General features: G+C 62.1%; 57 protein-coding genes, 1 tRNA gene and 1 pseudogene. 42 read left to right on the forward strand and 17 right to left on the reverse strand.

Going from position 1 to position 44,413, the window contains the following annotated elements; translation table 11 throughout:
- Positions 1-130 precede the first annotated feature (130 nt).
- Together VB734_RS08700 and VB734_RS08705 are read right to left on the reverse strand one after the other, a co-directional pair.
- Positions 131-337 (reverse strand): hypothetical protein, encoded by a 207-nt coding sequence (locus VB734_RS08700; protein ID WP_322782354.1) that lies wholly within the window; start codon positions 335-337, stop codon positions 131-133.
- 35 nt (positions 338-372) lie between these two features.
- A complete protein-coding gene (locus tag VB734_RS08705; RefSeq protein WP_322782353.1) occupies positions 373-852 on the reverse strand; it encodes a hypothetical protein in 480 nt (159 codons plus the stop codon).
- Positions 853-1,430: 578 nt separating this feature from the next.
- Here VB734_RS08705 and VB734_RS08710 point away from each other — a divergent pair.
- Genes VB734_RS08710 through VB734_RS08740 form a run of 7 tightly spaced genes read left to right on the forward strand, consistent with a single transcriptional unit; the run spans position 1,431 to position 5,399 of the window.
- Positions 1,431-1,805 carry a cation:proton antiporter subunit C gene (locus VB734_RS08710; RefSeq protein ID WP_231594582.1) on the forward strand — a complete coding sequence of 125 codons (375 nt, stop codon included), beginning with the start codon at positions 1,431-1,433 and terminating at the stop codon, positions 1,803-1,805.
- On the forward strand, positions 1,802-3,271 hold the full coding sequence (locus VB734_RS08715) for a proton-conducting transporter membrane subunit (protein ID WP_322782352.1): 1,470 nt from the start codon (positions 1,802-1,804) through the stop codon (positions 3,269-3,271). Before VB734_RS08710 ends, VB734_RS08715 begins: the two co-directional genes overlap by 4 nt.
- A 38-nt stretch (positions 3,272-3,309) precedes the next feature.
- A complete protein-coding gene (locus tag VB734_RS08720; RefSeq protein WP_322782351.1) occupies positions 3,310-3,690 on the forward strand; it encodes a cation:proton antiporter in 381 nt (126 codons plus the stop codon).
- Positions 3,687-3,935 (forward strand): hypothetical protein, encoded by a 249-nt coding sequence (locus tag VB734_RS08725; RefSeq protein WP_197162253.1) that lies wholly within the window; start codon positions 3,687-3,689, stop codon positions 3,933-3,935. The genes VB734_RS08720 and VB734_RS08725 overlap by 4 nt, the downstream gene beginning before the upstream one ends.
- Complete coding sequence (locus tag VB734_RS08730) at positions 3,935-4,240, forward strand: monovalent cation/H(+) antiporter subunit G (RefSeq protein ID WP_322782350.1); 306 nt, start codon at positions 3,935-3,937, stop codon at positions 4,238-4,240. The genes VB734_RS08725 and VB734_RS08730 overlap by 1 nt, the downstream gene beginning before the upstream one ends.
- Entirely contained in the window at positions 4,237-4,746 is a 510-nt protein-coding gene (locus VB734_RS08735; protein ID WP_322782349.1) for a hydrogenase subunit MbhD domain-containing protein, read from the forward strand. The genes VB734_RS08730 and VB734_RS08735 overlap by 4 nt, the downstream gene beginning before the upstream one ends.
- Positions 4,743-5,399 (forward strand): Na(+)/H(+) antiporter subunit B, encoded by a 657-nt coding sequence (locus VB734_RS08740; protein WP_197162251.1) that lies wholly within the window; start codon positions 4,743-4,745, stop codon positions 5,397-5,399. The genes VB734_RS08735 and VB734_RS08740 overlap by 4 nt, the downstream gene beginning before the upstream one ends.
- A gap of 24 nt (positions 5,400-5,423) precedes the next feature.
- Here VB734_RS08740 and VB734_RS08745 read toward each other — a convergent pair whose 3' ends face one another.
- The 6 genes from VB734_RS08745 to VB734_RS08770 form a co-directional block, all read right to left on the reverse strand.
- Entirely contained in the window at positions 5,424-6,767 is a 1,344-nt protein-coding gene (locus VB734_RS08745) for a hypothetical protein (protein WP_323243250.1), read from the reverse strand.
- A gap of 390 nt (positions 6,768-7,157) precedes the next feature.
- Positions 7,158-7,316, reverse strand: a complete 159-nt coding sequence (locus VB734_RS08750; protein ID WP_322782347.1) for a hypothetical protein — start codon at positions 7,314-7,316, stop codon at positions 7,158-7,160.
- A gap of 7 nt (positions 7,317-7,323) precedes the next feature.
- Positions 7,324-7,971: an L-threonylcarbamoyladenylate synthase gene (locus tag VB734_RS08755; RefSeq protein WP_231594576.1), complete on the reverse strand. Its 648-nt coding sequence runs from the start codon at positions 7,969-7,971 to the stop codon at positions 7,324-7,326.
- A complete protein-coding gene (gene prmC / locus VB734_RS08760; protein WP_197162248.1) occupies positions 7,968-8,927 on the reverse strand; it encodes a peptide chain release factor N(5)-glutamine methyltransferase in 960 nt (319 codons plus the stop codon). Before prmC ends, VB734_RS08755 begins: the two co-directional genes overlap by 4 nt.
- A 9-nt stretch (positions 8,928-8,936) precedes the next feature.
- Positions 8,937-10,124 carry a DNA-processing protein DprA gene (locus tag VB734_RS08765; RefSeq protein WP_197162247.1) on the reverse strand — a complete coding sequence of 396 codons (1,188 nt, stop codon included), beginning with the start codon at positions 10,122-10,124 and terminating at the stop codon, positions 8,937-8,939.
- Positions 10,125-10,245: 121 nt separating this feature from the next.
- Positions 10,246-10,698: an acyl-CoA thioesterase gene (locus VB734_RS08770; protein WP_197162246.1), complete on the reverse strand. Its 453-nt coding sequence runs from the start codon at positions 10,696-10,698 to the stop codon at positions 10,246-10,248.
- Between the two features lie 71 nt (positions 10,699-10,769).
- Here VB734_RS08770 and VB734_RS08775 point away from each other — a divergent pair, with 71 nt between their 5' ends.
- Positions 10,770-11,618 carry a universal stress protein gene (locus VB734_RS08775; RefSeq protein ID WP_197162245.1) on the forward strand — a complete coding sequence of 283 codons (849 nt, stop codon included), beginning with the start codon at positions 10,770-10,772 and terminating at the stop codon, positions 11,616-11,618.
- 114 nt (positions 11,619-11,732) lie between these two features.
- Here VB734_RS08775 and psbM read toward each other — a convergent pair whose 3' ends face one another.
- Entirely contained in the window at positions 11,733-11,840 is a 108-nt protein-coding gene (gene psbM / locus VB734_RS08780; RefSeq protein ID WP_006173432.1) for a photosystem II reaction center protein PsbM, read from the reverse strand.
- A gap of 42 nt (positions 11,841-11,882) precedes the next feature.
- The gene (locus tag VB734_RS08785) at positions 11,883-12,356 is read right to left on the reverse strand and encodes a 2Fe-2S iron-sulfur cluster-binding protein (RefSeq protein WP_197162243.1); all 474 of its coding nucleotides are present in this window, start codon (positions 12,354-12,356) and stop codon (positions 11,883-11,885) included.
- Positions 12,357-12,592: 236 nt separating this feature from the next.
- On the opposite strand from VB734_RS08785, the gene psbB reads away from it, so the two are divergent.
- The 8 genes from psbB to VB734_RS08825 all read left to right on the forward strand — a co-directional run bounded on the left by psbB (position 12,593) and on the right by VB734_RS08825 (position 20,101).
- The gene (gene psbB, locus VB734_RS08790) at positions 12,593-14,152 is read left to right on the forward strand and encodes a photosystem II chlorophyll-binding protein CP47 (RefSeq protein ID WP_197162242.1); all 1,560 of its coding nucleotides are present in this window, start codon (positions 12,593-12,595) and stop codon (positions 14,150-14,152) included.
- 24 nt (positions 14,153-14,176) lie between these two features.
- Positions 14,177-14,272 (forward strand): photosystem II reaction center protein T, encoded by a 96-nt coding sequence (locus VB734_RS08795; protein WP_006042122.1) that lies wholly within the window; start codon positions 14,177-14,179, stop codon positions 14,270-14,272.
- 219 nt (positions 14,273-14,491) lie between these two features.
- On the forward strand, positions 14,492-14,989 hold the full coding sequence (gene nrdR / locus VB734_RS08800; protein ID WP_197162241.1) for a transcriptional regulator NrdR: 498 nt from the start codon (positions 14,492-14,494) through the stop codon (positions 14,987-14,989).
- 104 nt (positions 14,990-15,093) lie between these two features.
- Complete coding sequence (locus tag VB734_RS08805; protein ID WP_197162240.1) at positions 15,094-16,179, forward strand: 30S ribosomal protein S1; 1,086 nt, start codon at positions 15,094-15,096, stop codon at positions 16,177-16,179.
- A gap of 32 nt (positions 16,180-16,211) precedes the next feature.
- Positions 16,212-17,081 (forward strand): HAD-IA family hydrolase, encoded by an 870-nt coding sequence (locus VB734_RS08810; protein ID WP_322782346.1) that lies wholly within the window; start codon positions 16,212-16,214, stop codon positions 17,079-17,081.
- The gene (gene metK, locus VB734_RS08815) at positions 17,056-18,318 is read left to right on the forward strand and encodes a methionine adenosyltransferase (RefSeq protein WP_322782345.1); all 1,263 of its coding nucleotides are present in this window, start codon (positions 17,056-17,058) and stop codon (positions 18,316-18,318) included. The genes VB734_RS08810 and metK overlap by 26 nt, the downstream gene beginning before the upstream one ends.
- A gap of 8 nt (positions 18,319-18,326) precedes the next feature.
- A complete protein-coding gene (locus tag VB734_RS08820) occupies positions 18,327-19,649 on the forward strand; it encodes an FGGY-family carbohydrate kinase (protein WP_322782644.1) in 1,323 nt (440 codons plus the stop codon).
- Positions 19,650-19,831: 182 nt separating this feature from the next.
- Complete coding sequence (locus VB734_RS08825) at positions 19,832-20,101, forward strand: DUF2470 domain-containing protein (protein WP_322782344.1); 270 nt, start codon at positions 19,832-19,834, stop codon at positions 20,099-20,101.
- 262 nt (positions 20,102-20,363) lie between these two features.
- Here the strand turns inward: VB734_RS08825 and VB734_RS08830 are convergent, their stop codons facing one another.
- Entirely contained in the window at positions 20,364-20,588 is a 225-nt protein-coding gene (locus VB734_RS08830) for a hypothetical protein (RefSeq protein WP_322782343.1), read from the reverse strand.
- Positions 20,589-20,853: 265 nt separating this feature from the next.
- On the opposite strand from VB734_RS08830, the gene VB734_RS08835 reads away from it, so the two are divergent.
- The 4 genes from VB734_RS08835 (at position 20,854) to VB734_RS08850 (ending at position 22,843) form a co-directional block, all read left to right on the forward strand.
- Positions 20,854-20,926, forward strand: a tRNA-Phe gene (locus VB734_RS08835).
- A gap of 79 nt (positions 20,927-21,005) precedes the next feature.
- Complete coding sequence (locus tag VB734_RS08840) at positions 21,006-21,242, forward strand: hypothetical protein (protein WP_255106645.1); 237 nt, start codon at positions 21,006-21,008, stop codon at positions 21,240-21,242.
- Positions 21,243-21,270: 28 nt separating this feature from the next.
- Positions 21,271-21,876, forward strand: coding sequence for a chromophore lyase CpcT/CpeT (locus VB734_RS08845; protein ID WP_197162232.1), 606 nt, complete (start codon positions 21,271-21,273; stop codon positions 21,874-21,876).
- A gap of 151 nt (positions 21,877-22,027) precedes the next feature.
- Positions 22,028-22,843, forward strand: coding sequence for a phycobilisome rod-core linker polypeptide (locus VB734_RS08850; protein ID WP_322782342.1), 816 nt, complete (start codon positions 22,028-22,030; stop codon positions 22,841-22,843).
- 1 nt (position 22,844) lies between these two features.
- On the opposite strand, the gene VB734_RS08855 is transcribed toward VB734_RS08850, so the two are convergent.
- A complete protein-coding gene (locus tag VB734_RS08855) occupies positions 22,845-23,249 on the reverse strand; it encodes a hypothetical protein (protein ID WP_322782341.1) in 405 nt (134 codons plus the stop codon).
- Positions 23,250-23,470: 221 nt separating this feature from the next.
- On the opposite strand from VB734_RS08855, the gene VB734_RS08860 reads away from it, so the two are divergent.
- The 15 genes and pseudogenes from VB734_RS08860 to VB734_RS08930 all read left to right on the forward strand — a co-directional run bounded on the left by VB734_RS08860 (position 23,471) and on the right by VB734_RS08930 (position 35,407).
- Complete coding sequence (locus tag VB734_RS08860; RefSeq protein WP_197162228.1) at positions 23,471-24,316, forward strand: phycobilisome rod-core linker polypeptide; 846 nt, start codon at positions 23,471-23,473, stop codon at positions 24,314-24,316.
- Positions 24,317-24,356: 40 nt separating this feature from the next.
- On the forward strand, positions 24,357-24,578 hold the full coding sequence (locus tag VB734_RS08865) for a phycobilisome linker polypeptide (protein WP_185464120.1): 222 nt from the start codon (positions 24,357-24,359) through the stop codon (positions 24,576-24,578).
- A gap of 398 nt (positions 24,579-24,976) precedes the next feature.
- Positions 24,977-25,495 (forward strand): phycocyanin subunit beta, encoded by a 519-nt coding sequence (locus VB734_RS08870; RefSeq protein ID WP_185464121.1) that lies wholly within the window; start codon positions 24,977-24,979, stop codon positions 25,493-25,495.
- A 45-nt stretch (positions 25,496-25,540) separates the two neighbouring features.
- Complete coding sequence (cpcA, locus tag VB734_RS08875; RefSeq protein ID WP_094555045.1) at positions 25,541-26,032, forward strand: phycocyanin subunit alpha; 492 nt, start codon at positions 25,541-25,543, stop codon at positions 26,030-26,032.
- Positions 26,033-26,266: 234 nt separating this feature from the next.
- Complete coding sequence (locus VB734_RS08880) at positions 26,267-27,043, forward strand: phycobilisome rod-core linker polypeptide (RefSeq protein WP_322782340.1); 777 nt, start codon at positions 26,267-26,269, stop codon at positions 27,041-27,043.
- 574 nt (positions 27,044-27,617) lie between these two features.
- Positions 27,618-28,217 (forward strand): phycobilisome polypeptide, encoded by a 600-nt coding sequence (locus VB734_RS08885; RefSeq protein ID WP_323243251.1) that lies wholly within the window; start codon positions 27,618-27,620, stop codon positions 28,215-28,217.
- 146 nt (positions 28,218-28,363) lie between these two features.
- A pseudogene (locus VB734_RS08890) lies at positions 28,364-28,543 on the forward strand (pentapeptide repeat-containing protein); the annotation flags it as partial.
- Positions 28,544-28,573: 30 nt separating this feature from the next.
- A complete protein-coding gene (locus VB734_RS08895) occupies positions 28,574-29,029 on the forward strand; it encodes a pentapeptide repeat-containing protein (protein WP_322782643.1) in 456 nt (151 codons plus the stop codon).
- A gap of 18 nt (positions 29,030-29,047) precedes the next feature.
- The gene (gene hemH / locus VB734_RS08900) at positions 29,048-30,247 is read left to right on the forward strand and encodes a ferrochelatase (protein ID WP_185464125.1); all 1,200 of its coding nucleotides are present in this window, start codon (positions 29,048-29,050) and stop codon (positions 30,245-30,247) included.
- 114 nt (positions 30,248-30,361) lie between these two features.
- Positions 30,362-31,237 carry a phycobilisome linker polypeptide gene (locus tag VB734_RS08905; RefSeq protein WP_197162225.1) on the forward strand — a complete coding sequence of 292 codons (876 nt, stop codon included), beginning with the start codon at positions 30,362-30,364 and terminating at the stop codon, positions 31,235-31,237.
- 52 nt (positions 31,238-31,289) lie between these two features.
- Entirely contained in the window at positions 31,290-32,819 is a 1,530-nt protein-coding gene (locus VB734_RS08910) for a phycobilisome rod-core linker polypeptide (protein WP_322782339.1), read from the forward strand.
- Positions 32,782-33,654 (forward strand): phycobilisome rod-core linker polypeptide, encoded by an 873-nt coding sequence (locus VB734_RS08915; RefSeq protein ID WP_322782338.1) that lies wholly within the window; start codon positions 32,782-32,784, stop codon positions 33,652-33,654. Before VB734_RS08910 ends, VB734_RS08915 begins: the two co-directional genes overlap by 38 nt.
- A 276-nt stretch (positions 33,655-33,930) precedes the next feature.
- Positions 33,931-34,467: a phycobiliprotein lyase gene (locus tag VB734_RS08920; RefSeq protein ID WP_197162221.1), complete on the forward strand. Its 537-nt coding sequence runs from the start codon at positions 33,931-33,933 to the stop codon at positions 34,465-34,467.
- The gene (locus VB734_RS08925) at positions 34,464-35,099 is read left to right on the forward strand and encodes a chromophore lyase CpcT/CpeT (RefSeq protein ID WP_197162219.1); all 636 of its coding nucleotides are present in this window, start codon (positions 34,464-34,466) and stop codon (positions 35,097-35,099) included. Before VB734_RS08920 ends, VB734_RS08925 begins: the two co-directional genes overlap by 4 nt.
- Positions 35,096-35,407 (forward strand): CpeR family transcriptional regulator, encoded by a 312-nt coding sequence (locus VB734_RS08930; RefSeq protein ID WP_231594573.1) that lies wholly within the window; start codon positions 35,096-35,098, stop codon positions 35,405-35,407. The genes VB734_RS08925 and VB734_RS08930 overlap by 4 nt, the downstream gene beginning before the upstream one ends.
- Here the strand turns inward: VB734_RS08930 and VB734_RS08935 are convergent.
- Complete coding sequence (locus VB734_RS08935; RefSeq protein WP_197162217.1) at positions 35,390-36,730, reverse strand: HEAT repeat domain-containing protein; 1,341 nt, start codon at positions 36,728-36,730, stop codon at positions 35,390-35,392. The genes VB734_RS08930 and VB734_RS08935 overlap by 18 nt on opposite strands.
- Positions 36,731-36,884: 154 nt before the next feature.
- Here VB734_RS08935 and VB734_RS08940 point away from each other — a divergent pair, with 154 nt between their 5' ends.
- The gene (locus VB734_RS08940) at positions 36,885-37,139 is read left to right on the forward strand and encodes a hypothetical protein (RefSeq protein WP_197162216.1); all 255 of its coding nucleotides are present in this window, start codon (positions 36,885-36,887) and stop codon (positions 37,137-37,139) included.
- Between the two features lie 30 nt (positions 37,140-37,169).
- Here VB734_RS08940 and VB734_RS08945 read toward each other — a convergent pair whose 3' ends face one another.
- The gene (locus VB734_RS08945) at positions 37,170-37,613 is read right to left on the reverse strand and encodes a DUF2656 family protein (RefSeq protein ID WP_197162215.1); all 444 of its coding nucleotides are present in this window, start codon (positions 37,611-37,613) and stop codon (positions 37,170-37,172) included.
- A 96-nt stretch (positions 37,614-37,709) separates the two neighbouring features.
- On the opposite strand from VB734_RS08945, the gene VB734_RS08950 reads away from it, so the two are divergent.
- Positions 37,710-38,627, forward strand: coding sequence for a HEAT repeat domain-containing protein (locus VB734_RS08950; RefSeq protein WP_322782337.1), 918 nt, complete (start codon positions 37,710-37,712; stop codon positions 38,625-38,627).
- On the opposite strand, the gene VB734_RS08955 is transcribed toward VB734_RS08950, so the two are convergent.
- The 3 genes from VB734_RS08955 to cpeB form a co-directional block, all read right to left on the reverse strand.
- A complete protein-coding gene (locus VB734_RS08955; RefSeq protein WP_197162213.1) occupies positions 38,603-39,241 on the reverse strand; it encodes a HEAT repeat domain-containing protein in 639 nt (212 codons plus the stop codon). The genes VB734_RS08950 and VB734_RS08955 overlap by 25 nt on opposite strands.
- An 86-nt stretch (positions 39,242-39,327) precedes the next feature.
- On the reverse strand, positions 39,328-39,822 hold the full coding sequence (cpeA, locus tag VB734_RS08960; protein ID WP_197162212.1) for a class 1 C-phycoerythrin subunit alpha: 495 nt from the start codon (positions 39,820-39,822) through the stop codon (positions 39,328-39,330).
- A 53-nt stretch (positions 39,823-39,875) separates the two neighbouring features.
- The gene (gene cpeB / locus VB734_RS08965) at positions 39,876-40,436 is read right to left on the reverse strand and encodes a class 1 C-phycoerythrin subunit beta (protein WP_197162211.1); all 561 of its coding nucleotides are present in this window, start codon (positions 40,434-40,436) and stop codon (positions 39,876-39,878) included.
- A 410-nt stretch (positions 40,437-40,846) separates the two neighbouring features.
- On the opposite strand from cpeB, the gene VB734_RS08970 reads away from it, so the two are divergent.
- The 5 genes from VB734_RS08970 (at position 40,847) to VB734_RS08990 (ending at position 44,070) form a co-directional block, all read left to right on the forward strand.
- Complete coding sequence (locus VB734_RS08970) at positions 40,847-41,062, forward strand: hypothetical protein (RefSeq protein WP_185464135.1); 216 nt, start codon at positions 40,847-40,849, stop codon at positions 41,060-41,062.
- Between the two features lie 155 nt (positions 41,063-41,217).
- Complete coding sequence (locus VB734_RS08975) at positions 41,218-41,931, forward strand: heme oxygenase (biliverdin-producing) (protein ID WP_185464136.1); 714 nt, start codon at positions 41,218-41,220, stop codon at positions 41,929-41,931.
- Positions 41,932-41,935: 4 nt separating this feature from the next.
- Positions 41,936-42,544 (forward strand): phycobiliprotein lyase, encoded by a 609-nt coding sequence (locus VB734_RS08980; protein ID WP_231594571.1) that lies wholly within the window; start codon positions 41,936-41,938, stop codon positions 42,542-42,544.
- A 15-nt stretch (positions 42,545-42,559) separates the two neighbouring features.
- Positions 42,560-43,291 (forward strand): 15,16-dihydrobiliverdin:ferredoxin oxidoreductase, encoded by a 732-nt coding sequence (locus VB734_RS08985; RefSeq protein WP_185464137.1) that lies wholly within the window; start codon positions 42,560-42,562, stop codon positions 43,289-43,291.
- On the forward strand, positions 43,288-44,070 hold the full coding sequence (locus VB734_RS08990; RefSeq protein ID WP_322782336.1) for a phycoerythrobilin:ferredoxin oxidoreductase: 783 nt from the start codon (positions 43,288-43,290) through the stop codon (positions 44,068-44,070). The genes VB734_RS08985 and VB734_RS08990 overlap by 4 nt, the downstream gene beginning before the upstream one ends.
- Positions 44,071-44,413 lie beyond the last annotated feature (343 nt).

Genomic DNA, 44,413 nt, shown 5'->3' on the forward strand with positions numbered 1-44,413 from the left:
TGGGCCTTTACCGACGAAAGCTGGAACGATTGGCCAGTCACCGCATAGACGTGGGCATAGCCTGCACAAGTCCAGCTCAGACGCCCGTTACGGCGAGATATGGAGTCGGCCGTTTTTCAGGAGTCCCACGTTAGTTCTGCTCATCGACGACAATATTGGATTGACGCTGCACTGGAGACTGCAAACGCGTTACCAGAGCATCGACACGGCGATCCACACCACGGTCCCTGGCGCCGCCAAAACTGATGCCTGCAGTGACAGTGAAGCGGGAGCCGAGACGCTCATCCGTCGTGTATTCCAGGCCCCCGGAGAAGGTGTCTCCCTGACGCACGGCCATGCAAGAGCGAAATCCAGGGAAGGCATCGACTCCTGTCAATCATAGTAGTAGCCACCAACAAATCCTCTGAGATCTCCATTCCCCCAACTCAGCAGCCTGGCGCCTGCTTCCAGATCCAGTCCCGCCAGGGCAGACTCGTAGACCTTATCGATTTGCGTGGTGGACTTCATGGTGGCCAGTAACAGATTTCTCTCGAAGTTCAGCCCATCCAGCGTTGTACCCAGGTTTGCTCTCTGACTGAAAATCAAGTTTCTTGTTTCGCCGATTGGCAGATAGCCATTGAGGCGAACGTCCCAGTTCGACCCCAGCAGCTCAACTCCGCCTCCCAACTGCGAGAACGTGGAGGCACCCGTATCACGGATGTCATATCCAGCGCAAGCGCCATAGACAATATCTTGATCTGACGAATAGTGTCGGCAGTCAAAAACAACCTTACCTCCAAGGTTGGCATCAAGCGTGGTGAAGTTCAGGCGGGCTTCCGTGAACCCCAGAAATTGACCTGGAAGCTGAAACAAGGGGAACAGTGCCTACAGACTGCCGAACGAGCTCTCATAGCCGAGCCCAGGACCTGTGCTGAACTGCCCCATGAATCTCGGCTGAATCCTGGGCACCGCTGCAGTCCCGGCGCCGGCGGGATCAACCTGAATTGATGAAGGCTCCTGCTCAGATGACGTGGGGCCCAGCTCACACAGCCGGCTCTCCGGTCTGGCTTCAACCGGTGACAGAATCGACCAGGTCAGGAAAGGAAGGGCCCCATCCAGATCGCCAGGCTCTTGTGCATCAGAGAACGGCTAGTCACTGACTTGTCATACAAGCTTCCTTCCAGCCGGAAAACCATCACCTGCAGGCAGTTCGGCGTCCAGGAAAGGCAGACAGACAGCCACGCCCCATGGAGAAGACCCAAGTTCCGGTACGATCAGGACCTTCCAAGCATGCCTCCTGACGGAAAGGACATCCGTCAGGCCCATGAGGATCGAGCGCTCCCGGCCCGACACGATTCGTGGCAGCAGAGAACCGTTCCTCGGCCTCAGGGAAGGATCGGTCTCCGACAGGTACAGTCCGGACTCTTCACCAGCACTCGACACCACTCCTCGTGCCAACCGTCACCTCCGCATGGATCTTTCAGGGTCTGTTCCTGCTCACGGCACTAGGCGGCTTCATCGGCTTACTGTTGCGCCGCAACCTCTTTCTCAAAGTGCTCTGTCTGGATGTGATGAGCACCGGGGTGATCAGCTTCTTCGTGCTGGTGGCAGCACGGGAGGGACTACGCACACCGATTCTGGCCAGTCCCTCTGAAGCCGCCTCCTTCAGCCTTGCGTTCGCCGATCCCGTGCCTCAGGCTGTGATTTTAACCGCCATCGTGATCGGATTCTCCGTGCAGGCCCTGCTGCTGGTGGTGATCACCCAGCTCTCCCGCCGTGAGCCCATGCTTCAGACTGCTGACCTGGAAGAGGCCGCCGGCCGATGACCTCGCTGGCGATCGCCTGGTTGCTGCTGCCCTTCCTGCTCGCCTTCGCTGCCATCCTGCTGCCGCGGTTCGGCTGGGCCCTGAGCCTGGGCATGTGCACCCTCTCGCTGCTGGCAGGGCTGGCCACCGCCTCGACCGCCCTGCCTCTGGCCCTGCTTCTGAGTGGCCGTTATGGAGTTTCGCTGCTGCTGGACGGCTTCAGTGCACCGTTCCTGCTGCTCAATGCGCTGGTCTGCGGTGCGGTGGTGCTCGAGAGCCGCAGTCGCCAGCGAACGGGATCATTCTGGCTGGTGCTGTTGTTGTTGCACGGTGGCATCAATTCCGCACTGGTTTGTCACGATCTGATCAGCCTCTACGTGGCCCTGGAGGTCGTGGGCATCGCCTCCTTCCTGCTGATCTCCGAACCCCGCACTCTGAAAACGATCTGGATCGCGCTGCGCTACCTGCTGGTGGGCAGCACAGCCCTGCTCTTCTATCTGATCGGTGCCGCGGAGATCTTCCGGGGCAGCGGATCCTTTGCATTCGAGAGTCTGGGCACAGCTCCGGTCGGAGCCCTGGCTCTGCTGCTGATCGGCCTGCTCACCAAGTCAGGGCTGTTCCTCTCGGGGCTCTGGCTGCCTCGGACCCATGCGGAGGCGCCCGCGGAAGTCTCGGCCCTGCTCTCGGGGGTGGTCATCACGGCGGGAGCGGCACCGCTGGTCAGGGTCAGCACCTTCTCCTCTCCGCTGGCCAGCACGGTGCTCTGGTTCGGACTGGCCAGCGCCCTGCTCGGCCTGATCTTCGCCCTTCTGGAAACGGACGTGAAGCGCCTGCTGGCCTGGAGCACGGTGTCCCAGATGGGGCTGGTGGTGCTCTCGCCGGCCACCGCCGGCCTCTTCGCCCTCGGCCACGGGGTGGCGAAAGCCAGCCTCTTCCTTGTGGCACGGCGCTTTCCCAGCCGCCGGCTGGACAGCTGGTCTCAGACTCCCCTTCCGACCGGGGTGTGGCTACCGATGCAACTGGCCAGTCTCTCCATCGCGGGCTGCCCGTTGCTGGTGGGCTATCTGGCCAAGGATCTGCTTCAGGCCCGGCTGACCGGTGGAGTGGCACTCCTGGTGATGGGCCTCTCGGTCGGCACAGCCGCGGTCTACGCCAGGTTGTGGGAAAGTCCCCTGGCCTGGTCCACCCACCAGGCCTCCTCCAACGCCCCTTCCGGAGGAGGAGTCACCCTGTTGATCCTGGCCCTGATGCTCTCCAACGGCCTCGGAATCCTGGCCACCGATCAGATTCCATGGGCGGTCGCCTTCTCCGCCGAAGCCCTGCTCAAGGCGATCGCCGTTCTTGGAGCCGGGTGGATCGTGCATCGTCTGCTGACCCCCTGGAGAGCGGTCGTCGCGCTGCCCGACCTGGAAGGTTTCGATGACCTGATCGGCGGCATGGGGATCGTGGGAACAGGTCTGGTGCTTTTCCTGAGGCTGGCGGCATGAGGGGAGCCCGGCGGCACTGGCAACTATCAGCTGTCTGGATGCTCGGCACCGGCTTCCGCCTGGGCATCTGGCTGCTGCTCACCTCAGATTTCAGCCGTTTCAACCTGCTGGCCGGCCTCACTCTCGCCCTGCTGCTGCCGCGGTCCAAGGTCAGCGTGGAGGACCCCACTGTGCTGCTGGGTTCACTCTGGAGGGTGCTGCGGGCTGTGCCCTCGGCCTATGGGGAGGCTCTGCAGCTGATCGTCCGGCCCCACCGCAGCGAACGGCTGGTGATCATGCCCGGCTCGGGCAGCCGCTCAGCTCTGGTTATGTTTCTCGAGGTGTTTCACATCACTCTGACTCCCCTGACCATCGCGCTCGGCAGGCTCTCCGACGGCTCCTACCTCGTCCACAGACTGGAACGGAGAGTTCCACGGTGACGCTGCTGGTCTACCTGATGGTGCTCGCCCTGCTGATGCCCGTGTTCGTGGTGCTGCGTAAGCCCGATCTCTGGCACCGGCTGGCCGCCTTCGCCAGCATCTCGACCAAGGTGTCCATCCTGATGCTGGTGTTCGATGTGGTCCGCGGCGACCGGATGATCGGGGTGGTGGGAGTGATCGTGCTCAGCGTGGGCAACGCCGGGGTGATGCTGCTGGCCAACCTGCTGAGGGAACTCGACGCGTGATGACGTCCACCTTCATGACTCTGCGGCTGATTCCTGTGTTGAGCGCCCTGCTGCTTGGATCAGGGCTGCTGTTCTGGCTGCTGGGCACCTGGCCCCTCCTGGGGCGGAGCAGCTACCTGGCGAAGCTGCACGCCCTCTCGGTGGCGGACACCCTCGGCTCGGCACTGATCGTGCTGGGGCTGCTGCTGCGGCAACCCCAGGAATGGACCGTGCTCAGCCTCGCCCTGATCTCACTGGTGATCTGGAACACCTTGTTCGGCTACGTGCTGGCGTTCTGCTCCCGCAGACCCGGGTCCCAGCCTTGAACGATTCTCTGGCCCTGCTGCTGCCGATCGCAGCCCTGCTCCCGCTGACAGCCGTCCTGCTGATCCTGCAGCGGAGTCCCTACCAGACCCTTGTCCTTCGCGGCATCCTCGGCGCTGTCGCCACGCTCATCTACGCCCTGCTCGGTGCGGCGGATGTGGCTTTGACGGAAGCGCTCGTGGGGACCCTGCTCTCCACCACGCTCTACGCCATAGCCCTGCGATCCTCGATGGTGTTCCGTCTCACGCTTGTGGACGGAAGCCAGCTCGACGACAGCCGCCGGGCTCTTCTGGAGCAGTGGATGCAGCAGGCCTACCTGAGACTCGAACTGGTTGAGGACGACCCCCATGGGTGGCTGAGCCCGGAGGGCCAGCTGCGGATCGAGTCCCCACGGCTGCTGGCTCAGCTCGACAGTCTCTCTGGAGCCGGGGACTGGCGGGCCACGGGGGGCGAGCTGGTGGCCCTCTCGGATGAAGGGGCAACTCCCCCTGGAAGGGGACAAGCGTGAGGATCCTCTACCTGCTGGCAGCAGTCTTCGTCTGCGGACTTCCCCTCGGCGATGGGACACGATCGGCCGCCACCTCGGGGGTGGTGCAGGCGATCGCCGAGTTCAGTGCCGTGCCCAATGTGGTGTCAGGAATCATCCTGGATGTGCGCCTCTACGACACCATCGGGGAGGTGATCGTCTTCAGTCTTGCAGCGCTCGGCGTCAAGCAGCTGCTCAGCGGGGAGAGGCCGGCCCAACGCATCAGGGCCATGGACGACCCCCCCTCGATCGTGCTCTGTCAGCTCGGGGCCACGGTCAGCGCTCTTGTGGCGGTGGAGCTGGCCGTGAGGGGTCATCTCTCGCCAGGAGGTGGATTCGCCGCCGGAGTGGCGGGCGGCACCGCCATCGGCCTGCTTGTGGTCAGCGGTTCAGCGGAGCACACCGAAGCCCTCTACGCGCGCCTCCACGCCGAAACCTGGGAGAAGCTGGCGGTGATCACCTTTCTGGTCCTCGCCCTGCTGAGCCTCGAAGGACTGAGGCTGCAGCCGGGATCCTTCGGCAGCCTGGCCAGTGGTGGCTGGATCCCGCTGCTCAACGTCCTGGTGGCGATCAAGGTGGCCCTGGGGTCGTGGTCGATGCTGCAGCTGTTCGTGCGCTATCGCGGACTGCTCTGATCGCCTCCGTGCAGGCTGGAGCCTTCAGGCCTCAACCCACGTCTGCAGGAACCACTGAGAATCCAACGGTTCATCGGACGCGGAAGCGCTTTCACCGGCCCCCTGGGAAAGACCGGCAACCTGATACCCCTCCACCTGCTGGTCATACCACATCGCACTGGCCCCATCGAGGCTTCCGGTCGAGCTGATCAGAACGTTCTCCTCGGAACCGGTCTCGACCATGGAGCTGCCGCCCTGATGCATGAGGTCCTCCCACGTCTCCGAGACCGACCAGCCCTGCTGACCCTGATCCATCGGCAGAGCGATCCAAGTGAAGTCCCTCAGCACAGAAGACGACTGTTCGGACGACTGTTCCCTGGTGCTGAGTTTCAGGGTCGACGACTCGGACTCCACCGCAACCGCTGGATCCGGATCCGCCACGACTCCTGTCGAGGCCCGGAAGAGACTGGGAGGAGTATTATCAAATAGCCTGACACTTTGCACATTATAATAAACAACCAGGCCCTCTTCAGTGGCAAATGTTTCTGGATCGTTTCGAGCCCGGGTTGTGGGCTCGCTGACTTGGCGATACACAGGCCCTGAAGGGCTAAGACCTGCCAGCCAGACTTCCGATTCCGCCTGGACACTGAGCTCATCCTTGGCCACGAAAGAGATCCCGGAACGACCGTCATAGACAAAAGGCTCCGGGGAATAGATGAGTTCTCTGCCTGTGGGGGGGCTTAACTCAAGAGCCTTGGACCAGGTGCCGCCAGACTCCACATAGATTCCGAGGGTCTGAGGAGATTGACCGTCCTCAAGGGTCATGAGGACAAGACCACCATCGCGCTCTGGCGCCTCCCAGATCCATGGCCTGGATTTATCGGTTCCTCCGAAGGTCAGCTGGGTGGTGCTGTCGAGATCCACATCGTATAGAAAGACCTGCCGAATTCCGTCTACCTCCTGAGCAAAGACGAGCTGATCGCTCTCATCATTCACCCAACGGGCACCCTTGGTTCGCTCCGAGGTGACCAGACCGGTGTCTCCCGTGTCGTAGTCGTACCAGAGCAGATCAAACCCTCCCTGATCGTCAGCCTGTCGGAAGATGAATTTGGGATCAGTGTCCCCTGCTGCAGTGCTGCCATTGGGGCTCCCTCCGGTTACAAGGAACTGGGTCTCCCATTCGGTCCCATTCCGGCTGGCACTCCAGACCTCCCAGGTACTCGGGTCCTCGGAAATGGCCTTGGTGTAGAGAATGTCCGAACCAGTCTCGCTCACGATCCACTCAGGCCCATTTCCGGTGGCGGCGTCCCCCTGGTCTGCGATCGGAGCCAGCCCAACGTCCAGCAGCACCTTGTCCTCCAGCTGGATGTCTCCGGTGACGGGATCCACCGGAGCCACCCAGAGCCGGCCCGCCTTGTCCTGCCAGCAGACCTGGGAGGTGTCCTGATCAAATTCAGGGTCAGTGACACCTTCACCGGCAGCGACATTCTCCTCATCAGGAGTGAAGTCAGTGATGATCACGCCAAAAGCCTCCTGGAGTCACCCCGCTATACTGATTAAGCCATCTCCGCGTCAGAAGGGTACCCAGGAAAAGTTTTGCAACCTGTCACAGACCGGGGCATCACGAACAGCGTGATCTGGCCGCAGATTTAGTTTTTTTAAGCGCGTTGACCACCTGGATTGCATGGCGTTGCGGTTCATCAATCGCGCCGGTGCGCGGGCCGCGACAGACGGAGTCCAGGCTCCGCCGTGGCCGGGAGGAAGGCGGGCGATTCAGGTTCAGGCCTTCCGCCCGGCCAGCAGGAATCCAAGCAGGCCCAGTGCGATCCAGAACCAGCCGCGCAGCTCGAACAGGGGGGTGCCCCAGACCAGCAGAGGCTCGAGCAGGGCGTGGCTGAGGCTCATCAGCGCCACCAGAATCAGAGCGAGCCAGAGCATGACGGGCTCAGGGCAGACAACCTGAGGGCATCACAGCACCAGCACGCAGAACCCGCCACTCGCCTGTCGCCGTCCAGGCCAGAACGGTGCTGGCCGCTCCGCCAGGAGTTGGCCAGGGCAGAGGAGCGAGCAGGGGCAGATCCGGAAACGTCAGCGCCGCCTCGGTGGCACTGAGGCAGGCCGGCTCCCCCGAAAGGTTGGCGCTGGTGGTGGCCAGGGGGCCCGTGAGACGAAGCAGGTCCAGGGCAGGTCCACAGGCTGGAATTCTCAACCCAAGGCTGGCGCCCCCTGGCTCAGCGCCAGGATGGAGCTCCGCTACCCGAGGGCCAAGGGCCGGCAGCACCAGGGTGAGGGCACCAGGCCACCAGCGGGCGGCCATGGCTTGCCATTCCTGGCGCACCTCCAGACCCAGTGCCGCAAAGAGGGGATCAGGATCCGCCGCCATCAGGATCAGAGGCTTGGCGCTGGGGCGATGTTTCAGAGCCCAGAGCTGCTGCGCGAACTCAGGCCGGGCGGCCAGGGCTGGAACGGTATCGGTGGGGAACAGGGCTGCCGAACCGGCGCAGAGCCGCTCGGCCAGGGACAAAGGATCCATGCCGAGGGGAGGCTGACTGCCGGACGGGTGGATCGGCTGGTGGTCGAAAGTGCTGGTCATCCGCGGCAGCGACGGGACAGCGTGAAGCGCCACTGTCCCTCCAGGTCGCGCTGCGATTCCACCCGCTCCAGCCCGGCGGCGTGGAGCAGCCCGCGCACGCGATCGGCCTGATCGTGGTGATGCTCCAGAAGCAGCCACCCCCCCGGGGCCAGGGCACGAGGAGCCTCTTCGGCGATGCTTCGGATGGGGTCCAGGCCGTCAGTCCCGCCGTCGAGGGCGAGGAGAGGCTCATGGCAGCGCACCACCGGCTCGAGATCGGCCAGCAGGGCCGTGGGGATGTAAGGGGGGTTGCTCACGACCAGGTCCAGCTCACCCCAGTGGGAGCGCAGGGGCTCCCACCACTGGCCGAGGTGCAGCGTGACCCGATCCTGGAGACCGGCCTGCCTGAGATTGATCCGCGCCAGGGCCAGCGCCTGCGGGCAGCGATCCACCGCCACCCCTCGGGCCTGCGGGAGGGCCTGGGCCAGGGCCAGCGCCAGGCAGCCCGATCCGGTGCCGAGATCGGCCCAGGTCAGTGGCCTGTGGACCGGGCTTGGCAGGGCCGGGGCCAGATCGAGAGCCAGATCGGCCAGCACTTCGGTTTCCTGGCGTGGAATGAGCACAGCCGGCGACACCGCCAGGGAGAACTCCCGCCAGGGACACACACCCACCAGGTACTGAAGCGGGATCTGGCACTCCAGATGCTGCCGCCAGAGAACGGTGAGCTCACCCAGGCCGGTCTGCAGCGGCACGGCTGAGGCCGGATCGAGCCAGACCCGCTGCAGCTGGGTCCAGCGCAGACCGGCACCGAGGTCGAGCAGCCAGTCGAGATCGGCGGGGCAGCCCCCTTCCCCCAGGCGCTGCCGCCGCCAGGCCAGCAGCTCGGAGCCCGGGATCAGCTGACCTGGGGCAGAAGGGTCCGGGCCGGCAGGAGTGAGCCCGGGCGAAGCACTGGGGAAGGGCCTGGAGGCAGCCATGGCCCAAACTTAGACAGAGGAGCCCGAGGCAGGGCGCCAGCGAAGACCCGGTTCCGCGCGCACGCGGCCCGCCAGCTCCAGATGCAGCAACTGGGTGGCCAGCTCAGCCCCAGGCCGGCCCAGGGCCTGGGCCAGCTGCTCCAGAGATGCCCCATGGCCCAGGGCGTCCAGCAGGGCCTGATCCGGCGCTTCAGCAGGTCCGGCGGGAAAGGAGCTGGCCACCGTGGAGGTGGCTTCAGGGCGGACCAGGGGGCCAGGGCCCAGCTGAGCGATCAGATCCGAGGCCGCCAGCAGCGGACTCGCCCCCTGGGACAGCAGGCGATTGCTGCCCAGGGCGGAGCCCTTGCCGGCGTCGGCGGGCACCACCCAGAGCGGCAGCCCCTGCTCCCAGGCCAGGGCGGCGGAATGGAGCGCCCCACTCGACTCGGGACATTCCACGACCACAACCGCCTGGGCCAGCGCCACCTGAAGACGATTGCGGGCGGCGAAATGGCCCCGCCGCACGGGAGTGCCCCGGGTGTGCTCGCTCACCAGCAGACCATGGCGGGCCACGGCCGCCTGAAGGGCCTGGTGATGGTGCGGATAGACACGATCGAGCGGGGTGCCGAGCACACCGACGGGCCGTCCGCCCCAGTCGAGGCATCCGCGGTGCACCGCGGCGTCGATGCCCTCCGCCAGGCCACTGACCACGGGCCAGCCGGCTTCGGCCAGGGCGGCGCCCAGCGCTTCGGCCATGGCCACCCCGTGCACCGAGGGTCGGCGGGTGCCGACCACCGCGATCGCCTGACGACACCGCAGGGGTGCCCAGAGGGATCCTCGGCCCGTCCAGTGGAGGACCAGCGGCGGCCGCTCGAGCTGATTCAGGGAGGCAGGGCGGGCAGGGTCACCCGGCACGAGCACCCGCCGTGGAGCCTGGGCAGGCCAGCCTCCCGCTCCCAGTGGATCCTGGCCCCAGCACTGGCGGTGAACCTCGATGCTGGCCAGCACGCCAGGTCCGAAACCGCTCAGGCGGGACAGCTCGGCGCCGCTGGCCGTCCAGGCTGCCGCCAGCCCGCCACAGGCTCGCTCCAGCTGGCCCAGGCGGCGCCAGCCCAGGCCTGGACAACGGCTCCAGAGCAGCCACCACAGCCTCCGTTCAGCCCAGCCCGGGCCAGGGCCCCGATCGAGGCCGGAGCTGAACGGACCGGGGCGATCCATGGGCTCCGGAAGGGAACCTCTTTCGGTGACAGCGGACGCGGAGACGGCTCCACCCCGGGATCGACACGCCAAGGACAGCGACACCAGCTCACCCATGACCAGGCTCTTCAGTACAGATGTACTAGCACGTTCCAGCAGGCCCGTCGAGCAGCCGCTGGAGCGCGCTCTCCAGCTCCGGCGGATAGCGGCGCACCAGCTGAAGGCCCGCTCCCTGGCGCCGCACCAGCGCCAGCTCCACCCGCGCTTCCGCCGCCAGCTGCCCGCCACTGAGCGTGAAGCGGCTGATCCAGGGCAGCCGCAGGCCCCGACGGGGCTGGGCCTGGCTGCGCAGGTCCACCAGTTCGCCATGGCCCACGGCCTGGCGATAGTCGATCTGCAGCGTCAGCACCGGCAGCTCAAGGCCCAGGGCCGACAAAGCGGCATAGGGAAGCCCCGCCGCGGCCAGGGCCTCCACCCGGGCTTCCTCCAGCCAGGCGAGATAGGCGCCGTGCCACATCACGCCGCCGTGATCGGTGTGCTGAGGCAGGACCCGTCGCCGCAGCAGCCAGCTGCATCCCCCCTCTTGCCACTCCATTACAGCCTCTCCCGCCACGGCTCGACCTGCCAGATGCAGGCCATAGGCTGCCGGAGAGCCGCGACAGCCTCGTGTTCCGCAATCTGCTGATCGCCGATTCCGGCAAGGGCCACGTCGAAGAGATGGTGCGCATGCTGCGCGAACTCCCGGCATTCCGCCAGGCCAGGCTCAACCTGCTGCACGTGGTGCCCGAGCAGGCAGGGGAGGATTTCCAGCAGCACATGCAGAAGGCGGCCGGCATCGTGGCCGACGCCATCCAGCAGCTTGGCCTGGATCCTTCCGATGTCAACGCGATCATCCGCCAGGGCGACACCAAGCAGACCGTTCTCAAGGTGGCCGACGAGCTTGATGCCGATCTGATCCTGATGGGATCGAGGGGACTGGGACGGCTTCAGTCGATCCTGGCCAACAGCTCCAGCCAGTACGTCTTCCAGCTCTCGACGCGGCCGATGTTGCTGGTGCGCGACGACCTCTACGTGCGCCACGTGAACCGGGTGATGGTGACCCTCGACGGCACAGGCGTGGGTGACGATGCCCTCAGAATCGCCTGTGAACTGGTGCGGGAGATCCCCGGGGGCACCCTCACGGGCGTGCACATCTCCCGCCAGGACATTCAGCCCAGCCGCGGGGGCAGAAGCCCAGCCGACCTCGTGATCGAGAAAGCGGTTCAGCGGGCTCGCTCGCTGGGTGTTGAGCTCAAAGGCGTCCATGGCACCGGCGACGTGGGCCGCGGGGTCTGTGCGATGGCCGACGAACTCAAGGCCGATCTCCTCGTGATCGCCTCCCAGGACCGCAGACCCCTGGTGGCCAAGAGCCTGGTCGACATCGACCGGCTGCTGGGAAGCTCAGTGAGTGACTACATCCGTGTGCACGCGCCGACACCCGTGCTGCTGGTGCGGGAGCCCGAGTCGGCCCGCTGAGCCCAGCAAGGCTTCATGACAAGGCCGCCGTCGACCGTGACTCACGGCTGACGGCGGCTGGGGTCCTGCGAGCAGGCCGGTGATCAGGGGCGGCTTGGAGGCCCTGGGATCTGCCTAACCTTGCTCACGGCTGCTGGTCTGGATGTAGAGAACGATCAGGAACACAGCCGGAACCAGCACGAACATGAGGCTGGCCACAAAACCCAGATCATTGGTTTCCATGGGAGCTCTAGGGCGGGTTGAGGATGGCGTGGGGGGACCGTATCACCCACCGATGGAGCCTTCCTCCGCCGCTTCACCGGCCGTAGCGGTTGGCTCGGGGTCCCCAGGTTCAGCCACAGACGGCTCCTCCACCGCGGGCCAGGCCGTGGGTCCTGCCCCCAGAGGCTCGGCCCTGGCCGCCGCCAGCAGAGCCTCGCGATCCGCGAGACCCGCCTGAGGTCTGGTGAGCACCACCAGCGAGCGCTGCACCAGGGCCTGACAGGCCAGGCGCCAGCCCTCGGGGCGCCTGCGCAGCTTGCGGTCCTCCACGGCGGTGCGTGGGGTCAGCGCGCCCGGAGAGGCTTCAGCCACCACATCCACGAAGCAGGTGATGCACTGACCGCAGCCCCCGCAGTTGCCGAGCTGCCCCTTGAGCCCGTACAGCTCCAACCCTTCACGCAGGGCCACCTCCCGCAGGTTTTCGCCGGGGTAGCACTCAACATCACGGCCCTCACGGACGAAGCGGATCACGGGCATCGGGACCAGAGGCGGAGACCTCCATTCTGGGCCCTTGAGGTTGAGTTTTGTAAACAGCTGGCAGGGCAAACGGCCGGATACCGCGTCACGGCTCGTTTCAGCTCCCCGGCAACGCTCCCGCAGGCCAGGGGAACCCCTTACGATCCCCAACACGGAACGATCCTTTTGATCGTCCGCTGTTTGTGCAGACGTCATGTCGTCACAGGCAGCTGTTAGTTACCCCGGACCTGACCCCCATGGGATTGCCCTGGTATCGGGTGCACACGGTCGTGATCAACGACCCGGGCCGCTTGCTGGCCGTGCACCTCATGCACACCGCTTTGGTCGCCGGCTGGGCCGGCTCCATGGCGCTCTATGAGCTCGCCATTTTTGATCCATCCGACCCGGTGCTCAACCCGATGTGGCGCCAGGGCATGTTCGTCATGCCATTCATGGCCCGCCTGGGTGTGACCGGCAGCTGGAGCGGCTGGAGCATCACCGGAGAAACGGGAGTCGACCCTGGCTTCTGGAGTTTCGAAGGAGTAGCCGCCGCCCACATCATCTTCAGCGGACTTCTTTTCCTCGCCGCCATCTGGCACTGGACCTACTGGGATCTGGAGATCTGGCAGGACCCCCGCACCGGGGAGCCGGCCCTCGATCTACCCAAGATCTTCGGCATCCACCTGCTGCTGGCTGGACTCGGCTGCTTCGGATTCGGAGCGTTTCACCTCACCGGCGTCTTTGGTCCGGGGATGTGGGTCTCCGACCCCTACGGCCTCACGGGACACCTCGAGAAAGTGCAACCCGCCTGGGGACCTGAAGGGTTCAACCCCTTCAACCCGGGCGGGATCGTGGCCCACCACATCGCCGCCGGCATCGTGGGCATCATCGCCGGCATCTTCCACATCACCACCCGACCACCCGAGCGCCTCTACAAGGCTCTGAGGATGGGGAACATCGAAACGGTTCTGGCCAGTGCCATCGCCGCCGTGTTCTTTGCCGCCTTCATTGTGGCCGGAACCATGTGGTATGGCTCAGCGGCCACACCGGTCGAGCTGTTCGGTCCAACCCGCTACCAGTGGGATCAGGGGTATTTCCGCACGGAGATCAACCGCAGGGTCCAGACGGCCCTGGAGAACGGCGCCACCCCCGAGGAAGCCTATGGGTCCATTCCCGAGAAGCTGGCCTTCTTCGACTACGTCGGCAACAGCCCGGCCAAGGGGGGTCTGTTCCGCGTCGGTCCGATGGTCAACGGCGACGGACTTCCCACCAGCTGGCTGGGTCACATCAGCTTCACCGACAAGGAAGGCCGCAACCTCCAGGTGCGCCGCCTGCCCAACTTCTTCGAGAACTTCCCTGTGGTTCTGGAAGATGACCAGGGCATTGTCAGAGCTGACATTCCCTTCCGACGGGCCGAAGCCCGTTACTCCTTCGAGCAGACGGGCGTGACGGCCACCATTTACGGCGGTGCCCTCAACGGCCAGACCTTCACGGATCCCGCCGCTGTCAAGAAGCTGGCCCGCAAGGCCCAGCTCGGTGAAGCGTTCGAATTCGACCGCGAGACTTACCACTCAGACGGCACCTTCCGCAGCTCACCCCGCGGCTGGTTCACCTTCGGCCACGCCACGTTTGCCCTGCTCTTCTTCTTCGGGCACATCTGGCACGGCGCCCGCACCCTCTACAGGGATGTGTTCGCCGGCATTGACCCCGACCTCGGTGAGCAGGTGGAGTTCGGCCTGTTCCAGAAGCTTGGAGACCGCAGCACCCGCCGTCTACCCGAGGGTTACGTCCCACCGGCTGGCACCAAGCTCAGCTGATCGCCCCCACTCAGGAGAGTCTCCATGGAGAGCTTCGCTTACATCCTCATCCTCACCCTGGCGATCGCCACCCTTTTCTTCGCGATCGCCTTCCGCGATCCCCCGAAGATCGGCAAGTGAGATCCACGGCTCTCTGAGCCCGTGGACACATCAAGCCCCCGCCCCTGCGGGGGCTTTTTCATGTCGGTAGCCATCAGCAACAGGCCCGTCACACCCGAAACTGTTGCCTCAGGGGATATCGCAGCGACGGCACCGGCGCAGTCCTGGGCACTCCTCACTTCTCATTCGGAGCTCTACTGACTACACTTCCACTAACCAAACCGCATGGGTCGTCAAGGGATGCAATGTCCCTCCTGCCAACACACCGACAGCCGGGTGCTGGAATCCCGATCCGCTGACGCCGGCCGCAGTGTGCGGAGGCGGCGTGAGTGCCTCCACTGCGACTTCCGTTTCACCACCTACGAACGGGTGGAAACCGTCCCGATCACGGTGATCAAGCGCACGGGCACCCGAGAGATCTTCAGCCGCGGCAAACTGCTGCACGGTCTCGTGCGAGCCTGCGAAAAAACCGGTCTTGAGCCGGCACGGCTGGAATCGGTGGTTGATGACATCGAATTGCAACTCCAGCAGCAACGCCACGGCCGGGAGGTGAGCAGCGCTGAGATCGGAGAACTGGTTCTGCAGCAGCTCAGCGAAATCAGCGAGGTGGCCTACGTGCGCTTCGCCTCGGTCTACAGGCAGTTTCAGGGCATCAGCGACTTCGTCGCCACCCTCGAGGGTCTCAGCCGACGTCCCTCCCGCCAGCACCCAGATGGTGCCCTGGCCGCCGTGCGCTGAGCCCCAGCGGTGGGTTGATTTGTATGATCGTGGATCGCGTGCGCCTGTCGGCGGGCAGGCACGCGGCTCCCTTCATTCTGCCCCGGGCAGACCGCCACCCTTCCATGACCGTGACCCCTTCCGAGATCAGCAGCACCGAGGCCGAACTGGATCCGACGGGCGAAGCCCTGACTGATCTGGATCCGACGAGCGAGACCTCGGCTGACCTGAACCTCGACATTCCGGAAGAGGTCCCCACAGCCGACGATCCCAGCAGCCGCGCCGCAAGCCGCGACACCGATGGTGCCGGCTTCACGCTGGAGGAGTTCGCCTCCCTGCTCAGCAAGTACGACTACAACTTCAAACCTGGCGACGTGGTGAACGGCACCGTGTTCGCCATGGAGCCCAAGGGCGCCATGATCGACATCGGCGCCAAGACCGCCGCCTTCATGCCCCTGCAGGAGGTCTCGATCAACCGGGTCGAGAACCTCTCCGACGTGCTGGAGCCCGGCGAGGTCCGTGAGTTCTTCATCCTCAGCGAGGAGAACGAGGACGGCCAGCTCACCCTCTCGATCCGCCGCATCGAGTACCAGCGGGCCTGGGAACGGGTGCGCCAGCTCCAGAAGGAGGACGCCACCATCTACAGCGAAGTCTTCGCCACCAACCGCGGCGGCGCCCTGGTGCGGGTGGAGGGCCTGCGCGGCTTCATCCCGGGCAGCCACATCAGCACGCGCAAGCCCAAGGAAGATCTTGTCGCCGATTTCCTCCCGCTCAAGTTCCTGGAGGTGGACGAGGAGCGCAACCGCCTGGTGCTCAGCCATCGCCGCGCCCTGGTGGAGCGCAAGATGAATCGCCTGGAGGTGGGCGAGGTGGTGATCGGCACCGTGCGCGGCATCAAGCCCTACGGCGCCTTCATCGACATCGGCGGGGTCAGCGGTCTGCTGCACATCTCCGAGATCAGCCACGAGCACATCGAGACCCCACACACCGTGCTCAACGTCAACGATCAGATGAAGGTGATGATCATCGACCTCGACGCCGAGCGGGGTCGCATCTCCCTCTCCACCAAGGCTCTCGAGCCGGAGCCCGGTGACATGCTCACCGATCCCCAGAAGGTGTTCGACAAGGCCGAGGAAATGGCTGCCCGCTACAAGCAGATGCTGCTGGAGCAGGCCGAGGAGAACGAACCGATGGGCGTCACCCTCGACTGAACCCCATAGCCTGGGGTTCCTGCACTGATCCGATGGTTGAACTGCTCCTGCGTGGTCAGCCCCTGGGATCGGTGGCCGCCGTCCTCTTCGACAAGGACGGCACCCTCAGCCTGAGTGAGCCAGGCCTCCTGACCCTGAGCCGCGCCCGTCTCCAGGCATGCCTGGAGCTTGTCCCTGAAGCGGACCGACGCCAGTTCCAGAGCCTGCTCGAGCGGGCCTATGGCCTGCTGGGGGATCAACTCCACCCGGCGGGCACCACAGCAGTGGCCAGCCGCCATCACAACCTGATCTCCACCGCCACCGCCTTCTGTCAGGTGGGCCTGGATTGGCCGGAGGCCCTGGCCCACAGCGAAACCGTGTTCGCCTCCATCGATCGTGAGCACCTCCAGGGCCACGGGGCCCGTCCGGGCGAGGCACCCCTGGCGCCGCTCTCCGAGGGGGTGAGGCCCCTGCTGCTGGAGTTGCACCGCTCCGGAGTGCTGCTGGCGGTGATCAGCAACGATGACAGCGAGGGAATCCACCGGTTCCTGGGCGGCCACGGGCTCTCTGATCTGTTCCGGGAGATCTGGAGCGCCGACATGCGGCCGGCCAAACCGGACCCAGGCGCCGTGCACGCTCTCTGCGCCAGGCTTGGCGTCAGCCCCTCAGCCTGTGCCCTGATCGGGGATGCCAGAAGTGATCTGCGCATGGCCGAGCGGGCAGGGGTGAGCCTGGCCCTGGGCTACAGCGCCGGCTGGAGCAGCACGCCGCCTCTGCCTGAGCATCTGCCCCGAGTGGATCACTGGCACGAGTTGCAGGTGACCGCTTCCTCCGGGGGGACCCCATCAGCAGAGCCGGACGATAAGCTCAGCCATCCTGAGGTCGGTGCAAGCCGGGATGAGCCGCTACGTCTTCACATCTGAATCGGTCACCGAGGGCCATCCCGACAAGATCTGTGATCAGATCAGCGATGCCGTTCTCGATGCCCTTCTGAGCGCAGATCCTGCCAGCCGTGTGGCCTGCGAAAGCGTCGTCAACACCGGCCTCTGCCTGGTCACCGGCGAGGTGAGCACCACGGCCCGCGTCGACATCACCAGCCTGGTGCGGGGCGTGATCGAAACGATCGGCTACAGCGGCGCCAAAGCCGGTGGCTTCGATGCCAACAGCTGTGCAGTGCTCATCGCCCTCGACCAGCAGTCGCCCGACATCGCCCAGGGCGTCAATGAGGCCGATGACCATGACGGCGACCCCCTGGACCTGGTGGGAGCGGGCGATCAGGGCATCATGTTCGGCTTCGCCTGCGACGAGACTCCGGAGCTGATGCCCCTGCCGATCAGCCTGGCCCACCGCCTGGCCCGCCGGCTGGCCGCCGTGCGTCACGACAACACCCTTCCCTACCTGCTCCCGGATGGGAAGACCCAGGTCAGCGTCGTCTACGAGAACGATCGGCCGGTGGCGATCGACACCCTGCTGATCTCCACCCAGCACCTCGCCGAGATCGACGGCATCAGTGATGAGGCAGGCCTGCGCCAGCGCATCGCCGATGACCTCTGGACCCATGTGGTGATCCCGGCCACAGCCGATCTGCCGCTGCAACCCGAACGCGCTGCGGTTCGCTTTCTGGTCAATCCCACCGGCAAGTTCGTGGTGGGCGGCCCCCAGGGTGATGCTGGCCTGACCGGCCGCAAGATCATCGTCGACACCTACGGCGGAACGGCGCGCCACGGTGGCGGGGCCTTCTCCGGCAAGGATCCCACCAAGGTCGACCGCTCCGCGGCCTACGCCGCCCGCCACGTGGCCAAGAGTCTGGTGGCCGCCGGTCTGGCCCGGCGGGTGGAAGTCCAGCTCAGCTATGCGATCGGCGTGGCCAAGCCCATGAGCATCCTGGTGCAGAGCTCCGGCACCGGCAAGATCAGCGACGACGACCTCACGGCCCTGGTGCAGGAGCACTTCGACCTGCGTCCCGGCGCGATCATCGAGACCTTCGGCCTGCGCGATCTCCCCCGTCAGCGGGGCGGCCGTTTTTACCAGGATGTGGCTGCCTACGGCCATTTCGGCCGTCCCGACCTGAACCTTCCCTGGGAGGACGTGGGTGAGGCCGCCGCCCGGCTGCAGCAAGCCACTGCCGATCGGGTTCCCGTGGGCCAGCCAGCCGCCTGATCCCCCCCATCGCCAGTCGCCGGGGCGGCGCCTTGATCTGCCCCCTGGCAGCGGGGGTGGACCTGGGCAGCAGCGGCATCCGCCTGGCGGTGATTGACGCTGAAGGGAAGGTGCTGGCCGAGCGGGCCATGGCCTATCCCAGCAGCTTCGACGATCCAAACGGCTGGCGGCAGGGGCTCATCACGCTGGTGCTGGACCTTCCCATCCAGCTCAGGCAGCAAGTGGGTGCCATCAGCCTCGATGGCACCTCCGGCACCCTGCTGGCCTGCCGCTCCGATGGCACACCCCTTGGGCCCGCCCTGGCCTACAGCCTCGCCTGCCCTGAGCAGGCTGAGCGTCTGGCGGCTCTGGTGCCTGCCGGCTGCGCTGCCGCCAGCGTGAGCGGCAGCCTGGCCAGAGCCCTGAGATTACTTGGCCCGCTCACGGGGGAGGCGACGGCTGTGGGGGGCGCGGCGGCCGCAGATCTGCTGCTGCGCCACCAGGCCGACTGGCTGATGGGCTGGTTGCTGGGCGACTGGCGCTGGGGCGAGGAAGGCAACAACCTGCGGCTGGGCTGGGACCTCAGACAGCAGCACTGGACGGGAGACCTGGCCCGGCAACCCTGGGCGGCAGCGCTGCCAGAGGTGGTTGCCAGCGGCTTGGCGCTGGGGCCGCTGGCTCCAGGCTCTGCCTCTGCGCTGGGGTTGCCGGGCTCCTGCCTGGTGGTGGCCGGCAGCACCGATGCCAACGCCGCCGTGCTGGCGGCCGATCCCACTTCTGGCGAAGGAGTCACGGTGCTGGGCACCACCCTGGTGCTGAAACAGTTCGTCGCAGACCCGATCGAAGCCCCAGGGATCAGCTGCCATCGGCTGGGGGGACGCTGGCTGGTGGGCGGTGCCTCCAATGCCGGCGGCGGAGTGCTGCGCCAGTTCTTCAGCGATGCCGAGCTGGAGCGGCTCAGCCGTCAGATCGATACCTCCAGGCCGAGCGGGCTGCACTACAGGCCCCTGCCAGCGAGGGGAGAGCGCTTCCCCCACGACGACCCTGATCTGCTGCCGATCCTGGAGCCCCGGCCCGTGAGCGATGCGCTGTTCCTGCAGGGGGTGCTGGAAGGGCTGGCCCGGATCGAGGCCCAGGGATGGGCGCGCCTCGCTCAGTTGGGTGCGCCTGGGCTGCGGCGGGTGATCAGCCTGGGGGGCGGGGCCCGCAATCCCCAGTGGCGTCAGCTGCGACAACAGGCGATCGGCCTGCCGGTGTTCAGTCGTCCGGGCCTGACGCCGGCCCTGGGCATGGCACGTTTGGCCCATGGCGTCCTGAAGGGGCCGCACCAAACGCCGAAGATGGAAGCCTGATCCCTCTGTAAAGAGCCCATGAACGAACGACTGCGAACCGTGATCTCAATGGCCCTGTTCGTGATCCTGGCCGGCTACGTCAGTTTCAGTGCCATCAGGTTGGGGCTGCTGCTCTGGCAGCGGTTCGCCCTGGTCTGAGCCAGTTCTCAGCCACAATCAGCCCTGACCCTCGCCCTGCAGCCATGGCCAGCGATCCCCTCACCGAAGCCGTAAGCGATCGGATCTGCCGCCACATGAACAAAGACCATGGCGAAGCGGTGCTGGCCTACGCCCGCCACTACGGTGGCGCACAGCAGGCCAGCACCGCCCGCATGCTGCGTGTGAGCCCCGAGGCAATGGACCTGGAGGTAGATGGCGCCAACCTCTCGGTGCCCTTCGATCACGTGCTCAACGACAGCGAAGACGCCCACCGCACCCTGGTGGCGATGCTCAAGGCCTTGCCCGAGTCATGAGCTGGGAACACTGAACCGCAACGTTGCACTCCTCCCAGGAGATCACCGCCATGGTCCAGGCCCTGTTGAGAGGATGCCTTGAGCTGATCACCCAGGCCACCTGTCCGCTCTGCGGCCGACCGGCCGAGCCTGACCGATGGAGGGGGCGTGTTCAACCGGTGCAACCGCAGCCTTGCCAGATCTGCCTCCAATCGCTGGATCTCGATACCCAGGCAGGATTGTGTGGTCTTGAGCCCATGCCCTGGTGGGCCCTGGGCTTCTATCAGGGGGCGCTGCGCAGCCTGCTGCTGCGCCAGCGGCGCAAGCCCAGCAACCAGGCAATCCCCTGCCTGGCCAGTTCCCTGGCCGCGACCCTGCCGGCGCCGCTTCGGGAGTTGAGCGTCGTGGCGATCCCCAGCTGGAAACAACGGGCCAACCCCCTGCCACTGCTGATCTGCCAGGGGCTGGGCCTGCCCCGCCTGGCTCCCCTGGAGCGCAGCCGGGCCACGCTGGGTCAGCACCATCTCAACCGCCGGCTGAGGTCGCTCAACCAGGAAGGGGCCTTCCGGATCGTCCCAGACGGAGTCTCCCGCAGCCGCCGTTCCAGACAGGGTCTGCTGTTGGTGGATGACATTCTCACCACAGGGGCCACGGCCATGGCCGCCGCCGCCGCCCTTGTAGAGGCCGGTTACACGGTGATGGGGCTGCTCTGCCTGGCCCGGACGCCTGCTCCAGGCCGTGATCTAAGATCCTGCAGTGCTGCGAAGCGGCCGGCCGGGATAGCTCAGTTGGTAGAGCAGGCGACTGAAAATCGCCGTGTCCCCAGTTCAAATCTGGGTCCTGGCACTCTTTTTTAAAATCCCTTTTGAAGGGTTTAGCCCATCACTTCGGTGGGCGAACCTCCAAGCTGCCGTGCTCTGAAGCGATGCGAACCCCTCCCGAGCGACCCGCCAACCAACAGTTCAGCAATGCCGACAGCTACGGAATGGCCTTCGATGAGGCCTGGGAACGAATCGGCAGCCTCGATCCCGCCGATTCAGGCGCCCGTGAAGCCGCCCTCCAAGGGGTGATCAGCGCCTTGAGCGATCACCCATTCGCCCTGAGCCAACCGGAACTGGTGCGCCAGGTCGCGGAATTCCGCCTGCGCCTGCTCCAGCGCTGATGTAGGCCGGCCCCATAGGATTCGCCCCATGACCAGCTCCCTGACGCGCCTGGTCCGGATGCTGAGCGCTGGGTTCAGCAATCAGGATCAGGCTTTCGAGAACCCCCCCCTCTACGCCCATATCCTGGTGCGCTTTCGGCCGCTTCCGCAGCTGGAACCAGGCTCCCTGCTGCTGGAGCAGTCTTACGCTTTCGCGCCCGGCCAGCCCTACCGCATCCGGGTGCTGCGTGCCGAGAGCGTCACAGACGGCAGCCTGCGCATCCACAACCACTCCATCCACGACGAGCGGCGGTTCTGGGGAGCTGTGGAGGATCCAGAGCGGATGGCCCAGATCCAACCCGAGGATCTGCGTCTGCTGGAAGGGTGCACCTATGTGGTGCGCGAGCAGGGAGAAGGCTTCGTCGGGGAAGTGGAACCCGGCTGCCGCTGCCTGGTGGAGCGCAAGGGGGCCACGGCCTACCTGGTGAGCAGTTTCGAGCTCGACGGGCAGTCAATGCGCACGATCGACCGGGGCCACGACCCGGCCACCCACGACCAGCTCTGGGGATCTCTGGCGGGGCCGTTCGAGTTTCAGCGTACCGACGACTTCAGTGCTGAAATTCCAGGCGCCTGGCTGGAGCGATGGGCGAGCTGATCGGACCCGGCTCCAGGCCCGCTCAACAAAAGGAAATGAAGCTGCCTAAATCAATTAAACCCAAACAGTGAGGCTCTGTAAGGTCTTTTGTCTCTAGGGGTTTGTGCTCACCAGGGATGCTTAGGTTCGTCGCCACCTCACCCACGACCCCATGGCCCTGCCCCTGCTTGATCTCAAACCCGTCACCCTGAATGCACGCGTCGCCAGCCTGGCCGTCGGCAACGAAGAAGAGCCACGCCGCACACCTGAAGGGGTGAGGCGCAGCCCCCAGGCCATGGATGAGCTGATTGAAAGGGCCTACCGCCAGATTTACTTCCATGCCTTCAAAGTCGATCGGGAGCCCAGGCTGGAATCGCAGCTGCGTCGAGGTCAGATCAGCACCAAGCAATTCATCCGGGGCCTGCTGCTTTCAGACAAGTTTCGCAGGGATTTCTATCGCTGTAACAGCAACTATGATGTTGTGGAGCAGGTGGTAGGCCGTGTACTTGGCAGGCCGGTGCATGGCAGTCGCGAACGGATTGCTTTCTCGATTCTGATCGCCGCCGAAGGATTCCCGAGTTTTGTCGATGCCCTGCTCGACTCCCCTGAATACATCGACACCTTCGGCGAAGACGAGGTTCCCTACCAGCGCTCCCGCGTCCTGCCCGGACGCAGCCCTGGGGAGATGCCCTTCAACCAGCAGGCTCCCCTCTATTCCTCCTACTGGCGCGACATCAGCGGCTCCCTGGCTCCAGCCGGCCCGTTCAGCGGAGGCAACCAGCTGGAGCGTGGTCTGCGCTCGGCCGCTTGGGTCGATGGGACAACCGCCGAAGCAGGCCAAGGCGATCTGGCTGGGGCTTGCAGCCATCGGTGGACTCGAGCTCCTGCGGATTCTGATCACCACCGCAGCTGCCATGCTCAGCACAGGCTCTGCGGGCTGAGGGAGCCGGGCCAGCCGAAGCCTTCATGGGCAGCCGTGGCGGCCTGAATCAGGCGATCAGTTCATCCATGAAGGGCTGCTCGCCCTCCTCGGGGAAAACGGACTCCGATCCGAACTCACCTGGGGAGGGGGCCGCATCGCCCAAGACCTGCAGGGGCCTGACCGGGTCGCCGGGCAGGGCTGAAGCCGCTGGGCCCTGGCGAGACTGCTCCAGCAGAGCTTCCAGTCGGCTGAGTCGATCATCGGTCTGCTCAAGCAGATCCATGACAGCGGCCGAATCAACACCCTCCTGGTCACGCCCAGCCAGCAGGTGGGCCTGGTGCTCCTCCAACCGCCCCAGACGTTCCTCCAACTCCAGGAGGCGCAGGGTGAGGGTTTCGCTGAGCTCACCAAGGGCCTTGAGCTGGACGCCGAAGCGAAGCGGCCAGGCTTCGGAATCAGGTGCCGATGTCATGGGTCAGGCAAGGACCGCGATGGCCGGATGCTATCGGTATCTTCTCCAGGCGCCAGGGGCCGAGTTTGTAACGATTCCGAAAACCCTTGGTGAGAGCGGAAGAGCCCCCATAGGATCCGGCTTGCAGACAGCATCGTCGGGGACGCTGTGGCCTGTGTTCAGCCTCCCTCGATGACCCCCGACTCCCTCACATCTCCCTTCACTTCCCGGCCTGCACGCCCATGACACTCGTCTGTGCTGCCTACCTGGGCATAGATCGCTTCGAGAACGCCCGCGACAAGGACAACTGGTCGAACGCCACCGAAGCCGACACCGCTGGCCTGATCCGCTCGGTCTACCAACAGGTGCTCGGCTACCAATATGTGATGAAGAGCGAGCGGCTCGAGGGTCCCGAGTCGCTGTTTCGCCGTGGCTACCTCAGCGTGCGTGAGTTCGTGCGCCAGGTTGCCAAGAGCAATCTCTACAGGCAGCGTTTCTTCGAGAGCAGCAATCCCTACCGATTCATCGAACTGAACCACAAGCATCTGCTCGGCCGGGCACCCCAGAACAAGGCCGAGATGCTGCACCACTTCACGATCCTGCAGAACGCAGGATTTGACGCCGAGATTGATTCCTACATCGACAGCCCCGAGTATCAGGATCGCTTCGGCGAAGAGCAGGTGCCCTACATGCACGGCTGGAACTACTCCGTCGGCCAGCAGGGTCTCCAGTTCTCCTACCTGCTGCAGCTGACCCGTGGCGCCGCGGCGTCGATCAAGGGCGACATCGCCAAGAACCTGTCACGCCTCAACCCCTCGGTTCACAAAGAGGCTCCGATCCCCGTGGTGAGCTCCAACGCCAAGGGCTCCGCCTTCCGCTCGGTCGAGTCCGACGGTGTGACGCGCATGGGGGTGGGCGCCGGTGAGCAGGGCCGGACCTACCGGGTCGAAATCTCGGGATTCAACAACTACCGCCTGCACAAGCGCAGCAACCGGGTGAGATTCATCCCCTTTGCCAAGCTGCTCGACTATCAGCGCCAGATCCAGCGTGAAGGCGGCCGCATCGCCAGCGTCAGCCCCGTCAACTGACTCCTCCTCAACCCCACACCCCCATCGTTCCTCCCCCGTCATGAAGGTCTCTGCAGGCACCCGCGGCAGCAGCTTCAGCAGCAACCGCCAAGTCACGATTCAAGTCACCGGACTGGCCAACAACGCCTATGTGCGCAGCTCCGATTGCACCATGCAGGTTCCCTACACCCGCATGAACGAAACCATGCGGCTCGTTCATCGCCTGGGTGGAACCATCACCGGCGTGAATGTGAGCGGCTCCGGCGACAACTCTGACTCCTGAGCGCAAGGCAGACCTGATCCAGCTGCAGCCCCCTCAACGTGGGGGCTTTTTTCATGGCCGCCACCCTCCTGAATCTGACTGTTCAGCCCGCTACACAAGTGTCCCCTGCCGGGGCTGCGCCAAAGCCGAGACCGCCTCTGCGAGCCTGAGCCCCCCCCCCGGGGGGCAGAACCGTCGTCAAGGGGATGACCGTTTGTGAATCATCGAGCAAGTCGACGGCCCAAGGGTTGAAAATACCTAGGTCCAGTCGAGGGCTTTCTGGTCATCGGTCGGTGCAGCCGGTTTTGCCGGTGAGCACCAGATACCCACCCCTTGGCTCGCGAGTTCGCCTTGGGCGCTCTCGCTCTGGAATACCCAACTCCCGACCCCCACCCGTCGAGAACAGGAGCTTTATTTACATGTTCGACGCCTTCACCAAGGTCGTTGCTCAGGCTGATGCCCGCGGCGAATTCCTCAGCTCTGCCCAGATCGATGCCTTGGCGTCGGTCGTCGCAGACAGCAACAAGCGGATGGATGCCGTCAACCGGATCACCTCCAACGCTTCCATGATCGTTGCCAATGCAGCCCGCGATCTGTTCGCTCAGCAACCGGCGCTGATCGCACCCGGGGGCAACGCTTACACAAGCCGCAGGATGGCCGCATGCCTTCGTGACATGGAGATCATCCTCCGCTACATCACGTATTCCATTTTCACCGGAGACACATCCATTCTCGAAGATCGTTGCCTCAACGGCCTGCGGGAAACCTATCTTGCCCTTGGCACTCCTGGCGCTTCTGTCGCCGAAGGTGTACGCAAAATGAAGGATGCCTCCATTGCCATCGTCAACGATCGCGGCGGCATCACATCGGGCGATTGCAGCAATTTGATCTCCGAAATCGGCACCTACTTTGATCGCGCCGCCGCCGCCGTGGCCTGATCAGCATTCCCTTTCAGGACAATCCTTCCGCTCCCCCCTTCACCCATGTCGAAGACTCCGCTGACCGAGGCTGTCGCAGCTGCCGACTCCCAAGGCCGCTTTCTCAGCAACACCGAAATCAATGCCGCCTTCGGACGCTTCACTCGAGCCAAGTCGGCTCTTGAGGCTGCTAAAGGATTGACAGCCAAAGCAGACACCCTTGTGAATGGCGCCGCGCAAGCCGTCTACAGCAAGTTCCCCTACACCACCCAGATGCAGGGGCCCACGTACGCTGCCGACCAACGCGGGAAGGACAAGTGCGCCCGTGATATCGGTTACTACCTGCGCATGGTCACCTACTGTCTTGTGGCTGGTGGCACCGGTCCAATGGACGAATATCTGATCGCTGGCATCGATGAGATCAATCGTACCTTTGAACTTTCTCCCTCCTGGTACGTGGAGGCCCTGAAATACATCAAGGCCAACCACGGCATGAGTGGAGAGCCTGGAACCGAGGCGAACAACTACATCGACTATGCCATCAACGCGCTTGTCTGAAGCAGGCAAGGCGACCTGAGATCGCCAGTTTTCAATGATGCTGGCCTCCTTCGGGGGGCCTTCTTTATGTTTGGGCTAGCCAATTGGGATCACTTCACAGCCACAGCTTTTACCCTCTGTTCAAGGAACCTCGATCCGCGAGCAGGGGAAGTGACGATTGGTGTGGATCCCTTCCTCCCGCCCGCACAGGCCCATTGATCCAGGGGAAGATTTCGTTCAAGCTATCAAGTCACCATGGCACTGCCTTTGCTTTCTGTTAAGCCGCTCACCATGAATGCGCGGGTCGCCAGCTTCACCCTGGCCGGCGAGGAAGGCAGTCGGCAGTCTCAGTCGGCTGCGCGCAGCATCAACGGGACCTGCGATCGACGTGACCTGGATATCCAAATCGAGCAGGCCTATCGACAGATCTACTTCCACGCCTTCAAGGTGGACCGCGATCCCATGCTCGAATCCCAGTTGCGCGAGGGTCAGATCACCATGAGGGACTTCGTGCGTGGCCTGCTGTTGTCGCAGAAGTTCCGCGACGACTTCTACCGCTGCAACAGCAACTATCGGATGGTCGAGCAGACCATCGGCCGGGTGCTTGGAAGGCCCGTCTACGGCGAGCGGGAACGCATCGCCTATTCGATTCTGATCGCCCAGGGTGGCCTGGCTTCCCTGGTGGATACACTCCTGGATTCTGAGGAGTACATGCAAAACTTTGGCTACGATACAGTACCCTTCCAGCGGTCCCGTGTTCTGCCTGGACAGGCGGTGGGCACGATGCCCTTCAACCAGCAAGCGCCCCGCTATCAGGCCTACTGGCGGGACAGCATCGCCAAGCGAACTCCCGCACAATCGATGCTGTGGCAGAACAGCACCATGGGTCAACGGCCTGCCTGGCTGGCCAATGCCCCTGCTCCATGGGCCCGCAAGCTCTGGTTGAACACCGTTGCTGCGGGGGGCTTCGTAATCACTGGACTGGTGCTTTGGATCGCCATCTCCATGCTCAGCACTGCTGGACGGGGCTAGTGTTCAAGAGGTTGGGAATGGTCCGAGTTCCTGGAAAAAACGCTAAGGGGAAGGGGGAGCACACCACAGGGAGAGATTGTCATGAGTGATTCTTTTCAAAGATTTCTCACCATGCTGAAGTCAGCATATGGTCAGCATGACATTCTCGTTGACGAAGGGCAAACTGATCTACGCCTAAACCTTCTCCCCGAGACCATTGATCTATGGGGAGCCACTTACTCTCAGGCAGACAATCCAGACAACAATCTTCTACTTGCCTGCTCCAGTTCAAGCGGACCCATTGAGGATACGACATTGACCTGGGTTGTCGGATCCGCAATCCGCCATGTTCACGTTAGCAGTGAGGATGAGTGTTGGCAGCTCTTTCATGCGCTCGGGCTGCGACCTAGCTTGGCAGATGCGATCGTCCGTCATTGTCCTGGCATAGCAAATGGAGCCATCTGGGCCTTGTATAATGAACGACATGGACATCTAGTCGCAACTCCTGTGGTCTCTGCAGGGTTGGGACGTGAGGCAATGGCCAGGTTCTCCTCGATCTCCTCATGAAGGCAAAATCATCGATGCTGCAGAAGTGATGGCGAAAAACTTGCCTGAGATGATTGCAGGGGCTCGCATCCTTGGTCTTGCTCATGACAAGACCCTCCCGGCGAATGTTCGTGCAATTTTCCGGCATGCTGATGATGAGAGCAGGCCTTTGACCACAAAGGAATTCGATGAGATTTGCCAGTTCTCCTCCATTGATTCCGAACCCCTACGCCTGCTTCAAGAGAACGCCTCACAAGTAGTAGCAGATGTCAAGAGAAGATTGGTGGCAGAGGATCCTGGCCTGATCAAGCCCGGTGGATCACTTTTCCCGGAAAGTCGCTCCGAGGCATGCTGGCGCGACTGCTGGCATTTTCTCCGCATTGCCATCTATGCCGTGGCCGCTGATCGGCAATCGTTCACGCACCCACCAGGAGTCAGCGGCTTGCGTGAACTTTATCGAGAACTGGCCGTTCCTATCGACAGCATGGCGAAGGCTTTATGCTACCTGCGTGAAGTCTCATCTATTCACTACGGATCGCTCGGCGGAAGCAAGGATACCTGGCGCCTTGAAATGGTCATTCGCCATCTGGAGGAGATGATCAGGGAGTTCTCCTGCCAAGCTGGAGAGGTAGGAGCCCCTGTTCTGTGATGTTTTATTTCTCCATCGTGGAGCGCACTCTTCCTAGGGGGTCCACAGGGCTCCCCAGCAGTAACCTGAACTGGGAGAGTTCCATCTTTGCAGATTGTTTCTAAGTATTCGTGGGCCTCGTGCATAGCGCATCGCAATCCTCCTTAGTGCCTGGTTGGCTTCCTCCGGAATCCAAACTCCCTTCCAACCAGGCCATCGGTCGTGCTTTCGACGCTAGAGGAGCTGATTGGCGTGAGCTGGATCTCGGTGCTACTGATCTCACAGAAGCACGCCTTTGTCGTGTCGATTTAAGGGGAACGAATCTGAGTAGATGCACACTCGATGGAGCCGATCTGCGACTGGCTCGATATGACGGCATGACCATCTGGCCAGACAACTACGAGTTTCGAGGTTCCGGTGCAGTAGGACCCAAGGCCAAGTTAAGCGGCCACTTTCTCAATAGCGCCGATCTTTCCGGCATGGACCTGAGCGGCTCCCTATTGATGGGTGCATACCTCAGCGGTGCAGATCTCAGCGGTGCTTGCCTCAGAGGAGTGCGCCTGGCAGGAGCAGATCTGCGTCATGCTGTGCTGCGCGGTGCTCTTTGCGAAGGGGTGCGTTTCTCAGGTTGCCAGCTGGATTATGCCGATTTTCGCGGGGCGAATCTGACCGATGCTGACCTTTCCGCAGCCGAATCGATCCGTGGTTCCGACTTCACGAGCTCATCAGGGCTGGACTCTATTCGAGAGACCTTGATCGGACGGCCGTTCCAGGAGCTGGACTGTTGGAACCCGCTCACTCGCCGTACGACCCGCGACAGCCTGATGACCTAAACATTGCCGCCTGCATGTATGGACCATCACCCTCCCACAGACCATGTCAAGGTCGGCGTGGTTCTCCTGAACCTCGGAGGCCCTGAGCGGATCGAGGATGTCGCCCCGTTCCTCTACAACCTGTTCTCCGATCCGGAGATCATCCGACTGCCGACCCCGGTGTTGCAGAAGCCCCTCGCTTGGCTGATCAGCAGCCTGCGCAGCAACAAGTCCAAGGAGGCTTACCGCTCCATCGGCGGCGGGTCCCCCCTGCGCCGCATCACCGAGCAGCAGGCCCGCGAACTGCAGAGCGAACTGCGGGGGCGAGGCATCGAGGCCACCAGCTACGTAGCCATGCGTTATTGGCATCCATTCACCGAGTCGGCCGTGGCCGATATCAAAGCGGACGGGATAGATCAGGTGGTGGTGTTGCCTCTCTACCCCCACTTTTCGATCAGCACAAGCGGATCCAGCTTTCGAGAACTGCAGCGCCTGCGCCTGGCCGATCCAGGCTTCGCAAAGCTTCCGATTCACTGCATCCGCGGTTACTACGACGACCCCGGCTACCTAGGGGCCATGGCCGAACTGATCTCTCGGGAGATTCAGGCCTGTCCCGAGCCCGGCAGCGCCCATGTGTTCTTCAGCGCCCATGGCGTGCCCAAGAGCTACGTGGAAGAGGCGGGCGACCCCTATCAGAACGAGATCGAGACCTGCGCCCGCCTGATCATGGAAAGACTGGCCGGCGACCTGGGCCACTCCAACCCCTACACCCTGGCCTACCAGAGCCGTGTGGGCCCAGTGGAGTGGCTGAAGCCATACACCGATGAAGCCCTACATGAGCTTGGTGAAGCAGGCGTGAAGGATCTGGTGGTGGTGCCTATCAGCTTCGTGAGCGAGCACATCGAGACTCTCGAGGAAATCGACATCGAATACCGGGAGATCGCCACACAGGTCGGCATCCTTAACTTCCGCCGTGTACCGGCCCTCGACACCACCCCCTCCTTCATCCACGGCTTGGCCGATCTGGTACAGCAAGCCCTGGCCGGACCGGAGATAAACCTTGACCAGGCAGCCACACTTCCCACCAAGGTGAAGCTGTATCCACAGGACAGGTGGGCCTGGGGCTGGAACAACAGATCGGAAGTGTGGAACGGGCGGCTTGCTATGCTGGGATTCTTGGCAATCCTGATGGAATTATTGAGCGGCAATGGACCTCTCCACGCCATCAGACTGCTTTGAGGTAGGGCATCACTACTCTCAATTTTAACTACATAGTTTAGCTTTATTAAGAACTCAGTGGGAGCCTGCAATGGTGTTTGATCATAACAGGGTCACTCAAGTTCTGCGTTCACAATGGCTTTTGGTCCCGCCTCGCTCCTCGGCGTCGAACGGTTTGACAGCCAGGACCCACTTGAACTGCTACCAAACGATACGGACGCCAAGAAAGAGCAGCTCATCCGTGCCGTGTACCGGCAGGTTCTCGGAAACTCCTATGTGATGGAAAGCGAGCAGCAGCTGGTCCCCGAATCCCAGTTCAAGCTGGGGGAGCTGAGCCTGCGCGAGTTCGTACGCAGCGTTGCCAAAAGTGACCTGTATCGTGCTCGTTTTTTTGATTCCTGCCCTCGCTACCGCTACATCGAGCTGGCCTTCCGCCACCTCCTGGGTCGGGCCCCAGCCGACTTTGCCGAGATGCGCGTCCATGCCGAACTTCTCGATAGCAAAGGATATGAAGCGGATATCGACAGTTTCATAGATTCAACGGAGTATCAGGACACCTTCGGTGAGTGGACAGTCCCCTACCACCGTGGCTGGAAGACCGAAAGCTGCAAAACCATGCAGGAATTCACTTGGAGCTTCCAACTGCTCCGTGGTGCCAGCAGCAGTAGCTTCAAAGGCAATCTTTCCGGCAAGGCAGCACGACTAGGTGGCAATGTCTATGTGAATCGCCCACTCCCAGTCGTCCCTCCCTCCTCCACGGATACACAAGGATGGAGCTTCAGGCCTTCTGCCAATTTCCAAGACGCCGCAACGCGACTGGGCGTCGGCGCCGGCCAGGAGGGTCGTATCTATCGGGTTGAGGTAACGGCCTACAGGGCCAACTCAATTCGGCCGATTTCACGCTACAAAAAGTCCAATCGGACTTATTTCGTCCCCTTTAACAAACTGTCCCAAACCTATAAGGAAATTCACCGTGAAGGAGGGGTGATTGCCAGTATCACTCCGGCCTAATTAACGGACTACTTTGTTTTCTCTTTGCCGACTCCCTCGCCACTGCAAAACCATGTCTTCCCAGTCCGTAGCCCTGAGCTTTGGTGCCACCACTCTCCTCGATGCACCTGCTTCTTACAAGCCCGGCGCCGATGAGACGAGCCTCAACCTCGTGATCAGCGCCTCTTACCGGCATGTGTTCGGCAACACCATGCCCATGGAAAGCGAGCGTCTTGACGCTGCCGAATCGCAACTACGCAACGGCACAATCTCCGTACGCGATTTTGTCCGCTGCCTGGCCAAGTCACCCTTCTATCGTGCACGCTTTTACGAAGCAGTTACGCCTCACCGTTCGGTTGAACTGGCCATCAAGCACCTGCTGGGGCGTCCTCCCATCGACGAAGCTGAAGTGGGCACGCACGTAGCGATAGTCGCCAAAGAAGGCTTCGAAGCGGCTGTCGACGCCCTGATCGATTCCGACGAGTACGCCTCGGCCTTCGGAGAACACACGGCGCCGCATATCCGTTCCTGGAACAGCCCAGAAGGGGCAGCACAGTCGTCCTTCAATCGCATCGCCGCGCTGGAGCAGAACTTCGCTGGCAGCGATAACGCAATGGGGTCACGTAGCCAGTTGCTGACCAGCCTCGCAATGGGACAGCCAATCACCATTCGTCTGCCGGCACATGCTTACCTTACCCAGTCCGGAAGAAGCCTTTCTGGCTCGGGTATGAGCAGTAGAGGAGCCTTCGCTCCTGTGCGCCGCAACAGCAGCGATGGCGGTGATAGCACAAGCCTGAGAGGTGATCTGTATGTGGGCTTCGGTCTTGGCCAGCGCAGTCAGGAGGTCTTCCAGCGTTGCCAGGGAGACACTGCCGACCAGATCCAGGCACTGATCCGTGCCACCTACCGGCAGGTGATGGGTAACCCTCACCTGATGGAAAGCGAGCGCGTGCTCACCTCAGAAAGCAAGTTCATCGAGGGTTATCTGAGCACCCGTGAGTTCGTGCGTTCCATTGCCTGCTCCCAGGAATACCGTCGCCGCTTTTTTGAATCCAACGCTCCCTATCGTTTCGTAGAGCTCAACTTCAAGCACCTGCTCGGCCGCGCACCAAACTCCCAGGCGGAAGTGAGTGAACACATCCGTCTGCTGGCTGAAAAAGGCTATGAGGCAGACATCAGCAGCTACCTCGATAGCACCGAATATCAGACGTACTTCGGTGAAGATACAGTTCCCTTCCCCCGTATCCAGACGGAGAATGGCCGCGAGCAGATCGGATTCAATCGCCAACTGTCTCTGGTGGCGGGATATTCAAGCAGTGACACCATTCAGAATTCCTCAAGTCTGGTGAATTCACTGGCGGCCAAAGCGCTCCCTGCCGGATGGAGCAACACAACCGTGCGGATCAATCGCTCGAGTGTCTTCAGCGGCTCTGTCGATCCCACCACAAAAAGGTATCGGATCGTTGTACAAGCGCAACCAGCTGGAGGGCGCCAGCGCACCCCGAATGCCAGCTATTTGGTATCCGGCAAGGACATGACGACCCAGCTGGGTTATATCCATCGCCGTGGAGGCCGAATTGTCTCAATCACGGAAGTGGCCTGATCCAAGCAGGGGCCGTCTGCCCGGCTGGCTCGCTGAGCAACCTGTCCATTCCTTTCTCTCCCCTGACTTCAACTGTTTTCTCTTTGCCATGCCAGTGATCACCAGACAAGCAACAACTTCAGTGCAAGATTATGCCCATGCACAGATGGTGCTGCGCTCCGCCTACCGCCAGGTCTTCGGCAATGCCCATCTGATGGATGAGGAGCTGGTATCAACTGCTGAAAGTCTCTTCCTCCAAGGGGACCTCGCAGTCCAGGGACTGGTTGCAGCCTTGGCCTGCTCAGACACCTACCGCCGGCTCTTCCTCGACAAGAATGGGCCCTACCGCTTTGTGGAGCTCAATTTCAAGCATCTGCTGGGAAGGGCTCCCCGCGATCAGGCCGAAGTGAGCGAACATGTTCAACGCTTAGCCAACGAGGGCTATGAAGCCGAGATAGCCAGCTATGTTTACTCCCCGGAATACATAGGAGCCTTCGGCTTCGACACGGTGCCTTACTGGCGCACAACTCATACCCAAACCGGGGAAAGCAACCTCACCTATACGCGTTCATTAAAACTCAAGGGGGGAGAAGCTTCCTTTGACGGTAGCTCCTCTTCCAAGCTTCAGGTCAGTCTTGCCACAGGTGACGCCCCTTCCGTTGCCGTTCGCGGCGGCAGAGGCGGCAGCACGAACCGGAATGACAGACGCTTTCGGATCAACTGGACTACCGCCTCGCCTAGCGGACTCAACCGCAGGGCTGTGCAGGTCTCCATTGTTCCGTTTAGCAGTCTCACTTCAACGCTGCAAAGCCTGCAGCGACGTGGAGGTTCCATTGTATCTGTTACAAATGATTAAATGACAACCCCCGCCTCTGGCTAGAATAGATGGTGGCGGCGGCTCTGTGCCCAAGTGCCATGTGAGCATGCAGCTCCGAATCACGCCACCTTCCCCCCCATTCGTGCGCTCAACCTTCTCGCATGGAACAGCAGTTGAATCGCCAGTCAGCCCCTGTAGAGCGACAACCCTCTCACCAAGGTTCTTCCATTGACATGATGATTCATAGCCTGGTGAGCATGGTCCAGGCAGGCAGACCAAAACCTTCCGCAAGTCACGGATCGGGTCTCCTTGTTCATGACCATTGAGCGTTTTTTAACTCGATCGCAAGGCCAGTGGCGGTCGATGCGTTCAGCCCATTCGCTTGCCTTTCGACAGTTTGAAGATGTGCTCAGTCATATCGATATTGTACTGTTATCGGCAGACCATCCAGATGTAAGCGACATCCTAATCCGAGAATCCATAGACCCCGCCACTATCTTCTCTCCATTCCAGATGTCATGGGAGGCAGAATCGGACTGGGAACCAGACGACCCTTCCGCTACATCCAAGGGATCCTGTATTCTGATTCCCATCCCTGAAAATGATCGGGCTGGAAAGCTGATCCGTAGCGTTGGCTATGCTGAAACAGAGAGCGCGGCTTCAACCTATCACTTTCTTGACGACGATACCTTCGTCCTCCACACTGCTTATGGCCAATCCATTGCCGAAGAACGAATCTGGTTTATATCCGAACACGTCCGCTGTCGCTCCTCTGTTCTGCGTACATCAGCCGGGTCTGGAGTGCTGCAAACATCCTTTGCTTCTGAGGTAAGGCGGATAGCAACAGAATGATAGATGCCACACAAGCTGTCCACTTCGTAAAGACTCTCTCAGGCCGATTTAGCAATCATGAACAGGCCCAAGCAGAGCCTACAAAGTTTTCCCACATCAATATTTTTTTTAGGCCCCTTGCTTGGAATCTTTTTCAGGGCCCTTGGTTTTACTCCGAGCAAAGTTACGATTACGATCCTTGGAGGCCATACCGACAAGGGATTCATCACATGGTGGTATCCGCCGATCATATTCTCATGCTCAATTTTGGGCTCCGCAACGGCTTACGTTGTGCTGGCGGTGGTTCAAAACCCGATCTCTTGAATGGGTTAGAACGGGAGGATCTGCTGCCTCGACCCGGCTGCGCGATGGAATTCCGTGCCACGACTAACGATCGTTACTGCGGTGAAGTCGAGCCGGGCTGCCAATGTCTTATTCCGCGAGGAGGTCAAATGACCTATCTTGTGAGTGAAGTTGAGTTTGATGATTACCATTGGATCAGCAGAGATCGCGGCTTCGACCCTGCCACCCATACCTATCGCTGGGGCTCCGAACATGGCCCACTCCGCTTCAAGCGGCTGGAACGTTACGCTGATCATCTCGGCGCTGACTGGCTGAGGGACAATCAAGCTGCTCAAATCGAAACGGCATGAGCAAGCACAGCCCAGAAAAGCAACTTCAAACCTGGATTCGCTCCCAACACTTGATCTGCAATGGCACAGACTTCATTTTTGAAACGGTTGATCAGAGCTTGATTGATCGATTTGAATCGTGCTTGACAGCACTTGGTGGACAGGTCCTGTCTGTCAAGGATGTTGGCCAATGGCCTATGGGCCCACGCCGGAGCTTCAAAATCCTCAGAGCCGTTGCGAGAGTCCCACGGCCTATGTGCAATGAAACTGTCAGCTACTGGGCAAACCATGGAAGCAACAGAACCCGCTATTCAGAGATCAGCCAGTAGCGCACGGACTTGCTTTCTTTTGCTTTCTACGTAGAGATCAGGATCAGGACTCAGGATCATTTCCGCTAAGCCGGAAACGCCATTGACGGATCCCTGCTTGACTAATTCCTGCATAGCCATCAAGGCAGTATATCTACACTCCCAACTGGATTCCTCCTGCGCATCCAACAAATCTGGTAGATGTGATGACAGACGTTCAGGATTTAAACGCAACAGTGAGAGAATAGCGGCAGGACGAGACTTCACAAATTGTGGCCTATAATTTTGAATGGCGCTTTCACAAAGGTCCTCCACTCTATCCTGCGCATCTCCCCAGCCTGCAATCCGCCCGAACAGCCGCAGGAAGAAATAGTGGGCTCCATAATCGTTATGAGCTTCCTCCAGCCAACGCTGTTCTAGGAGATGCCAGAGTGACATCCCAGAATGAGTGCTCACGGCTTGAAGAGCAAGATAGCAACGACTGAAGTCGGTACCAAACAACTCATTGATCAGAAAGGAAATCTCTGGTACTTCGTCATAGCGATGAACAACCTGGACATCTTCCGGCTGATCCAAGAGCAACCTATCCAGCGTTTCCAGAAGCGACAGGCCCTGATGAAGTGGCTCAGCTTCCGGCCAAAGCAGCCGCAGAGCTCGAAGCCGAAAGACTGAGGAGACCGGCGCCTGCAGAACCTGGGGAAGCAGCTCTGCGGCCCTGGAATTGATCACATCCTGGATCGCCGACTGTCGATCCATCTGGTTGGCAAGAAACAAGTGCTCTGCCAGCTCACTGACTCTCTCATGGCTTCCCGAGAGGGTGGCGACGGCCGCCAGAGCAGCCCCACGCACTCCTGGTACTTCATCATCCTGAAGGAGTTCGATCGCCGGAAGGGCCTCAATCACCCCTAAGCCGGCCAGACTCTGAGCCAGTATGCGCCGGTTCTGCCCGGTATCTGACAACAACATGATCATCTGGTTCAGGATATGTTGATCCCGGCAACCCAGTTGTTGCAGGGCCCACGCTGCATTTTCTACCAGATAGTGATCCTCACTCAGGAGACAACTGCCGATGCTTGGAATGGCATCCTTACAGCCAAGGCGCGCCAGCACCTCCACAGCCTTACGCCTGGCCAAACGAGTGGGTTGACTGTCGTCGTCGTCGTCATCAAGTAGATTCAGCAATGCCTGCTCGGAACGCTGACCGGGAAAATTGATCATGTGGGCTGCCGCCATGTAGCGATCGCTGCCTGACTCAAGCTGCTCCACCGGCAAGGCAAGAATGCGCAATGCCTCATCGTGACTGAGGCCGGGATGGAGGTTGTTGAAGCGACCGGAATCGCCCATCATTGTCACCCAGATCTAGCGATACTCCATTGTCCCATTTACGCGTTCCCTTTCCCCGGTTTGTCCCCTAAAGAAGCGTGTTGTATACGATCATTGCGAAAGGAGGAACCAACGAGACTTTTCGGCATGATGCGATCCTCTCGCACAACATGCCATGGGACCATCTCTCACCGACGCACTCGTCGTCACCGTGGCCTATCCGCAGACTGCCCAACGCCTCTCCACCAGAGTTCTGAGGATTCCACTGCAAAGCCTCAGCAGCATGATGAATGGCCTCCACCAGCAAGGTGCCGTCGTCACCCATGTGGGCGCATCCATCGCCGAACATTCGGACTCTGCTCCCACAGCCGCAGAGAACACCCCGGAGGACAGGCCATCACGTAAACGTGCCAGCAACAAGAAGGGGTGAGGGGGGCTCTTCAAGCGAGCCCCTGGCCACTCACAAGCCCTCTGCAGGATCAAGCAGCAGCTCGAAGACACCATCGGCAGGTCGGCCCGCCTTCAGGGCTTGCCAGTTGATGGACGCAAGAAAAGCATCGGCATCCACCGTCTCCACGATGTCAACCCCCCAGGCACCCAGCTCCAGTGGAGATCCGGGTGCAGCTGGCATGTCCTTGCGGCCGCCCAGAGCCAGAATCGTATGGTTCGTATCGTGTCCGTGGTGCTGCCGCAGCAAGGCCCAGCCCTTCAAGAGTTCCCTGGCCAGCGCCGTCGAGTCTGCTGGGCTCTCGATCCTGATCAACCAGTGAGGATGGGACAGAGCCTCGGCCTTGGTGATGCTGGCGCAGTGAAGCGGCAGCCCCTCAGCCAGTTGTTTGGCATCCCATGGCGGCACAGATCCACTCTGAACCTGCAGGTTGTGGGACAGCAGAAATGTGGTCATGGGAGTGCTTGGAAGCTTGGCATGTTACTTGCCACGTCACCAGTCACCACGATGGCTTCCATGCTGAGACAATGACCCATGCTCCTCCCAGAAGCCTTGAGCAGCGAGCCCACCGGCGTTCCAGCCACACCTCCAGCCGTCTTCCTCAGCGAGTCAGAGGCCTCCATGCTGGCCGCAGATCTCAAGAAGCAACTTCGTTCAGGTGAACGCCCCCAAGGCGACGAGATTCTGATCGAAAAAATGGTGGCAGGGCTGGGAGATCCACGTGGCCTGATGCGTCTCACGTTCGCCGAAAGCCTTGGTGCGATCGGCACAGCAGCCGTACCGGCTCTCTGCCACGCACTGCGCACCCATGAGAATGTGACGGTTCGCCGTGCAGCCGCGAAAACCCTCACTCTGATCGCTGATCCTGAAGCTCTGCCTGTTCTGGTTGATGCCCTGCTGAACGATGGGGATCCAGTGGTGCAGGGATCGGCTGTCGGCGCAATGGCCGCCACCGGAGAGTGTGCCGTGGATGCGCTCATTGCTGTTCTCTCCAGCAGCGAGAGTAGCTCCATGCATCTGGGCCTGGCCAGTTGGGGGCTTGCCTTCGTTGGCGCCCAGGCACCCGCTGCCCTGCGACGCGCCGCACGGTCCTCCCACACCGAGGTGAGGATCGCAGCCATTGCTGCTCTTGGTGAGCAAATTCAGTCTCTCAATGACCAGGAAGCCCGAGAGCTGGTGATCGAGGCTCTTGGCGATTCCGCTGAACTCGTACGAGCCGAAGCCGTCATCCTGCTCGGGAAACTCCACGAGCCGACCTGGGCAACTCCTTTACTGAAACCCTTGCTCGGTGACAACTCGGCTCAGGTGCGCAAGAACACGGCCCTCTCTCTGATGAAACTAGGGGCGATTGACGCCCTACCAGATCTGGAGTCAGCTGCAGGCAGCGAAGCCAGCCCTGAAGTGAAACCCATCCTGAACCTCTCTATTCAGCAACTGAGGCAGCATCAAGAGGACAGCAAGGAAGGCTGACGCCCACGCAGATCCTCAACCCTTACCAGTGCGGAGGACACAGACTCCCGTACATACGCGTCGGTGCCCTCACAGGCTGCCAACTGGGTCAGGCAGATCGAAACATCGGGATGATCGATGTTGGCGAGGGCATTCACCGCTGCCACAGCTTGAGCCTCGTTGCTTCCCCGGCAGACTTGGATCAACAGCGGAAGGGCCTGTACCCCTACCTGGCCGAGGGCCATCACTGCTGCAATGGCCACCACAGGGGACTCGTCATCCAGGGCGGTCTTGAGGACAGCCATGGCCTCGCTATGGAATTGAAGGCCGGGGAGATTGGAGGCGATCTGGGCATAGGCCTTCACGCAACTGGCACGAACGGTGCCATCGCAGCTGGTCTGATATTTCTGTGCCAGCGGCAGCATCGCCTTCTCCCCGAAAGCACCCAGGGCTCGCACGGCAGCCCGCCGTCGAACAACGTCCTCATGATCGAGCAGGAGGATAAGACGCGGCAGGGAAGCCTCGGAGTGGTGGCGGACCATGGCCAGGAAGGCCTCGGTCTGCACGTAGGGATTGGGATGCGCGAGATCGACGAACAGCTGATCAAGCGCGGTGGCGCTGGTGGCAGGAGCCATCGAGAGGAGGCGTTGGGAGGAAGGAGTAGCCATAAACAGAAAAAAAGGGAGGCCCAAAGGCCTCCCCACTGCAGATCAGACCGACCTCAGGAGAGGGAGTTGATGGCGTAATCCAGGTAGCTCTTGAGCTCGTTGAGAGCCTGGGGGCTCATGTCGCGGGGGGAGCAGGCGCGGTCACGGGTGTAGGTGAGTGCCTCCACGTAGGCCGAGGTGGGCAGGTTGAGGGTGCGGTACACCTCACGAGCTCCTGCGATGCCCCACTCGTCGAGGGGGCCGGTGCCGCCCACCACGAGGCAGTAGTTGATCAGGCGCAGGTAGTGGCCCAGATCGCGGTAGCACTTGTCGACCTTGGTCTGGGTGCTGCCAGCTTCGCCTTGCTGCTTGAGGTAGGGGTACTTCTTAAAGCAGGCATCGCCGGCTTCACGGGTAACTTTTTCCCAACCATTCGCCAGCTTCTCAGCGGCTTCCAAGCGGGCCGCGGCGCGCTGGATGTTGCCCTGAACGGCCTCGAGGTCGTTCTGGCTGGGGAAGCGACCGGCGGCGTCAGCGGCGGTCACAACGGTGGTGACAACTGATTTCATCGAATGTTTCCTGTGTTGGAGGGTGAAAAAGTGAAAATGGACAACTCAGCCGATCAGGCGAGTGCGCTGGCCACGCGGTCAAAGTAGGAAGCAGCTTCGGCCACCAAGGCGGAGCAGTCACCCTGGATTGTTTCCATCTTGCGGAAACGGGTCTCGTCAGGATTGGTGCCGGTGGTATTGGTCTCGTTGATGTGGGCGGTGGAGGATGCCTTCATGATGGACACGGCACGAGCAGCCGACTGAAGGGGCACACCCAGAGCGATGTAGGTCTCCTTGAGGCCGTTCAGGCAGCGGTCATCCAGCACAGACGGATCACCAGCAAGGAGTGCGTAGCTGATGTAGCGCAGCACGATCTCTCCATCGCGGAGGCAAGCGGCCATGCGACGGTTGGGATAGCAGTTGCCGCCAGCCTGGATCAGACCAGTGTTCTCACAGATCATGCCAGTGACAGCATCAGAGACGATGCAGGAGGCATTGGAGGTGATGGCGTTAACGGCATCAAGCCTCTTGTTGCCCTCGGCAACGTAATTGCGAAGCGTGGCCAGTTCACCGCTGCCGATGGCAGCATTTTTGGCGTCAGCACTGATAACTGTGCGAGAAAAGGCGTCGAGCATGGGGGCAAACCCGGACTAGGGAAAAGTTGGAAGGAGCTTCGTGCATTACTCAAGCGGCTCTGATTGCTACAGGAGAAATCAGGAAACCATTGATCGCGCTAGTCCCGAGGACCGAAGCTCCATGAAGTTACGCGGAGCCCCTGGCAACCCTCCCTATTAAACGCGTCACGCAAGATTTCTTGATGCGAACCAGGCCGGCCATGCGCGCGATGGTGGCAGCCGACAAGACCCCACGCAGGAACAGGGGTCCCCAGAGTCATGACCCTGGTGCCGGGAAGAAGCAGGCCCTCACCGAAGAGCGTATTTCACATTTTCTTCTGCTTCGGATGGCGGCGGCGGGTGATCTGGCGCGCTGGTCATGGCACGCGTCAGCCGGCTTCGTACCCTGATCGGCAGGACTGCGCCACTCCATGTCAGAACCCAGCCTTCAGGAACTGAACGACTCCATCGAGGTCCTTGCCGCCTACAGGGATCGCCTAGTGGCTGATGTCACGGCCATGGGCCAGCGTCTCAAGCTCCCCCAGAAGAAGGTGGATGCCACCCTCGCCTCCCACGCCGAACTGCAGCGCATCGAGGCCGTCCTGACACAACTGCTCAGCCAACGGGACACCAGCTCTTCCACCTGATCCAACCCTGGGCTCAGCCGGCGGTGGCTGGATCAGTCGCGACACATCGCCACCGATTGTTTTCAAGAGTTTCCTTAAGGCCCTCCGGCTGATGGACGTATTCAGGGGGTGGGCACTTGTAGCGTTCAAGACTGCCCTCTTCCGCCTCCCTCCCCATGCCTGTCGCACTTGCTTCCCAATTGAGGGAGGGAACCAAAAAAGCCCACACGATGGCCGAGAACACCGGTTTTGTGAGCTGCTTCCTCAAGGGGGTGGTGGACAAGGCCAGCTACCGCACCCTGGTGGCCGACCTCTGGTATGTGTACAGCGCCATGGAAGAGGCGATCGGCAAGCTCACCTCTCATCCAGTGGTCGGGCCGATCGCCTTCGCCGAGCTCAACCGCCGCGAGGCCCTTGAGCAGGATCTCACCTTTTACTACGGAGGCGACTGGCGCCAGAAGATCCAGGCCACACCTGGAGCTCAGTCCTATGTGGCCCGTCTGCATCAGGTGGCCAAGGACGCCCCAGAGCTGCTGGTGGGCCATCACTACACCCGCTACATCGGCGATCTCTCCGGCGGCATCATTCTCAAGAACATCGCCCAGAAGGCGATGAACCTGAGCGAGCACGACGGCCTGCGCTTCTACGAGTTCGACGCCATCGCCGACGAGAAGGCGTTCAAGACCACCTACCGCGCCACCCTCGACGCACTGCCGATCGACCAGGCCACCGCTGATCGCATCGTGGCCGAGGCCAACGAGGCCTTCCACTGCAACATGAGGATGTTCCAGGAACTGGAAGGCAACCTGGTGGCGGCCATCGGAAAGGTGCTCTTCGGCTTCCTCACCCGTCGCCAGCGGGCCGGCAGCACCGAGGCTGTCGCCGCCTGATTCGATGCAGACCGCACCACCGTTGACCATGGCGGAGTTCCTGGCCGCCAGTGCCGGTACCTGGTTGACGCGCCGCGCCGTTCACCATCTCGATCATCAGGACGATGAAGCCGGCGATTCCAACCTCACAATCGAGCCATTCGAGGCCTCCGATGCGGTGGTTCAGCGGGTCTGCGACAGCCTTGGGCTGGCCTCAGCCCAAGTGGCGGGCGGAGCTCGCTTCTGGTGGGAAAGCAACCTCAAGGAGGGGAGCCGCAGTGACGAGCAGGCGGCCGTGCTGGTCGATGTGGTGGATGACCAGAATCCCCGCCAGGGATTTCTACTGCGCGACAAGGGCTACATCGAGAAGCAGCCGGTGATGAGCACCTACTCCTTTGCCGATGACGGCCTGTTGACGATTACCACCCGCTATGACACAAATGTCGGCGTGGAGCGTTGCTGGTTTGTGACCGAGGGGGTACGAATCCGTGTCAGCAGTGTGCAGTTTCTCGATGGCGTCAGCATGACAACCTATTGCACAGAGCTGCGCTGCCCCAGCACCGATCAGCTGGAAGCCATGTCTGCTAACGCCCAGAGTCGTTTCCACCTCTCCACCCCAGCGACTGGCCACTGAGGCCTGATCCTCCCCATGTTCGACTCCTTCCTCGATGAGCTCCATGCCGGGATCAAAGCCAGGGGGGCAGAGGCTCTGTCGATCCCGGACGGCTTGGCGGAATGCCGCTCTGCCAAAGGCAACAGCGTCATCCGCAGCTGGCTGTGGCACTTGCCCGGCATCCGCCGCTGGCGGGTGACCCGGCTCGATGCAGGGGACAGTCTGCAGGTGCTCAACTCAGTGGCCTATCCCGCCTTCAGCCGCGACCAGCCTCTGCTGGGGATCGATCTGCTCTGGTTCGGCACACGCCAGAAACTGGTGGCCGTGCTCGATTTCCAGCCCCTGCTTCAGACCCCGGACTATCTGGATCGGCACCTCCAGGGGCTGCATCGATTGCACGACCGGTTTCCTGATCTCAGTGGCGAGGAGACCATGCGCTCCTATGACCCGCACCAGTACTTCTCCCCCTGGCTGCTGTTCTGCCGGGGGAACGCTGAACAGGCTCAGGGAGCCTTGCCCGAAGCGTTCGGTGCCTTTCTCTCCCAGTACTGGGCCCTGCACGACAGCCCCGCCACCGGCCTTTCCCTGGAGCCTGAGGAGGTAGCCCGTCTGCAGAACGCTTACGACATCTACAGCGCCGAACGTGATCCAGCTCACGGTCTGTTCACCAGCCATTTCGGCAAGGCCTGGTCGGACCGTTTCCTGCATGAGTTTCTATTCCCCGGGAGCAGCCAGGCACCCGATCCGACCCCCGAGCTAGCCCCATGACTCCTTCCTTGCCGACCCACCCGTGCAGCCTTGATCCAGTCACCCTGCCCGGATGGAGATGGGGGCCTTTCCTGGATCACGCCGTGGAGGCCCTTCAGCCTCTGCGGCCTGAGGCCTACCCGATCGAGCCCCGTTTTCTGCGGCGTGAAGGTGTCACCGGTTCCAAAGCCCACCCCGTCGCTGTGACAACGTCCACCTGGGCGTGCAGAACTGACAAGCTCCGGCAGGTTCGGGCCGCGTGCGTGGAGGCCGGGGTGGCCGCCTCGGTGCTGAATTTCGTGGCCAATCCCTCCAGCAACTTCGATCTTCCCTTCTTCGGAGCCGATCTGGTCACTCTGCCCTCGGGCCATCTGATCGCGCTGGATCTTCAACCCGCACTCAAAAACGATCAGGCCCACACCATGCAAGTCTGGGAGCGTCTGGTGCCGCTGTGGGAGAACTGGACGAAGCTTCTGCCTTCAGGGGGGCCGATTCCATCGGAAGCGGAGCCCTACTTCTCTCCAGGGTTCCTATGGACGCGCCTTCCCCTCGGCAAGCAAGGAGATGAGCTGATCCGCTCAGCCGTTTTTCCGGCCTTCGTGGCCTACTTCGATCTCTATCTCCAGCTGGTGGCGGAAGCCACTCCTGTGGAGGAGAAGCGCTGCGAAGAACTGCTGGCAGGCCAGCAGCGCTATGTGGCCTACCGGGCCGAGAAGGACCCAGCACGGGGCATGCTCACCCGTTTCCACGGGGCCGAGTGGACTGAGGCCTACATCCACGGGGTGCTCTTCGACCTCTGAGGTCAGCCCTGCCGGCAGAAAGGGGCGGCCGTGTCAGCCCCCACATCCCACCCATGCGATTGCGGGATCGTTTGTCTGGTTCGGGCTCGATCGCTCAATGGCTGCATCCCCGTAGCCCTATCACCGGGACAGGACTTCACTTCGGGCATGCTCCTTGGCCTGATGCACCACCGCCAGGGCATGCCATGAGCCTGTTCGCGGGTCAGGCCACTCCTCGCAGCGGCGTCCCAGCAAGTGGTGTAACTCAGGAGGATCAGCCCCGGCGTAGCCGGGGCTGACGGCTCACCTCCCTCAGATTTCAGCTGTGGCAATGGGTGGGCCGGTCTGTGACCCTGTTCGGAGA

This window comes from Synechococcus sp. BA-124 BA4, assembly GCF_034931165.1.

Bases quoted from the DNA above. Each gene is read 5' to 3' on its own strand.
- VB734_RS08700 (WP_322782354.1), bottom strand. From the start codon at position 337: ATGGCCGTGCGTCAGGGAGACACCTTCTCCGGGGGCCTGGAATACACG.
- VB734_RS08715 (WP_322782352.1), top strand. From the start codon at position 1,802: ATGACCTCGCTGGCGATCGCCTGGTTGCTGCTGCCCTTCCTGCTCGCC.
- VB734_RS08720 (WP_322782351.1), top strand. From the start codon at position 3,310: ATGCTCGGCACCGGCTTCCGCCTGGGCATCTGGCTGCTGCTCACCTCA.
- VB734_RS08730 (WP_322782350.1), top strand. From the start codon at position 3,935: ATGACGTCCACCTTCATGACTCTGCGGCTGATTCCTGTGTTGAGCGCC.
- VB734_RS08750 (WP_322782347.1), bottom strand. From the start codon at position 7,316: ATGCTCTGGCTCGCTCTGATTCTGGTGGCGCTGATGAGCCTCAGCCAC.
- VB734_RS08755 (WP_231594576.1), bottom strand. From the start codon at position 7,971: ATGACCAGCACTTTCGACCACCAGCCGATCCACCCGTCCGGCAGTCAG.
- prmC (WP_197162248.1), bottom strand. From the start codon at position 8,927: ATGGCTGCCTCCAGGCCCTTCCCCAGTGCTTCGCCCGGGCTCACTCCT.
- VB734_RS08765 (WP_197162247.1), bottom strand. From the start codon at position 10,124: ATGGATCGCCCCGGTCCGTTCAGCTCCGGCCTCGATCGGGGCCCTGGC.
- VB734_RS08770 (WP_197162246.1), bottom strand. From the start codon at position 10,698: ATGGAGTGGCAAGAGGGGGGATGCAGCTGGCTGCTGCGGCGACGGGTC.
- psbM (WP_006173432.1), bottom strand. From the start codon at position 11,840: ATGGAAACCAATGATCTGGGTTTTGTGGCCAGCCTCATGTTCGTGCTG.
- VB734_RS08785 (WP_197162243.1), bottom strand. From the start codon at position 12,356: ATGCCCGTGATCCGCTTCGTCCGTGAGGGCCGTGATGTTGAGTGCTAC.
- psbB (WP_197162242.1), top strand. From the start codon at position 12,593: ATGGGATTGCCCTGGTATCGGGTGCACACGGTCGTGATCAACGACCCG.
- VB734_RS08795 (WP_006042122.1), top strand. From the start codon at position 14,177: ATGGAGAGCTTCGCTTACATCCTCATCCTCACCCTGGCGATCGCCACC.
- nrdR (WP_197162241.1), top strand. From the start codon at position 14,492: ATGCAATGTCCCTCCTGCCAACACACCGACAGCCGGGTGCTGGAATCC.
- VB734_RS08805 (WP_197162240.1), top strand. From the start codon at position 15,094: ATGACCGTGACCCCTTCCGAGATCAGCAGCACCGAGGCCGAACTGGAT.
- VB734_RS08810 (WP_322782346.1), top strand. From the start codon at position 16,212: ATGGTTGAACTGCTCCTGCGTGGTCAGCCCCTGGGATCGGTGGCCGCC.
- metK (WP_322782345.1), top strand. From the start codon at position 17,056: ATGAGCCGCTACGTCTTCACATCTGAATCGGTCACCGAGGGCCATCCC.
- VB734_RS08825 (WP_322782344.1), top strand. From the start codon at position 19,832: ATGGCCAGCGATCCCCTCACCGAAGCCGTAAGCGATCGGATCTGCCGC.
- VB734_RS08840 (WP_255106645.1), top strand. From the start codon at position 21,006: ATGCGAACCCCTCCCGAGCGACCCGCCAACCAACAGTTCAGCAATGCC.
- VB734_RS08845 (WP_197162232.1), top strand. From the start codon at position 21,271: ATGACCAGCTCCCTGACGCGCCTGGTCCGGATGCTGAGCGCTGGGTTC.
- VB734_RS08850 (WP_322782342.1), top strand. From the start codon at position 22,028: ATGGCCCTGCCCCTGCTTGATCTCAAACCCGTCACCCTGAATGCACGC.
- VB734_RS08855 (WP_322782341.1), bottom strand. From the start codon at position 23,249: ATGACATCGGCACCTGATTCCGAAGCCTGGCCGCTTCGCTTCGGCGTC.
- VB734_RS08860 (WP_197162228.1), top strand. From the start codon at position 23,471: ATGACACTCGTCTGTGCTGCCTACCTGGGCATAGATCGCTTCGAGAAC.
- VB734_RS08865 (WP_185464120.1), top strand. From the start codon at position 24,357: ATGAAGGTCTCTGCAGGCACCCGCGGCAGCAGCTTCAGCAGCAACCGC.
- VB734_RS08870 (WP_185464121.1), top strand. From the start codon at position 24,977: ATGTTCGACGCCTTCACCAAGGTCGTTGCTCAGGCTGATGCCCGCGGC.
- cpcA (WP_094555045.1), top strand. From the start codon at position 25,541: ATGTCGAAGACTCCGCTGACCGAGGCTGTCGCAGCTGCCGACTCCCAA.
- VB734_RS08880 (WP_322782340.1), top strand. From the start codon at position 26,267: ATGGCACTGCCTTTGCTTTCTGTTAAGCCGCTCACCATGAATGCGCGG.
- VB734_RS08885 (WP_323243251.1), top strand. From the start codon at position 27,618: ATGGCGAAAAACTTGCCTGAGATGATTGCAGGGGCTCGCATCCTTGGT.
- VB734_RS08895 (WP_322782643.1), top strand. From the start codon at position 28,574: ATGACCATCTGGCCAGACAACTACGAGTTTCGAGGTTCCGGTGCAGTA.
- hemH (WP_185464125.1), top strand. From the start codon at position 29,048: ATGGACCATCACCCTCCCACAGACCATGTCAAGGTCGGCGTGGTTCTC.
- VB734_RS08905 (WP_197162225.1), top strand. From the start codon at position 30,362: ATGGCTTTTGGTCCCGCCTCGCTCCTCGGCGTCGAACGGTTTGACAGC.
- VB734_RS08910 (WP_322782339.1), top strand. From the start codon at position 31,290: ATGTCTTCCCAGTCCGTAGCCCTGAGCTTTGGTGCCACCACTCTCCTC.
- VB734_RS08920 (WP_197162221.1), top strand. From the start codon at position 33,931: ATGACCATTGAGCGTTTTTTAACTCGATCGCAAGGCCAGTGGCGGTCG.
- VB734_RS08925 (WP_197162219.1), top strand. From the start codon at position 34,464: ATGATAGATGCCACACAAGCTGTCCACTTCGTAAAGACTCTCTCAGGC.
- VB734_RS08930 (WP_231594573.1), top strand. From the start codon at position 35,096: ATGAGCAAGCACAGCCCAGAAAAGCAACTTCAAACCTGGATTCGCTCC.
- VB734_RS08935 (WP_197162217.1), bottom strand. From the start codon at position 36,730: ATGGGCGATTCCGGTCGCTTCAACAACCTCCATCCCGGCCTCAGTCAC.
- VB734_RS08940 (WP_197162216.1), top strand. From the start codon at position 36,885: ATGGGACCATCTCTCACCGACGCACTCGTCGTCACCGTGGCCTATCCG.
- VB734_RS08945 (WP_197162215.1), bottom strand. From the start codon at position 37,613: ATGACCACATTTCTGCTGTCCCACAACCTGCAGGTTCAGAGTGGATCT.
- VB734_RS08955 (WP_197162213.1), bottom strand. From the start codon at position 39,241: ATGGCTCCTGCCACCAGCGCCACCGCGCTTGATCAGCTGTTCGTCGAT.
- cpeA (WP_197162212.1), bottom strand. From the start codon at position 39,822: ATGAAATCAGTTGTCACCACCGTTGTGACCGCCGCTGACGCCGCCGGT.
- cpeB (WP_197162211.1), bottom strand. From the start codon at position 40,436: ATGCTCGACGCCTTTTCTCGCACAGTTATCAGTGCTGACGCCAAAAAT.
- VB734_RS08970 (WP_185464135.1), top strand. From the start codon at position 40,847: ATGTCAGAACCCAGCCTTCAGGAACTGAACGACTCCATCGAGGTCCTT.
- VB734_RS08975 (WP_185464136.1), top strand. From the start codon at position 41,218: ATGCCTGTCGCACTTGCTTCCCAATTGAGGGAGGGAACCAAAAAAGCC.
- VB734_RS08980 (WP_231594571.1), top strand. From the start codon at position 41,936: ATGCAGACCGCACCACCGTTGACCATGGCGGAGTTCCTGGCCGCCAGT.
- VB734_RS08985 (WP_185464137.1), top strand. From the start codon at position 42,560: ATGTTCGACTCCTTCCTCGATGAGCTCCATGCCGGGATCAAAGCCAGG.
- VB734_RS08990 (WP_322782336.1), top strand. From the start codon at position 43,288: ATGACTCCTTCCTTGCCGACCCACCCGTGCAGCCTTGATCCAGTCACC.